The organism is Pseudoalteromonas sp. SR45-4 (assembly GCF_014163535.1).
Taxonomy (GTDB): Bacteria; Pseudomonadota; Gammaproteobacteria; order Enterobacterales; family Alteromonadaceae; genus Pseudoalteromonas; species Pseudoalteromonas nigrifaciens.
This window is the reverse complement of record NZ_JACJDO010000032.1, coordinates 1-48,572: the sequence shown is the minus strand read 5'-3', so window position 1 is coordinate 48,572 and position 48,572 is coordinate 1. Positions and strand designations below refer to the sequence as shown.

General features: G+C 40.5%; 42 protein-coding genes, 15 tRNA genes and 2 pseudogenes. 40 read left to right on the top strand and 19 right to left on the bottom strand.

The window, feature by feature from the left end; translation table 11 throughout:
* Positions 1-95 (top strand): annotated as a pseudogene (locus H5058_RS13435) (IS5/IS1182 family transposase); the annotation flags it as partial.
* 37 nt (positions 96-132) lie between these two features.
* Here H5058_RS13435 and rnhA read toward each other — a convergent pair.
* Positions 133-597, bottom strand: a complete 465-nt coding sequence (rnhA, locus tag H5058_RS13430; protein ID WP_011328623.1) for a ribonuclease HI — start codon at positions 595-597, stop codon at positions 133-135.
* Positions 598-665: 68 nt separating this feature from the next.
* On the opposite strand from rnhA, the gene dnaQ reads away from it, so the two are divergent.
* The 9 genes from dnaQ (at position 666) to H5058_RS13385 (ending at position 3,635) form a co-directional block, all read left to right on the top strand.
* Positions 666-1,379, top strand: coding sequence for a DNA polymerase III subunit epsilon (gene dnaQ / locus H5058_RS13425; RefSeq protein WP_011328622.1), 714 nt, complete (start codon positions 666-668; stop codon positions 1,377-1,379).
* Between the two features lie 9 nt (positions 1,380-1,388).
* Positions 1,389-2,759 (top strand): TIGR03503 family protein, encoded by a 1,371-nt coding sequence (locus H5058_RS13420; RefSeq protein WP_089368529.1) that lies wholly within the window; start codon positions 1,389-1,391, stop codon positions 2,757-2,759.
* A gap of 98 nt (positions 2,760-2,857) precedes the next feature.
* Positions 2,858-2,934 (top strand) — tRNA-Asp (locus tag H5058_RS13415).
* Between the two features lie 26 nt (positions 2,935-2,960).
* A tRNA-Asp gene (locus H5058_RS13410) sits at positions 2,961-3,037 on the top strand.
* A 41-nt stretch (positions 3,038-3,078) separates the two neighbouring features.
* Positions 3,079-3,155 (top strand) — tRNA-Asp (locus H5058_RS13405).
* A 33-nt stretch (positions 3,156-3,188) separates the two neighbouring features.
* Positions 3,189-3,265: transfer RNA gene (locus tag H5058_RS13400), tRNA-Asp, on the top strand.
* Positions 3,266-3,303: 38 nt separating this feature from the next.
* A tRNA-Asp gene (locus tag H5058_RS13395) sits at positions 3,304-3,380 on the top strand.
* Between the two features lie 47 nt (positions 3,381-3,427).
* Positions 3,428-3,504: transfer RNA gene (locus tag H5058_RS13390), tRNA-Asp, on the top strand.
* 54 nt (positions 3,505-3,558) lie between these two features.
* Positions 3,559-3,635, top strand: a tRNA-Asp gene (locus H5058_RS13385).
* A 108-nt stretch (positions 3,636-3,743) separates the two neighbouring features.
* Here the strand turns inward: H5058_RS13385 and H5058_RS13380 are convergent.
* The gene (locus H5058_RS13380; protein ID WP_182678566.1) at positions 3,744-5,684 is read right to left on the bottom strand and encodes a S9 family peptidase; all 1,941 of its coding nucleotides are present in this window, start codon (positions 5,682-5,684) and stop codon (positions 3,744-3,746) included.
* A 191-nt stretch (positions 5,685-5,875) separates the two neighbouring features.
* Positions 5,876-8,335: an acyl-CoA dehydrogenase FadE gene (gene fadE / locus H5058_RS13375; protein WP_011328618.1), complete on the bottom strand. Its 2,460-nt coding sequence runs from the start codon at positions 8,333-8,335 to the stop codon at positions 5,876-5,878.
* 312 nt (positions 8,336-8,647) lie between these two features.
* Here fadE and H5058_RS13370 point away from each other — a divergent pair, with 312 nt between their 5' ends.
* Together H5058_RS13370 and H5058_RS13365 are read left to right on the top strand one after the other, a co-directional pair.
* Positions 8,648-9,412, top strand: a complete 765-nt coding sequence (locus tag H5058_RS13370; RefSeq protein WP_011328617.1) for a class II glutamine amidotransferase — start codon at positions 8,648-8,650, stop codon at positions 9,410-9,412.
* Positions 9,413-9,526: 114 nt separating this feature from the next.
* Positions 9,527-9,961, top strand: coding sequence for a PACE efflux transporter (locus H5058_RS13365; RefSeq protein WP_011328616.1), 435 nt, complete (start codon positions 9,527-9,529; stop codon positions 9,959-9,961).
* A gap of 135 nt (positions 9,962-10,096) precedes the next feature.
* Here H5058_RS13365 and H5058_RS13360 read toward each other — a convergent pair whose 3' ends face one another.
* The 5 genes from H5058_RS13360 to cmoA all read right to left on the bottom strand — a co-directional run bounded on the left by H5058_RS13360 (position 10,097) and on the right by cmoA (position 14,447).
* Positions 10,097-10,903: a DUF3108 domain-containing protein gene (locus H5058_RS13360; protein WP_080516814.1), complete on the bottom strand. Its 807-nt coding sequence runs from the start codon at positions 10,901-10,903 to the stop codon at positions 10,097-10,099.
* A complete protein-coding gene (gene purN / locus H5058_RS13355; protein WP_011328614.1) occupies positions 10,848-11,495 on the bottom strand; it encodes a phosphoribosylglycinamide formyltransferase in 648 nt (215 codons plus the stop codon). The genes H5058_RS13360 and purN overlap by 56 nt, the downstream gene beginning before the upstream one ends.
* On the bottom strand, positions 11,495-12,547 hold the full coding sequence (purM, locus tag H5058_RS13350) for a phosphoribosylformylglycinamidine cyclo-ligase (RefSeq protein WP_011328613.1): 1,053 nt from the start codon (positions 12,545-12,547) through the stop codon (positions 11,495-11,497). Before purM ends, purN begins: the two co-directional genes overlap by 1 nt.
* Before the next feature lie 189 nt (positions 12,548-12,736).
* On the bottom strand, positions 12,737-13,705 hold the full coding sequence (gene cmoB, locus H5058_RS13345; protein ID WP_182678564.1) for a tRNA 5-methoxyuridine(34)/uridine 5-oxyacetic acid(34) synthase CmoB: 969 nt from the start codon (positions 13,703-13,705) through the stop codon (positions 12,737-12,739).
* A 16-nt stretch (positions 13,706-13,721) separates the two neighbouring features.
* Entirely contained in the window at positions 13,722-14,447 is a 726-nt protein-coding gene (gene cmoA / locus H5058_RS13340; protein ID WP_011328611.1) for a carboxy-S-adenosyl-L-methionine synthase CmoA, read from the bottom strand.
* A 116-nt stretch (positions 14,448-14,563) separates the two neighbouring features.
* On the opposite strand from cmoA, the gene H5058_RS13335 reads away from it, so the two are divergent.
* On the top strand, positions 14,564-15,253 hold the full coding sequence (locus tag H5058_RS13335) for a DUF3334 family protein (protein ID WP_182678562.1): 690 nt from the start codon (positions 14,564-14,566) through the stop codon (positions 15,251-15,253).
* Positions 15,254-15,373: 120 nt separating this feature from the next.
* Here H5058_RS13335 and H5058_RS13330 read toward each other — a convergent pair whose 3' ends face one another.
* On the bottom strand, positions 15,374-16,630 hold the full coding sequence (locus H5058_RS13330; protein ID WP_011328609.1) for an adenylosuccinate synthase: 1,257 nt from the start codon (positions 16,628-16,630) through the stop codon (positions 15,374-15,376).
* 121 nt (positions 16,631-16,751) lie between these two features.
* On the opposite strand from H5058_RS13330, the gene H5058_RS13325 reads away from it, so the two are divergent.
* Together H5058_RS13325 and H5058_RS13320 are read left to right on the top strand one after the other, a co-directional pair.
* Positions 16,752-17,654 carry a LysR family transcriptional regulator gene (locus tag H5058_RS13325; RefSeq protein ID WP_089368523.1) on the top strand — a complete coding sequence of 301 codons (903 nt, stop codon included), beginning with the start codon at positions 16,752-16,754 and terminating at the stop codon, positions 17,652-17,654.
* A gap of 149 nt (positions 17,655-17,803) precedes the next feature.
* Positions 17,804-18,817 carry a DUF5924 family protein gene (locus H5058_RS13320; RefSeq protein ID WP_089368522.1) on the top strand — a complete coding sequence of 338 codons (1,014 nt, stop codon included), beginning with the start codon at positions 17,804-17,806 and terminating at the stop codon, positions 18,815-18,817.
* A 42-nt stretch (positions 18,818-18,859) separates the two neighbouring features.
* Here the strand turns inward: H5058_RS13320 and H5058_RS13315 are convergent, their stop codons facing one another.
* On the bottom strand, positions 18,860-19,360 hold the full coding sequence (locus H5058_RS13315; RefSeq protein WP_011328606.1) for a M48 family metallopeptidase: 501 nt from the start codon (positions 19,358-19,360) through the stop codon (positions 18,860-18,862).
* Between the two features lie 44 nt (positions 19,361-19,404).
* Entirely contained in the window at positions 19,405-20,253 is an 849-nt protein-coding gene (locus H5058_RS13310; RefSeq protein ID WP_011328605.1) for a DUF72 domain-containing protein, read from the bottom strand.
* Positions 20,254-20,501: 248 nt separating this feature from the next.
* Between H5058_RS13310 and aspS the strand changes: the two genes are divergently transcribed.
* The 3 genes and pseudogenes from aspS (at position 20,502) to H5058_RS13300 (ending at position 23,250) form a co-directional block, all read left to right on the top strand.
* Positions 20,502-22,280, top strand: coding sequence for an aspartate--tRNA ligase (aspS, locus tag H5058_RS13305; protein ID WP_011328604.1), 1,779 nt, complete (start codon positions 20,502-20,504; stop codon positions 22,278-22,280).
* 128 nt (positions 22,281-22,408) lie between these two features.
* Positions 22,409-22,638: pseudogene (locus H5058_RS18510) on the top strand (hypothetical protein).
* A gap of 15 nt (positions 22,639-22,653) precedes the next feature.
* The gene (locus H5058_RS13300) at positions 22,654-23,250 is read left to right on the top strand and encodes a pentapeptide repeat-containing protein (protein WP_011328601.1); all 597 of its coding nucleotides are present in this window, start codon (positions 22,654-22,656) and stop codon (positions 23,248-23,250) included.
* A 28-nt stretch (positions 23,251-23,278) separates the two neighbouring features.
* Here the strand turns inward: H5058_RS13300 and H5058_RS13295 are convergent, their stop codons facing one another.
* The gene (locus H5058_RS13295) at positions 23,279-23,602 is read right to left on the bottom strand and encodes a hypothetical protein (RefSeq protein ID WP_011328600.1); all 324 of its coding nucleotides are present in this window, start codon (positions 23,600-23,602) and stop codon (positions 23,279-23,281) included.
* A 146-nt stretch (positions 23,603-23,748) separates the two neighbouring features.
* Positions 23,749-24,951 carry a bifunctional alpha/beta hydrolase/OsmC family protein gene (locus H5058_RS13290; RefSeq protein WP_086999221.1) on the bottom strand — a complete coding sequence of 401 codons (1,203 nt, stop codon included), beginning with the start codon at positions 24,949-24,951 and terminating at the stop codon, positions 23,749-23,751.
* Positions 24,952-25,227: 276 nt separating this feature from the next.
* Between H5058_RS13290 and H5058_RS13285 the strand changes: the two genes are divergently transcribed.
* Complete coding sequence (locus tag H5058_RS13285; protein WP_011328598.1) at positions 25,228-26,067, top strand: isopenicillin N synthase family oxygenase; 840 nt, start codon at positions 25,228-25,230, stop codon at positions 26,065-26,067.
* A gap of 51 nt (positions 26,068-26,118) precedes the next feature.
* Here the strand turns inward: H5058_RS13285 and H5058_RS13280 are convergent, their stop codons facing one another.
* Positions 26,119-26,541 carry a DUF1801 domain-containing protein gene (locus tag H5058_RS13280; RefSeq protein WP_182678560.1) on the bottom strand — a complete coding sequence of 141 codons (423 nt, stop codon included), beginning with the start codon at positions 26,539-26,541 and terminating at the stop codon, positions 26,119-26,121.
* Positions 26,542-26,691: 150 nt separating this feature from the next.
* Between H5058_RS13280 and H5058_RS13275 the strand changes: the two genes are divergently transcribed.
* Positions 26,692-28,092, top strand: a complete 1,401-nt coding sequence (locus H5058_RS13275) for a DEAD/DEAH box helicase (RefSeq protein ID WP_182678558.1) — start codon at positions 26,692-26,694, stop codon at positions 28,090-28,092.
* Positions 28,093-28,196: 104 nt separating this feature from the next.
* On the opposite strand, the gene H5058_RS13270 is transcribed toward H5058_RS13275, so the two are convergent.
* Positions 28,197-28,940, bottom strand: a complete 744-nt coding sequence (locus H5058_RS13270; RefSeq protein ID WP_182678556.1) for a DUF3307 domain-containing protein — start codon at positions 28,938-28,940, stop codon at positions 28,197-28,199.
* Entirely contained in the window at positions 28,940-29,563 is a 624-nt protein-coding gene (locus tag H5058_RS13265; protein WP_179808244.1) for a hypothetical protein, read from the bottom strand. The genes H5058_RS13270 and H5058_RS13265 overlap by 1 nt, the downstream gene beginning before the upstream one ends.
* A 150-nt stretch (positions 29,564-29,713) precedes the next feature.
* Here H5058_RS13265 and H5058_RS13260 point away from each other — a divergent pair, with 150 nt between their 5' ends.
* The 8 genes from H5058_RS13260 (at position 29,714) to H5058_RS13225 (ending at position 38,288) form a co-directional block, all read left to right on the top strand.
* Complete coding sequence (locus H5058_RS13260; protein WP_182678554.1) at positions 29,714-30,217, top strand: NYN domain-containing protein; 504 nt, start codon at positions 29,714-29,716, stop codon at positions 30,215-30,217.
* 190 nt (positions 30,218-30,407) lie between these two features.
* Entirely contained in the window at positions 30,408-31,331 is a 924-nt protein-coding gene (nudC, locus tag H5058_RS13255) for an NAD(+) diphosphatase (protein WP_089368520.1), read from the top strand.
* Positions 31,332-31,333: 2 nt separating this feature from the next.
* Entirely contained in the window at positions 31,334-32,515 is a 1,182-nt protein-coding gene (locus H5058_RS13250; protein WP_179808246.1) for a cystathionine beta-lyase, read from the top strand.
* A 143-nt stretch (positions 32,516-32,658) separates the two neighbouring features.
* Positions 32,659-33,486: an ABC transporter permease gene (locus H5058_RS13245; RefSeq protein ID WP_086999203.1), complete on the top strand. Its 828-nt coding sequence runs from the start codon at positions 32,659-32,661 to the stop codon at positions 33,484-33,486.
* Positions 33,483-34,391: an ABC transporter ATP-binding protein gene (locus H5058_RS13240; RefSeq protein WP_011328589.1), complete on the top strand. Its 909-nt coding sequence runs from the start codon at positions 33,483-33,485 to the stop codon at positions 34,389-34,391. Before H5058_RS13245 ends, H5058_RS13240 begins: the two co-directional genes overlap by 4 nt.
* Complete coding sequence (locus H5058_RS13235; protein WP_011328588.1) at positions 34,391-34,765, top strand: PH domain-containing protein; 375 nt, start codon at positions 34,391-34,393, stop codon at positions 34,763-34,765. The genes H5058_RS13240 and H5058_RS13235 overlap by 1 nt, the downstream gene beginning before the upstream one ends.
* A 200-nt stretch (positions 34,766-34,965) precedes the next feature.
* Positions 34,966-35,769: a putative porin gene (locus H5058_RS13230; RefSeq protein ID WP_182678552.1), complete on the top strand. Its 804-nt coding sequence runs from the start codon at positions 34,966-34,968 to the stop codon at positions 35,767-35,769.
* A 242-nt stretch (positions 35,770-36,011) separates the two neighbouring features.
* On the top strand, positions 36,012-38,288 hold the full coding sequence (locus H5058_RS13225; protein ID WP_208834347.1) for an acyl-CoA dehydrogenase: 2,277 nt from the start codon (positions 36,012-36,014) through the stop codon (positions 38,286-38,288).
* 75 nt (positions 38,289-38,363) lie between these two features.
* On the opposite strand, the gene H5058_RS13220 is transcribed toward H5058_RS13225, so the two are convergent.
* Both H5058_RS13220 and cysK read right to left on the bottom strand, forming a co-directional pair.
* Positions 38,364-38,798: a hypothetical protein gene (locus H5058_RS13220; protein ID WP_041454731.1), complete on the bottom strand. Its 435-nt coding sequence runs from the start codon at positions 38,796-38,798 to the stop codon at positions 38,364-38,366.
* Positions 38,799-38,919: 121 nt separating this feature from the next.
* Positions 38,920-39,888: a cysteine synthase A gene (gene cysK / locus H5058_RS13215; RefSeq protein WP_086993393.1), complete on the bottom strand. Its 969-nt coding sequence runs from the start codon at positions 39,886-39,888 to the stop codon at positions 38,920-38,922.
* 692 nt (positions 39,889-40,580) lie between these two features.
* Between cysK and H5058_RS13210 the strand changes: the two genes are divergently transcribed.
* The 12 genes from H5058_RS13210 to H5058_RS13155 all read left to right on the top strand — a co-directional run bounded on the left by H5058_RS13210 (position 40,581) and on the right by H5058_RS13155 (position 46,088).
* The gene (locus H5058_RS13210) at positions 40,581-41,726 is read left to right on the top strand and encodes a dicarboxylate/amino acid:cation symporter (RefSeq protein WP_089368517.1); all 1,146 of its coding nucleotides are present in this window, start codon (positions 40,581-40,583) and stop codon (positions 41,724-41,726) included.
* 148 nt (positions 41,727-41,874) lie between these two features.
* Positions 41,875-42,525 carry a UvrY/SirA/GacA family response regulator transcription factor gene (gene uvrY / locus H5058_RS13205; RefSeq protein ID WP_011328582.1) on the top strand — a complete coding sequence of 217 codons (651 nt, stop codon included), beginning with the start codon at positions 41,875-41,877 and terminating at the stop codon, positions 42,523-42,525.
* Positions 42,526-42,534: 9 nt separating this feature from the next.
* A complete protein-coding gene (gene uvrC, locus H5058_RS13200) occupies positions 42,535-44,358 on the top strand; it encodes an excinuclease ABC subunit UvrC (RefSeq protein ID WP_089368515.1) in 1,824 nt (607 codons plus the stop codon).
* A 42-nt stretch (positions 44,359-44,400) separates the two neighbouring features.
* Positions 44,401-44,946, top strand: coding sequence for a CDP-diacylglycerol--glycerol-3-phosphate 3-phosphatidyltransferase (pgsA, locus tag H5058_RS13195; protein WP_089368514.1), 546 nt, complete (start codon positions 44,401-44,403; stop codon positions 44,944-44,946).
* A 216-nt stretch (positions 44,947-45,162) separates the two neighbouring features.
* Positions 45,163-45,238: transfer RNA gene (locus H5058_RS13190), tRNA-Gly, on the top strand.
* Positions 45,239-45,255: 17 nt separating this feature from the next.
* Positions 45,256-45,329 (top strand) — tRNA-Cys (locus tag H5058_RS13185).
* 37 nt (positions 45,330-45,366) lie between these two features.
* Positions 45,367-45,453, top strand: a tRNA-Leu gene (locus H5058_RS13180).
* Positions 45,454-45,517: 64 nt separating this feature from the next.
* A tRNA-Gly gene (locus H5058_RS13175) sits at positions 45,518-45,593 on the top strand.
* Between the two features lie 39 nt (positions 45,594-45,632).
* A tRNA-Leu gene (locus H5058_RS13170) sits at positions 45,633-45,719 on the top strand.
* A 75-nt stretch (positions 45,720-45,794) separates the two neighbouring features.
* Positions 45,795-45,870 (top strand) — tRNA-Gly (locus H5058_RS13165).
* Between the two features lie 19 nt (positions 45,871-45,889).
* A tRNA-Cys gene (locus tag H5058_RS13160) sits at positions 45,890-45,963 on the top strand.
* Positions 45,964-46,001: 38 nt separating this feature from the next.
* Positions 46,002-46,088, top strand: a tRNA-Leu gene (locus H5058_RS13155).
* 684 nt (positions 46,089-46,772) lie between these two features.
* On the opposite strand, the gene H5058_RS13150 is transcribed toward H5058_RS13155, so the two are convergent.
* Positions 46,773-48,191, bottom strand: a complete 1,419-nt coding sequence (locus tag H5058_RS13150) for a sodium:alanine symporter family protein (RefSeq protein ID WP_011328579.1) — start codon at positions 48,189-48,191, stop codon at positions 46,773-46,775.
* Positions 48,192-48,572 lie beyond the last annotated feature (381 nt).

Genomic DNA, 48,572 nt, shown 5'->3' with positions numbered 1-48,572 from the left:
GGATAGCCACGCGGTATGAAAAGCTTGAACGAAATTATCATTCAATGCTCGCTTTAGCATTTACTATGATGTGGCTACCAATGTGGGCTGATTGATATATGTACTACAAAGATCAACAGCCCCTAATCAGCTTTAAGGTTGATAACCTACATCATCGAGTAAATCTTTACTGCCAGCGGCATCGCGCGCTAAGTCATCTACAATTTCATTGTATTTATGACCGCTATGCCCTTTAACCCATTTCCAGGTTACGGTGTGTTTAGCGCACGCTAAATCGAGGCGTTTCCATAAGTCGACATTTTTTACTGGTTTTTTAGCTGAGGTTAACCAGCCGCGCTTTTTCCAATTCGTGATCCAAGACTCAATACCTTGTTTCACATATTGGCTATCGGTAGTGATATTAATAACACATGGGCGAGTTAATACTTCCAGAGCCACAATTGCCCCCAGCATTTCCATGCGATTATTAGTTGTTAGTTTATAACCTTGACTCAATTTTTTTTCATGTTCGTTATAAATCATGAATATACCATAACCACCGGGGCCTGGATTACCTAAGCACGAACCATCGGTATAAATCTCTACGGTTTTTTCCACTGTTTTACCTTGATATTATGTACAATAAAGTGATTATAGAAAGATACCAGAGTCAGGATTAATTCGATATGGCACGCAGACAAATAGTTTTAGATACAGAAACCACAGGCATCGACCCTAAACAAGGGCATCGTATTATCGAAATAGGGTGTGTTGAATTAGTAAATCGCCGCTTAACCGGCAATAACTTTCATGTGTATATTAACCCGCAGCGCAACAGTGAAGAAGAAGCAATAGATGTTCACGGTATCACTAATGAGTTTTTACGTGATAAACCATTGTTTCATCAAATTGCTCAAGAGTTTTTTGATTATATTAAGGGTGCAGAACTGGTTATTCATAATGCGCCGTTCGATATTGGCCATATGGATAACGAATTTTCTCTGCTTAACCAGGGCTATCCTAAAACGGCCACTTTCTGTCAAGTACTCGACACGCTTAAAATGGCGCGTGACTTGCATCCAGGACAAAAGAACAACCTAGATGCGCTATGCCGTCGTTACGACGTAGATAACGCTAAGCGAACCTTGCACGGCGCATTACTGGATTCTGAAATATTAGCTGACGTTTACCTAGCAATGACTGGCGGACAAGTTAAGCTAAATTTGAATCAAAATAAAAATGACGATACCGATCAGCAAAAAGGCGGAATACGACGCTTAAGCGCCCAAAGAGCACCTCTTGTAGTATTAAGCGCCAGTGAGGCAGAACAAGCTGCACACGAAGCACGATTAGATATTGTTAATAATGAAGGCGGCCACTGTATATGGCGCGCTGATTAAGGCCATATTATGAAAACCTTTTATTTGGTAACCGCATTAGTATCTGCTAGTTTTTTTGCAACCAGCGCATATGGCGTTAAACAAGTTGAAGTACTAAAGCGTGATGGGAGGCAAAATGAAATCCCTTTATTAGATAATCGTTTTCGTATTGATAGTAAAGTAGCTGAAATAACCTTACTTTTTTTTAGAAAACCAGGCTCACCGGCTGTTATTTTAGTAAGGCCCGATGGCAGTAAATATTTTGCTACCGAATCAGTTAAAAACCCTGACTTAAGTTGGCATGACGAGCTTAGTTATGATTTGGTTACCATACGCAACCCCATGGCTGGCCCTTGGCAAGTTATAGGTAATATCTTACCCGACAGCCGCATTGTCGTATTAGGCCAGGTATCACTTGAGGCAGAGCCGTTACCGGAAATGCTGTTTCGAGGCGAGACAATAAAAATCACCGGAAAAATTTTAAATGACGGTGCTCCCATAAATGCCAATCTATTTAGAGATGTCGTTACCTTAAATGTTGATTTTGTAAGTACTAATAGTGCAGAGGCTGCTAATTTTGGAGCCAGTACTCAAGAAGTCGCTGAATTTAAAGATGATGGCCGAGGGTTTGACGAACGCCCAAACGATGGCGTTTTTACGGGCGAGTTTAAATTAGACTTTCCCGAAGGAGAATGGATCCCCGAACTCTACATAGCAACCCCCTTATTACAACGTCGAATAGTGCAAAGCAGCATTGTGGTACATTCTGCCCCAGTAAGTTACGACATGACGCTAGCAGAGCAAGAAAGTAACGAGCACCTTTTAGCTATTAATTTAGATGACACAATAGTTAAGCCAGAAACCGTAATTATGCAGGGTAAAATTTACTACCCTAATAACGAAGAGCAAATGTTTAGTATAGAGTCGGATGCACAACATACGAGGCAGTTAGCAATTAAAAATTATGGTTGGGGTCGATATAGTGTCGAGCTGTCTATTTTTGGCACAAATATAAAGGGTCGTGAGTTTATGGCAACGCTGCCAACGTACAAATTTGAAATTGCACGCCCAATAGAAGCGGTACCAGCAGTTGATCCAGCGACCATAATTCCACCTGATTTAATGATTGAGAGTGAACCCGTAGCAGAAAAAATAGCGAATTGGGTTTTACTCAGCTTAATTATTGTTGGAAATCTGTGCGTTTTATTAATGGGTTGGCTGGCAATTCGTATTTTTGTACAGAAAAAATCGCTTAAATTTAAAGTGAAGCTGCCTTTTATAAATAAAAAGACAACAACAAATGACGATGTTGGTAATTCTGAAAAAAAGCAAAGTACTAAAAACGGCTCAAAAAATGACAAAAGCGGTGAAATTTTAAACCTTTCGATGACAGATGACTAAAAAACCTAAATAAAAGCGAAAAAGCCCTTGACGAAATAGGGGCTGGTTCGTATTATTCACGCCGCTGTCAGGGGAGACTCAAACAGCAACGAAAATGTGGAGTGGTAGTTCAGTTGGTTAGAATACCGGCCTGTCACGCCGGGGGTCGCGGGTTCGAGTCCCGTCCACTCCGCCAATTTTCGAAAACTTGTAAGCAAAACTGGAGTGGTAGTTCAGTTGGTTAGAATACCGGCCTGTCACGCCGGGGGTCGCGGGTTCGAGTCCCGTCCACTCCGCCAACGCTTACACAACATATGGTTGTAAAACATATTCTTATTCTGGAGTGGTAGTTCAGTTGGTTAGAATACCGGCCTGTCACGCCGGGGGTCGCGGGTTCGAGTCCCGTCCACTCCGCCAATAAGAAAAAAGATAACAGTTTAAATATACGCTGGAGTGGTAGTTCAGTTGGTTAGAATACCGGCCTGTCACGCCGGGGGTCGCGGGTTCGAGTCCCGTCCACTCCGCCAACTATTTAAACATTGTTATAGTATAAAATTTGTATGCTGGAGTGGTAGTTCAGTTGGTTAGAATACCGGCCTGTCACGCCGGGGGTCGCGGGTTCGAGTCCCGTCCACTCCGCCAACAAATTAAGTAATACAAGTAAAGTAAAAGTAATATGATATCTTTGCGGAGTGGTAGTTCAGTTGGTTAGAATACCGGCCTGTCACGCCGGGGGTCGCGGGTTCGAGTCCCGTCCACTCCGCCATTTGATATCAGTAACAAAATTAGTAAGTGCATTACCCCATGCACATACCACTGCGGAGTGGTAGTTCAGTTGGTTAGAATACCGGCCTGTCACGCCGGGGGTCGCGGGTTCGAGTCCCGTCCACTCCGCCACTTGTTATTTCCTCAATAACAAGTTGAATACAATCAAAATCATAAATTACATTTCTTAGCACATAAAAAAGCCCACAAAAATGCAGGCATAAATTAATCAGTGCAAACTTATTCAGCTTTTAAATACTGCTCTAAAAATTTCAAGTAAGCGTTTGATGCCGTGATCCGATTTTCTTTTTTGCTAAAACCATGACCTTCATCGTCAAACAATACATACTCAACTGGTACGCCATTGGCTTTAACTGCAGCTACAAGCTCATCACTTTCAACTTGTAACACGCGCGGATCGTTAGCGCCTTGAATAACCATAAGTGGCTTAATGATGTTTCTAGCGTGGAATAACGGTGAAATGGCGCGGTGACGATCCCCGTCTGTTGCCGGATCGCCCATTTCGTCGTACAGCGACTTTTTAAAGCTCTCCCACCAAGGTGGAATAGAATTAAGTGTACGTACCCAGTTGGTTACTCCAAAAATATTAATCCCAACTTTAAACTCTTCGGGTTCAAAGGCAAGGGCTGCCGCGGTCATAAAGCCGCCATAGCTACCACCCATAATGCCAATTTTATCGGTATCGACCCACTCTAAGCTCTGTAAATGTTTTTTGCCGTATACAATATCTTGTAGGTCATCGGTGCCGTGCTTTTTATCATCTAAATGAAAAAAGGTTTTACCATAGCCCGAGCTGCCTCGATTATTAACTGCAAAAATGGCATAACCATGATTTACCAAATGCTGTTGCATCGCACTATAACCGGTACGGCTTTGTCCGCCTGGCCCACCGTGCACCCAAATTAACGCAGGCACTTTGTTGGTGCTACTCGCTTGCTTGGGTTTATATAAAACACCTGGTATTTCTAAACCATCAAAGCTCTTAAAGCGTACTATAGTGCTTTGCACTAAATCGTTTTGATTAATTTTTTTACTGAGGGTATTAGTTAATTGCTGCGTGTTATTACTGCCTACTTGCCATACAAATAAATTACTAGGTGCAGTGTCTGAATTTAAATAAAAGGCCATGCTTTGCTCATCAGCTGAAAAGCTCACACCCCGTAAATTACCTGCCGGTAGCTTAGGCATGGCAATTTCTTTATTCGTTTGCGTATCGATCACGGTTACTTTAGTGCTGGCATCGGCGTTCACACCACTTACCTGGTAGCGCCCCGACGTTGAGAAATAAATAAAGCTTACGTCCCAGTCATCGGCTAAAGCTGGGCTGTGCTCGCCAGAAGCTAGGTCATAACGCCACATCTGCGAAAACTCACCTTTAGCGTCTGTAGAGTAGTATAAGTATTTGTTATCGGCAGAGAAGGTTTCAGGGCTGTATTGAGCAGGTGTATGGTGTTTTGAAATTAACTGTGGCTTTAGTGTTTTAGTATAAGTATCTAAAATAAAGGTATCGCTGTCTTTGTTGCTATTACTTTTAGACAGCGCAATAAAACGACCATTTGGGCTTATTGCACCTACATTTAGTCCTAAAGTATTTTGATAAACAGGCGTTACTTTATAGGTTTTACTATTAACGCGATATAAATCCATAAACTTAGCATCACGCTGATTGCTGGTAATAAAAAATTGGCTGGCATTTTTAGTGAAGCCGGCAAAACTAGCACGGGTTTCATCCCCTGGGGTTAAGTCTTTTACTGTGCCGTCAGTTTCGCGTACATAAATATGAAAGCGTTCGTTACCGCCCGTGTCTTTTGTAAACAACACTCGCTCATCATTTGGAAAATAGCGGATAGGGTAGGTACTGTCGGTAAAATCGGTTAAGCGAGTTTTGCCGCCTGTTTGGACATTAACCTCATATAGGCTGTAAATGCCACTTTCATCACTACTGACTAAAATTTTATCGCCATGGGGTGAAAAGCTACTCCCCATAATTGAGGTGGTATCAAAAAATGTTTCAGCTGAGTAGGTGCTCAGTTCTTTTACATGCGCTTTAGAGCTGGTTAGCGGGGCTGTATATGAGGATGAGTTGGTTGATTCACTGCAACCAGAGAGCGCTAGGGTAACTGCGCATGTAATTATTGTAAGTTTAATAATTTGCTTCATTGTTACGTTCCTTCACTGTTGTTTTTATAACCCGAATTTAGGTTAAAGTATTTATAGCAGTTTTACCTGAACAGTTTTTAAACGCAATAAGCAGCTGGTTTTATGTACAACAAAAGTGTATCAAAATCTTACACATAAAAAAGCCAGCACATAATGTGCTGGCTTTTATAACTTAAAAGTAGATGCTGGGCTTATTTAGCGGCATCAGTTTTTTTAGGTTTATTATTACGAGCTGCTTTACCAGCGAGTAAATCAGCAGGATCAAAGTCGTCAACGTTTATAACGTCTAAACGAGCTTGTTCTACAGCTGCTAACTTGTCAGCTTCTGCTTGGCTTAAAATACCAGCCTCAAGACCCATTTGCGCTACTTTATCAAGCTGAAAGAATGGCAGTTTAAGGCCTTTTTCTTTACATACACGGTCAAATAATGGCTCAACTTCAAGTACGTCTTTAAGCGTTTGCTCTTGACGGCCTACAAGGTTAAGCGGCTCATTTGTTAAATACACATAGCTTGCCAAACGATTACGCGTTTCGCTAGGTACTTGTAGTATTTGCGCTAATTTGTGTTCAAGTTGGTCGGTAGGTTTACGAACCGGACGGCCAAACGGGAATAACAATACTTTTAATACGCCACGCAGTGGAGCAGAAGGCATGTTATTAATTAAATCAGCAAGTGCGCGTTGACAATGATACAGGTGATCTTGACAGCTCCACTGTACTAACGGGAAGTCTTCTTTTTTACGGCCTTCGTCGTTATAACGTTTAAGCGTTGCAGACACTAAGTATAGGTAGCTTAGTAAGTCACCTAAGCGAGCAGAAATACGCTCTTTACGTTTTAGTGAGCCACCAAATACTGCCATGCTAATGTCAGACATAAGTGCAAGTGATGCACTAAAGCGCGACGCTATACGGTAAAACTCAGCGGTTTCGTCTTTGTACGGCACACTTGTAAAACGAGCACCCGTTAACGCGAGCCATTTAGTGCGCACAAGGTTAGACATGGTAAAGCCAATGTGACCCATTAATGCTTTATCAAATACGTTTAGCGCTTCTTCACGGTCTTCAATTTCGCACGCACCTAGTTCGGTAAGTACAAACGGGTGACAGCGAATTGCACCTTGACCATAAATAATCATATTACGGGTCAAAATGTTGGCACCTTCAACGGTAATCGCAATAGGTGCACCTTGATAACCACGGCCTAAATAGTTATTTGGCCCAAGCATGATGCCCTTACCGCCAAGTACGTCCATGGCGTGCAGGGTAGAGTCACGCATTTGTTCTGTAAGGTGGTATTTAATAATAGCCGAAACAACCGAAGGTTTTTCGCCTAAATCTACCGCACCGGTAGACATGCTTACTGCAGCATCAGAGCTATATGCATAACCAGCAAGTTTTGCTAACGACTCTTCAACGCCTTCCATTTTACCAATAGGTAAGCGGAACTGGCGACGAATACGGCTGTAGGCACCGGTTGCAACAGCAATCATTTTAATGCCACCGGCTGAGTTTGACGGCAATGTAATTGCACGGCCAACCGATAAACACTCAACCAGCATACGCCAGCCTTGGCCTGCCATATCTGGCCCACCAATAATGTAATCAAGCGGTACGAATATATCTTTACCCTGCGTAGGACCATTTTGAAACGGCACATTAAGCGGGAAGTGGCGACGACCAATTTCAACCCCTGGAGTATCGGTTGGAATAAGTGCACAGGTAATGCCAGGCTCTTTATTATCACCAATTAAACCATCAGGATCTTGTAATTTAAATGCAAGCCCTAGTACCGTAGCCACAGGTGCAAGCGTAATATAACGCTTGTTCCATGTAAGGCTAACACCTACAACTTCTTCACCTTTCCATTGTCCTTTACATACTACACCGTAGTCTGGAATTGAGCTTGCATCAGAACCTGCTTCTGGCGAGGTTAATGCAAAACATGGAATTTCTTGGCCACTGGCAAGGCGCGGTAAGTAATGGTCTTTTTGCTCTTTTGTTCCATAGTGCTGGAGTAATTCACCAGGGCCTAATGAGTTTGGTACGCCAACAATTGACGAAAGTAAGGTTGATTTACTGGTTAGCTTTTGTAGTACGCACGACTGTGCAAATGCTGAGAACTGTAAACCGCCATATTCTTTTTTGATGATCATGGCAAAAAATTTGTTATCTTTTAGGTATTGCCATACATCTTGAGGAAGATCGGTAAGTTCGTGTGTTGCTTCCCAGTCATCGAGCATACTACACACTACTTCAACAGGGCCATCGATAAAGGCTTGTTCTTCAATAGTTAGCTTAGGCACTGGATATTGGTGTAACTTTTTCCAATCTGGGTTACCACAAAATAAATCAGCTTCCCACCATGTTGTACCGGCATCAATGGCTGACTTTTCAGTATCAGACATGCTAGGCGTTACTTTTTTAAACATAGTAAAAAGAGGCTTAACAATATATTGCTGGCGAATACCAGTAACAGAGAGAGGCACCGCTATAATTAAAAATATTATCCAACTAATTAAACCAAAAGCACCCGCAAAGGTACCAATTAATAATGTTGCAATAGAAACACCAAGTGCGGTGTTCCAACTTGCTCTGTGGTAAACCGCTGCGCTGAGCAGTGCGATTAAACCGAGTGTAAATATGAGTGTCATTGCTAATTCCTTATTAGAGGTCAGACCACCTTAGTTAGAGTAGCGTTAGTAACGCTAAGTTTCAAGTACCTTACGTAGTTAAATTTTAATCGAAATAACCGTAAAAAAGCAGCTCATTTAATAGAGTCAGCGTTAATAAAGTAAGTTACAGCTTTAGTCTATGCATTCATAGCGACAAAAAAAATTTAATCTAATAGTAAAATGTTATTTTTTAAGTAAATATAGACGCCCGTACACACAACTAAATAGTGTACGCTTAATATAAAAATATAACGTTATTTATTAATACGTGGTTTAAAGGTTATTTATTTTATGTGTGAATTGCTTGGCATGTCGGCGAATGTGCCTACAGATATTTGTTTTAGTTTTTCGGGGCTGCTGGAGCGCGGCGGTAATACTGGGCCACATAGAGATGGGTGGGGTATTACATTTTACGAAGGCAAAGGCTGCAGAACCTTTAAAGATCCGCAGCCGAGCTACCAGTCAGAAATAGCTAAGTTAGTTAAAGCATACCCGATTAAAAGTGTGTCCGTTATTAGCCATATTCGCCAAGGTAACCGCGGTAAAGTATGCCTTGAAAACACGCACCCGTTTACGCGTGAACTGTGGGGGCGCGAAATTACTTATGCGCATAACGGCCAGTTATCTAATTACCATGATTTAAAGCCTGATCATTACCGACCTGTTGGCGATACTGACAGCGAGTTGGCTTTTTGCTGGCTGCTGGATCAAATACGCACTAAGTACCCAAATAAGCCAGAGGATATGGCATCGGTATTTCGTTATGCAGCAACGCTTTCGCATACACTGCGTGAAAAGGGCGTTTTTAATATGCTGCTGACCGATGGCGTATTTGTTTTAGCTTACTGTACCAATAACTTACATTACATAACTCGCCGTGCGCCCTTTGGAAAAGCGACCTTGATTGATGCTGACATGGTGGTCGATTTTAACGAAGAAACCACGCCCAACGATATTGTTAGTGTTATAGCAACAAAACCACTGACTAACGACGAGCGCTGGAAAAAAATGCAGCCGGGTGAGTTTGTATTATTTAAGATGGGTGAATTGATTTAAGCTTGTTTTTTGCCTTTAGCGCTTAGTTGAGAGGCAAACAACTGTTGTAGTAAAGTAGACGCGGGCTTTTATATTGAGCTGACCCAGTATATTATTTATTATCGGAATTATATTATGACTCCTAAAAAACGCCGTATTCTACAAGCTGTGTTGTATGAATTATTTGCCATTGCTTTTGTTGGCCCTATTATAAGTTTTATGTTTGATAAATCAGCCACTTCGGCGATAGGCCTCGCTTTTGTATTATCCAGCGTAGCACTTAGCTGGAACTATGTATTTAATGCGTTATTTGAGCGCTGGGAGTCCCAGCAAACAATAAAAGGTCGCTCATTCAATCGTCGCTTATTACACGGAATTGGCTTTGAAGGTGGCCTTGTTTTAATTTTAGTGCCGGTTATGGCGCTGTGGTTGAAAATTTCAGTGCTTAGTGCGTTTATAGCGAACCTTGGATTTTTTATATTCTTTTTTGTTTATGCAATTGTTTTTACATGGGCGTTCGATCGAGTTTTTGGCTTGCCAGCTTCTGCGCAGCAGCAAAGTGAAGCATAATAAAGCTTAACTTTTAGATTTAATCGCGAAAAAACGTATAAAAAAAGCGCGATTTGCATCGCGCTTTATATAAACTAATAGTAATAAAGATATAAACAAATAGTAATAAAGCCATTTGTAGCTAAAAATAATTGCTTACTCTGGGCTTGTTACTTTTTTAATATCAGCAGGTGGGGCAATGACAGGTGTTGTCACGGTAAATGAGTTTATTTGTACTTCAAATTGCTCCATTCCTTTTTCACCTTTCCACATACGCACTAACATGTAATCCATTTCTGGTGCAAACCAAGCAAGTGCTTGGCGTTTGTCGTTATCGTATAAGCGTTTTACTTTAATTGCTTCTACGTTGCCGATAGGTAATGAAATCATCTCTGTTGCAACAACTTCAAAATTGTAGTCGCGGCGATTACCTTTTTTATCGATTAATGGGAATGAAAAACTGGTTTCGCCTTTTTTCAAACCTTCGCGCACTTGTACCTGATACGAAATAGCATCTTGAAAGTCATCAGTCCATTCGCATTCAAGCGGGTATTCGCTGCGACTACTGTTAACTACTTTTTTTTGTGCGTCAAAATCAATGTTGTAATCTTTATCAGGACCAGTGCCAGTACGGATCATTGAATAATGATGCGGGCTCACTTTGCCATCTTTAAAGGTAAATTTAGAGGTTTCCTGGCGTGAGTCAGAAAAAATCATCCACTCAATATTGCTGTGATAGGTTAACTCGTAGTTATCGTCACTTATCTTTTTGAGTTCACGCACGGCTTCACCATGATTTTTACCTTTGCGTAAAATATCATACTTAGCTTCGTACTGTGTCAATTCGCCGGCAATAAGGCTAGTTGGAAGTAAAGTGCCCACACATAATAGCAGGGCACTTATTTTTTTATTGTGGGTACTGCGCGCCGTGTGCAGGAAGTTTTGTTTCGTCAAGAACTGCATAATCTGCTTCCATAGTTAGTCTGTGTTCACTGAACCACTTGACCACCAAAGGATAAATTATATGCTCTTGTTCGTGCACGCGTTTTGCTAGTGTGTCTGCTGTATCATCCTTGAGTACAGGTACTTTTGCCTGAAGTATAACCGGACCTCCGTCTAGCTCTTCAGTTACAAAATGAACACTTACGCCATGAACATCATCATTTGCATCAATTGCTCTTTGGTGGGTATTCAGCCCCTGATACTTAGGCAACAAAGATGGATGAATGTTCAACATTTTTCCAATATATTTTTGCACCAAGTTAGGAGTAAGAATACGCATAAACCCAGCTAATACAACTAGATTCGGTATAAAAGAGTCAATGATGCTCATTAACTGTGTATCGTAGGCCTCGCGCGAGTCAAAATCTTTATGACTCAGCACTTGTGTAGCAATGCCTGCTTGCTTAGCACGTTCAAGGCCATAAGCGTCTGCTTTGTTACTAATAACAGCCGCTATTTGCGCATTTATCTCGCCACTTTCACAGGCATCAATAATGGCTTGTAAATTAGAGCCACCGCCTGAGATTAAAACTACAAGACGAGTGGGTGCCATTACTTAGCACCACCTACAATTTCAACTTGCTCTTCGCCAGGCGCTGCGTCTTGAATTTCACCAAGGTGCCATGCGTTTTCGCCCAAGTCTTTTAGCATGCTTAAACTTTGCTCAAGTTTGTCGGCTGGAACAACTAATACCATGCCTACACCACAGTTAAATGTGCGGTACATTTCATGCGTAGTAATGTTACCGTTTTCTTGTAACCAGTTAAAAATAGGTGGCCACTGCCAGCTATCGCCTTTTACTACTGCTTTTGCAGAGGCAGGTAATACGCGTGGGATATTTTCCCAAAAGCCGCCACCGGTAATGTGCGAAAGCGCGTGTACGTCAACGTGCTTGAATAACTCAAGCAGTGGTTTAACGTAAATGCGAGTAGGTTCAAGCAATGTTTCGCCTAATGTTTTGCCTTCAAAATCAGCGCTTGTATCTGCGTTAGATACTTCAAGTACTTTGCGAATTAGCGAGAAACCATTTGAATGCGGACCACTTGAAGCAAGGGCAATAAGTTGATCGCCCGCGGCTACTTTAGTGCCATCAATAATTTTTGATTTTTCTACAACACCGGTACAAAAACCAGCCATATCGTAGTCTTCGCCGTCGTACATACCAGGCATTTCTGCGGTTTCGCCACCAATAAGGGCACAGCCAGAAATTTCACAGCCTTTACCAATGCCGGTTACTACGTCTGCGGCAGTGTCTACGTCTAGCTTACCTGTTGCATAGTAATCTAGGAAAAACAGCGGTTCAGCACCTTGAACAATTAAATCGTTTACACACATAGCGACCAAGTCGATACCTACAGTGTCGTGCTTTTTAAGATCGATAGCTAAACGTAACTTAGTACCCACACCATCAGTGCCGGCAACTAATACTGGTTGCTTATAACCTGCTGGAATTTCGCAAAGTGCGCCAAAACCACCAATACCGCCCATTACTTCAGGACGACGAGTTTTTTTAACCACACCTTTAATACGCTCAACAAGTGCATTACCAGCGTCGATATCTACGCCCGCGTCTTTATAGCTTAGAGACTGTTTTTGTTCGCTCACAGGTTTTCCTCAAAATAGTTGTTTTGGGTTGCTTAGAAACGCGCGTATTTTACAACAATTGCGTAACCGCGGCTAGCGTAAATATAGTATTGAAATAATTAACAGGACACTTGTCCGCTAATTGCTGGCTAAATAAACAAAAAAACGCCCGTAGGCGTTTTTTATTGTTTGCTGATGTTGCCGTTAACGCTATGCTTTAGCAGTTAAAATAGCACGTAGTGGTGCTGGGTAACCTTCAATGGTTTTACTGGTGTCGTTTGGATCTAAAAAGTCGACTAACGATTCGTTTTCCATCCAAGCTGTTTTGCGTTGCTCATCTAGCGTAGTAATTGCGCAGTCTTTAATTTGTACGTTTTTAAAGCCCACGCGCTCCATCCACAGTTTTAATGCCGCAGTGCTTGGAATAAACCATACATTACGCATTTTTGCATAGCGATCAGTGGGTACAAGCACTGTATTTTCGTCGCCTTCAATGACTAAGGTTTCTAGTACCAGCTCGCCACCGGGGCGCAGTTGTGCTTTTAATTGCGCTAAAAAGTCGATAGGCGAGCGACGGTGATAAAGTACCCCCATCGAAAATACCGTATCAAATGCTTTTAACTCGGGTAGTGCCTCAACACCCAGTGGTAATAAGTGTACGTTTTCGTCGGGATTAAAGTGTTTTATAGCTTGAAACTGACACAAAAATAAGTCAGAAGGGTCAATGCCTACTACAAACTGAGCGCCTTCACCACGCATACGCCATAAATGATAGCCCGATCCGCAGCCAATATCTAACACTGTGCGGCCTTTGAGTGGCTCAATATGTGGAAGCAGGCGATCCCATTTCCAATCGCTGCGCCACTCTGTATCTATTTCAATACCGTGAACACTAAATGGGCCTTTGCGCCATGGCATCATGCGCTTTAACAAATGCAGGGTTTGTTTTTGCTCACCATCGGTCATTTCACCCGGAGTGCCAATTTTTACCTGAGTAGTAATATCAACATGTTGAGTTTTAACCTCAGGTAAATTTTTAAGCACTTTTTGCCACTGTGGTAAGTCGCCATGACTTGCCTCTAACTGCCAATGTTTTAATTGCGCAGGCAGAGTTTCTAGCCAGTGACTAAGTGGGCTTTGGGCAATAGCAGCGTAAAATTGGTTAAACCATTGAGACATAAATTACTTACTCTCTTTATTTAATTGCGATCATTGAGCAAAAATTAAAACATTGGTACCACGCCTGAGTTTGGCTAAAGCCAATGTCTTTTAAGCGGGTAAAGTGCGTGCTTAGCGTATCTGGGCGCATTACGTTTTCAATAGCGGTGCGCTTTTGACTTATTTCAAGCTCCGAATACCCATTATGGCGTTTAAAGTCGTGGTGTAGGTCAATTAGTAAATTATCGCACAGCTCGTTTTCGGCTTTTATTTTTTCGCTCAGCAGCAATACACCGCCGGGTTTTAAGTTGGCGTATATTTTTTCAAGGACTGCTTGGCGCTGTGCATGCGGAATAAACTGCAGCGTAAAGTTCATTGCCACCACTGAAGCATTTTGAATTTCAAGCTCGTTAATGTCTCCTAAAGTAACGGTAACCGGTACTTCTGACTTAAAGCCTTGTAAATGTACCTTACAACGCTCAACCATAGCTTGTGAGTTATCGACTGCAATAATATGGCAGTTATCGGTGCGAATATTACGGCGCATACTTAATGTAACCGCGCCCAGCGAGCAGCCTAAATCGTAAAGGTTAGAGTTACTTTGCGCATACTCACCGGCAAGTTTACCCATAGTACTTACTATAGTGGCGTAACCCGGCACAGAGCGCTGGATCATATCAGGAAAAACTTCGACTACGTTTTGATCAAAACTAAAGTCTTTAACTTGTTGCTCAGAGGCATAAATACTGTCTTTAATGGTCACGAAGCCAGTCTCTTTGAAAATAATGGCGCTATTTTAACATTTTATGCTGGATAGTCAGTGATAAATTAAGTAGCTTGGCTAGAATAATGAAAAATAAGTATAAATGAGACTATTAAATGAGCAAAAGTAAAGTTATTAGCACCGATGATATATTGGCAACCCTTTGTCACTCGGTTACAGGGGTACTCACATCGGCCAGTGGCAATAGTGTTAGTTACTCCGCTATGGTGCAAAAAATTACTCGTACTTGTATGCGCCCAGATATTGGCTGTTTTGTGTTATTTGATGGTGGCTTTACAGGCCTAGTAATTACTAATTTCACATCGCAAGCGGCAATGGAAATTTATGGCGATTACATGCGTAACATGGGTATGCCCGAGGAAGAAATAGCACATAGTCATTTGTCTGACGATGTATCAAATGTGTTAGGCGAGCTAATGAACCAAATAGTTGGTGACTTTACCTCTAAAGTACGCGAGCAATTACATACCTCTATTACCCAAAATCAGCCAAAAATGATGGCAATTAATAAACAGGTACAAATTTCGGTAGATACCACAATGGATCGCCCACAAGCGCGCCGCGTAACGTTTACCACCAGTAAGCAAAATATATTTTATTTAGAGCTGGCAATGGATAAAACTGAGTTTATTAAATTACACGACTTTGACATTGTCGAAGCAATAGATCCCGACGACATCATCGAAAACGAAGCAAAACAAAAAGCAGAAAAAGCCAAGGCTAAAGCTGAAAAAGAAGCAGAAGATAGTGATGATGACGACTTTATGGCAGAGCTAGGGCTGTAAGAATAAGTTAAAATAATTATGTGGTTAAGGTCATAAAATCAGCCAAGCGCAGTGTGACCTTTATTAATAACTGTTGGGTTACATGCAAACCCAACAATTATTTAAATACAATAGCGCTATTTAGCGAATAATCATCTGTTCGCGCTCAGGACCAACAGACACCATAGTTATTGGTACGCCCATTAACGCTTCAATGCGCTCAACGTATTGTTGCGCTGCAATTGGTAGACTGTCGAAGGTACGACAACCGGTAATGTCTTCATCCCAAGGTTGCATATTTTCATATACAGGGCTTAATGCAGCTGTTTGTGGCCAAATTGGGTTTTCGCTATGATCGCCGTCATAGGCAACACAGATTTTTAAATCTTTCATACCCGATAAACAATCAATTTTGGTTAAAGCAATTTCGGTTGCAGCTTGTAGCTCAACACCATTGCGCGTGGCAACTGCATCAAAGTAGCCCATGTCCCGTGGGCGGCCAGTTACTGCGCCATATTCGTTAGCGCTTTCACGAAAATTGTCTTGCTCTTCCATCGCTGTAACTAAAGTACCCGTACCTACTGATGAGCTAAACGACTTTGCTACCGCAACAACACGTTCAGGACGAAGCGCTGGTAAACCGCTGCCTATGCCTGCATAAGCAGCCGTTACGTTTGAAGAGGTAGTGTAAGGGTATTCGCCATAGACTAAATCGCGACCTGCACCTAACTGAGCTTCAAATAATAAATTAGCATTTTGTTTTTGTAGTGCTTTTAACGGCTCTGTTACATTACAAATAAATGCACGCCAAGGCGCGGTAACATCGAGTAACCACTGCGTCATTTCTTCAGCTGTTTGCGAAAAATCACAACTTGGATATAAGGCTTTTAGCTGTGGCATTTTCCAATCAAGCATAAATTGAATACGCTCTAGTAAAACGTCAGGCTGATTTAACCAACCCACTAAAATGCCTTTTTTCATTACTCGGTCGCCATACGCTGGCGAAATACCTTGGCGAGTCGAGCCGTAAGCAGCGTCGCCTAAACGTAATTCTTCAAGGGTGTCTTCAAGGGCATGTAAAGGCAGACATAAAGTGGCACGATCAGAAATACACAGCTTTACATTAACGCCAGCGGCTTTAACTTCGGCTATTTCTTCACTTAAGGCGCTAGGGCTTATTACCATGCCTGGGCCAAGTACTGCTATGCAATCAGGATTAAAAATACCGCTAGGTAATTGGTGTAGTTTAAAGGTGCCAAAATCATTCACAACGGTATGACCGGCGTTATTACCACCTTGAAAGCGAATGCTTGCTGATGCGTTCTCAGCTAAAAAATCTACGATGCGGCCTTTGCCTTCATCACCCCAGTTTGCACCTACAACAACAATTGACGGCATAATTTAATCTCCAAATTGAACAAGCTGATATGATATGCGGGCTGTTAAAATAAGAGAAATTAATTATAATTATGATATCAATAAGGATTCCATATGGCGTGTGCAATATTAAGGAAGTGAGATGTTAGATATTCATTGGTTAAAAACCTTTGTTACATTAGCAGAGCTAAAGCACTTTGGTAAAACGGCAAGTGCACTGCACATGACGCAACCTAATGTGAGCTTGCATATTAAGCAGTTAGAAAAAATGACGCGGGTAAAGTTAATCGAGCGTAACCCCTTTTGTTTAACCCAAGCGGGTTTGCGTTTATTACAGTCGGGGCAAAAAACCTTATGGGAATTGAAGGTATGTCAGTCTGATCTAAATGCAATAAATAACTTAAGCCAAGGCACACTCACCATTGCAGCCAGTGATATTATTTCTCGCTTGTTACTCATAGAGCCTTTTCAGCTGTTTAAAACCCAGTTCCCGGGGATTGATTTTACCTTGCTTAATACCACCTCGTCACAGGCATCGGCGCTGGTTAAAAGTGCAGAAGCCGATTTAGGCTTTGTAATTGCTCAAAAAGAAAGTGAGCCACTGCATTTTAGTGAACTCCAACAGATAAAGTGGTGTGCGCTGGGAAATAATTTAGCGTTATGGCAGCAAGCAAAAAACGATGAAAGTATGGTACTCACTGAGCCGCCAACATTAATTTTATTAGGCCACGATACCCGCACCCGAGAGTTATTAGATAATGCGCTACCGTCTTTAAATTTACCGAGTTATCGGGTTATGGAAGTGGGTAGTGTTGATGCACAAATTGATTGGGCAGAAGCTGGTTTTGGCGTGGCAATTGTTCCTGAGTTTTCGCTGCGCTCTAAAGCTAATTTAACCAATACAGTAACAGCTTTACCGCAATTCCCAACCACCAGTTTAGGTTATATAGTGCGGCAAAATCAGGTGCTATCTAAGGCAATAAAACAGTTACTACACTGGGTAAATGAAGAAATTTCGCGCACCCATTTAAAACAACCAAAATAGTCATCACTTAATATTACTACCGATTATTATATTGTTAATAAGCTAAGGGGTTTTATGCTATTTATGTGTTGTTCAGGTAATTACTTTAAGATAAAACGCTTATGTTTTTAAGCGCTTTAGCATGCACACTTGTACGGACCCAAAATTAGATGGACTATTTTAAAAGTTTAATAACAAAATTTATAATCGCAATGCAACAGCGGCCGGGATTATTAGCGGTAATAGCATTTTGCTCTGGTGTGGCAAGTTATGTGTTAGTTGAGCGAAAAGAATCGTTTTCGCAATTTATTGCCATATTTTTGCTAGTGAGCTGGGTATGGTTAATTATTGATAACTGGTTGCGCGATAAAGTAGAGCAAAGATTTGGTGTCGCGGTATCGCCCAACTTTATGCGCTTTGCTTTACAAATGGTGCAACAAGAAAGCCTGTTTTTTGCTTTGCCATTTTTTTTAGCGGTAACGCAGTGGGATCACCCGCAAGCTATTTTTACCGCGCTAATGATAATGTGTGCAGTCATATCGGTAATTGATCCTTTGTATTATAAAAAGTTAGCAAAAAATCGCATGTTATTTGCGGTGTTTCATAACTTTGCATTGTTTGTCGTTATATTGGTTACTTTGCCTATTTTATTTAATGTAACCACTAGCCAAAGCTTAGCAATTGCTTTGGTTACTGCTGTTATTTTTACCCTCCCCAGTTTAGGCAACTTAATGCCTAATACCCGCTGGTGGCGATTTCCTTTATTGGTAGTGATTTTGTGTATATTAAGTGCTGGCTTATGGCAACTACGTAGCTGGGTGCCGCCAGCGGCTTTGCGCTTAACCGATATTACTTTATCGCACGAGGTTGATTTAGAGCAACGCCAACCTATTGGTAATATTAAGCAATTAGACTCTTATTCACTACATCATCAGGGGTTATATACGTGGACTGCTGTTAAAGCGCCCAGAGGATTAAATGAAAAGATATTTCATGTGTGGCTATACAACAATAAAGAAGTAGATCGGATCACACTAAATATAAGTGGTGGGCGAGAGCAAGGTTATAGAGCGTGGACCCATAAAGTAAATTTCCCAACTGATTCTGTCGGTAAATGGCAGGTGCAAGTAGTAACAGAATCGGGGCAACTTATAGGTTTAACTAAATTTACAGTTTTGCCTTAGCTAATGTGCATTTACTAGCGCGTTTACGGCAATTTAATTAGCTCATTTTAAGTAAGGATTATTGCCTTGCTCTACAGCCACGCAAAAAATGCGTAAATCAAGCTCTAGCTGGTGGTAACTTGGCTCCATGTGACAACAAAGTTTATAAAAACTTTTGTTATGGTCTTTTTCTTTAAAATGAGCGAGCTCGTGTACCACTAAGGCTTTTAATAACGGCTCGGGAGCGCGCAGTAAATCACTGTTGATGGCCAAATCGTGCTTGCGAGTTTTACCTTGCATACGATAGGTGTGCGTGCCAAGTGCATTAGTGACCATGTCGCCTTGCTTTTTAAATGCGGCGCGACCAAACGGCGGGGCATTTTTTAAATACTGTTTTTTAAGCTCTGTGGCGTAGCTAAAAAGTGCTTTGTCGCTGGTAATATTATGTGCCTGCGGATACTTTTTAAGTAAGTAGTTACTTACTTTATCATTACTGATTAGATTTAATACTTGCTCAACAATGTTTGCAGGGTAGCCGGTAAAATAACGTGCATATTCACTCATGTTGCTCTCTAAGTTCTAACATTTTATTTGTTGTAAGTGGTTATTTAAAACAGTGCTTGCTGGTGGGCTTCTGCCTCGCCGCTAAATGGATTTAGTACCTTGTGGTTATAACCTAGGTCCTTACAAAACTGCCTTGCTAATAACGGTGCTTCTCGGTTGTCTGCGGTATGAAAAAATACATAGGGCGTTTTTCCTTCATCAAGCCACTGTTTTACTTTACTAAGCCAAGGCTTATAAAAGGTTTTATATTCACTTTGTAAATTAGCAATAACAAAACGTGCCATGGGTTGCTCACTTGTAGCAATAGCATGCACGGGCAGATGCGGCTTTTTTTGTTGTGCATCAATCAGCGCTTCTGTATTCGCTTTAACTGCAAATAGGGCGCGGGTATCCATGGCTATACGGTTTATGTTATTTGCCATTAATAATTGATTAAGCGCTATTTCGGCTTCACCCTTTTGAAAAAATGCCGGATGGCGAACTTCTACCCCGAAGTTTAGCTCTTTGGGTAATAGGCTAATAAATTGCGCTAACTTGGGTAAATCATTAGGGCCAAAAGCACTTGGCAGCTGCAGCATAATTTGCCCAGTTTTCTCTAAAATTGGTGCAAATAAGTTAAGCCAAGCGGTTAGCTCGTTGTGTACATTAGTCAGCTTTAGCTCATGGCTAAAGCGCCGATGAAACTTAAAGGTAAATTTAAAATCGTCGGGTACACTGTTTGCCCAGCGTAAAAGAGTACTTGGGGATGGATCGGCGTAAAAGCTGGTATTTCCCTCTACAGAGTTAAAATGTTGCGCGTATTGGCTTAGCATATCGGTATTTTTACATTGGCTCGAAAATAAATTGCCTTTCCACGCATTGCTTGACCACTGTGGGCACCCAATATATAGCATACAAACTAACGCCTAATTATAAAGTAGCTATAGTGTATCAAATAATAAAATATGCTGCTTTAAATCCGATGCAAAAAACGACACCCGCCCTAGTATCTTCATATCACTTGCGTATAATACAGGGCTTAATTTGATTATTTTGAATTGCAAGCGGTGTTATTTTTATATTCGTATTTATAAAAAAGATTTACCCTACTTAAAACGAATGTTTTTTGACCGTTGCACGCCTTTTATCTGACAGGAAAACTATGCGCTCTATATACTGCGGACAGCTAAATAAAACTCACGTAGATCAAGAAGTTGAACTATGTGGCTGGATCAACAAACGACGTGACCTTGGTGGACTTATCTTTGTCGATTTACGCGATAGAGAAGGTTTAGTACAAGTTGTATTCGATTCTGACATTGAAGAGTTGATGAGTTCAGCTAACACGCTTCGCCAAGAATTTTGTGTGCAGTTAAAAGGTATTGTACGTGCACGCCCAGATAGCCAAGTAAATAAAGACATGCCTACAGGCGAAATCGAAATATTAGGCACTGAGCTTAATATTATTAACCGCTCAGAGCCATTACCACTTGATTTTAACCAAGTGAACTCTGAAGAGCGTCGTTTAAAATACCGCTACCTAGACCTACGTCGCTTAGAAATGAGCGACCGCATTAAGTTACGCGCTAAAGCAAGCAGCTTTGTGCGTCGTTTTTTAGATGAAAACGGCTTTTTAGACATAGAAACACCCGTACTTACCAAAGCAACGCCAGAGGGCGCGCGCGATTACTTAGTACCGAGTCGTGTTCACAAAGGTAGTTTTTACGCATTACCGCAGTCGCCGCAGTTATTTAAGCAATTGTTGATGATGTCGGGTTTTGACCGTTACTACCAAATTGTAAAATGTTTCCGTGATGAAGATTTACGTGCTGATCGCCAACCTGAGTTTACTCAAATAGATATTGAAACCTCGTTCATGAGCTCTGATCAAGTACGTGGTATGACTGAAAAAATGATCCGCGAAATGTGGCAAACATTGCTAAATGTAGATTTAGGCGATTTTCCAATTATGCCTTACAGCGAAGCAATGAGCTTATACGGTTCAGATAAGCCTGATTTACGTAATCCAATGAAGCTTGTTGATATTGCCGATTTAGTTAAAGACGTAGAGTTTAATGTTTTCTCAGGCCCTGCAAATGACGAAAAAGGCCGTGTTGCGGTATTAACTGTACCAGGTGGTGCTAAGCTTTCGCGTAAACAACTTGACGATTACACTAAGTTTATTGGTATTTACGGCGCTAAAGGCATGGCGTGGATGAAAGTAAACGATCACACTGCTGGCGCAGAAGGCGTGCAGTCACCAGTAGCTAAATTTTTAACTGCAGATGTAATTACTCAGTTACTTGAGCGTACTAATGCACAGTCGGGCGATATTATTTTATTTGGTGCCGATAAGCGAAACACAGTAAATGAAGCAATGGGCGCACTGCGCGTTAAAATTGGTATTGATTTAGAAATCACTAACCTTGATAGCTGGGCACCACTTTGGGTTGTAGATTTCCCAATGTTTGAAGAAGATGACGAAGGTACGCTGCACGCTGTACATCATCCATTTACTGCGCCAAAAGACATGAGCGCAAGTGAACTTGAAGCAAACCCTGCGGCTGCTATTTCAGATGCGTACGATATGGTATTAAACGGCTACGAAGTAGGTGGCGGTTCGGTACGTATTCATAATGCTGATATGCAAGAAGCTGCGTTTAGAATTTTAGGTATTAATGAGCAAGAGCAACAAGACAAGTTTGGCTTTTTGCTTGACGCACTTAAATACGGTACGCCACCACATGCTGGTTTAGCTTTTGGCCTTGACCGTTTAGCTATGTTGCTTTGTGGTACTGATAACATTCGTGACGTTATTGCGTTCCCTAAAACTACGCAGGCGTCGTGTTTATTAACTAATGCGCCAAGTAAGCCTAATGCTGATTCGTTAGCAGAACTTGCAATTAGCGTAGTAGAAAAAGCGGTACTAAGCGCAGAGTAAATTATTTTTACAGTGTTTTGTAAATATGCGTTAGATAATTAAAAATTAAACCCTTAAGTGTAGGCTTAAGGGTTTTTTTATGGTTAAATTTAGTACTGCAATAATCATACAGATGAAAAGGAATTCTTATGTCAGTTAACATCACTCTTTTTGGCGAGTTTATCGCTTTTTTTATACTTTTATTAGTGCCTATTTTTGCTTTTATTAGTTATAAATTAGGTAAACGAAAAGTACTAATCCAGGTGTCATTGCTTTTGTTGGTGGCTGTTTATCGCTAATTTTACCTCTGGGTTTAATATTTATAGCGATACTCGCACTGAAAAAAGATCTCCCTAAAAAAGCTCAATTTGCGCGTTAAGGTAATATTCAAACCGTGTCTATAGAAAATAATAATCACTATTTTGATCAACAATTTACAGCATTAGCACTGACAGAGCAGGTTTTTGAGAATATAGAGTTTGAAGACTGTACTTTTACAGATTGCGACTTTTCAAATGGCCAATTTAAACACTGCCGTTTTATAGAATGCAGTTTTAAAAAATGCAATTTAGCATCACTAAAATGGGGTTATAGCTCACTCGAAAATGTTGACTTTAGTCATTGTAAATTAAACAGTATACAGTGGAGTGATATAAACTGGCCGCAGCTTAGTGTTAATGCTGCTGTGAGTTTTAGTCACTGTGAGCTTAGCCACAGTTCCTTTTTTGAACTAACTCTAAAAGCACTTAAACTAACAGATTGCTTTGCAAAAAATGTAGACTTTAGGCACGCAAATTTAGCTAAGAGTAAATTTAGCGGTACTGATTTTCGTGATAGCGAATTTTTTCAAACTAATTTAAGCCAGTGCGACTTTGTTGGTGCCACGCAATTTAATATCGATTTAAATAGCAACCAAATAACCAAGGCTAAATTTGAGCGTTTTGAAGCGTTGAATTTACTCAGCGGATTAGGTGTGGAGCTGGTGGATTAGCCGTTATTACACGGCTAATTAAGCTTTTTTAACAGCTAGGGCCATTTTTATTACGTGCACTTGCAAGCACTCTGGCTATTTCAAGCAACGCTGGCGAAATATCGGTTGCGCCATCTTTAATTAGCTTAGTTACATCACCCGATGAATATAAGCTATCGCGAGACGATTTAATGCCTAAACCACGTACATAGTCTTTGGTTTTACCCGTGCTGCCGGTTTCAATAAACTTAAAAATAATGCGTTCGTTATCACTTTTAGGTTCAGCTTTTAATACTTCAATTTCGTCTTTATAGGCTTCGATTCGGCTTTGTAAAATTTCAATTCGTTCTGCAATGGTATTATATGATTTCATGGATGGATTCTTTTGCTAAAAATATTGGAACAATGACGGTTATTATCGCACACATTTAAAATAATTAATTATTTAGCTTAACAAGATGAAAAAATAGCGCAGCTTTAACTGCGCTATTTTATATACAGAATTAAAATTATTATACGTTACTCTACCAATTCACTTATCACCAGCGGGTTATTGTGCAGGGTTTTATGCACTGGGCATTTATTGGCTATTTCGAGTAAGCGCGCGCGTTGCTCTGGGGTTAAGTCGCCCGTTAAGGTGATTTTACGCGTAATAGCTTCAACACCTTGGGTTTGCTCTGCGTCACCGTCTTGTTTTTTATAATCGCGAGTGTGCTCAAGCTCAACTTTGACATGCTCCAACGGTAATTTTTTATGGCTCGCATACATGCGCAGTGTCATAGAGGTACATGCGCCAAGCCCCGCGAGTAAATGCTCATACGGATCTGGGCCTAAGTTATGGCCACCTGCTTTTAGTGGCTCATCGGCAAGCCAAGTATGCTCTTTGGTGCTTACGTGCTGAGTAAATACATGGTCTTTTTCTTCTACTAATACGCTGCCATTATTTAATTTAGCCGTATATTTAGTTTTATCGTAATTTACATAACGATTGGCCCAGGTGGCAATAATATCTGCTGCGTAGTCGGCATCGTTTTTATTAGTAAGTAAGTGATCGGCGTTATCTAGGCTAATAAAGCTTTTAGGGTGCTTAGCTGATGCGTAAATTTTTTCGGCTTCGCTAATATTTACAGTCGCGTCAATAGGGGAGTGCATTACTAATAATGCGCGCTTAAGTTTACTTATGTGGCTTTTATCGTACTTAGCTATATCGTCTATAAATTGTTTTTTAATAGTGAACTCGCGGCCCGCTAAATTTACTTTAGCTTCGCCAGCTGCGTTAATTTCATCTAGGTGGGCTTTAAAGTTGTGTGCTACGTGTTGTGCATCTGACGGCGCACCTATGGTAGTAATTGCCGATACTTCTGGTATGTGCTCTGCAGCGGCCAGCACTGCTGCTCCACCTAAGCTGTGGCCTATAAGTAGCTGCGGCGCACCAAAATGTTCACGCAGGTGATTAGCGGCCGCTACTAAGTCTTGAATATTAGATGAGAAATTACTATTGGCAAAGTCGCCATCGCTATTACCTAAGCCGGTAAAATCAAATCGTAATACTGCAATCCCTTGTTGTGTGAGTGCACGGCTGATACGTGTTGCCGCCGCTATATCTTTGCCACAGGTAAAACAGTGTGCGAATAGGGCGTAAAATTTAATTTCACCAGAGGGCAGTTCAAGTTGTCCTGCCAATTTTAAATCACCACTTTTAAAAGATACTTTTTGTCGCATGAGAAGCCTTAATACTTAAATTTAAGTACAAAATAATAAACATTACTATCATAGTTCAGAGATAGGTGCGAAGTGATGTTATTTCAATCTTTATTTATAATTTGATTAAGATCAACTCGATTGCTCACCTAGCCAAGGTGCGGACATATGTCCTTATGATTTTAGGGCTGTTTGTCTATCCTCACGGTGGTAATAATACAGGCTTTGCTGCTTAAATAGAGTAATCTACCTCTATAATGTAAATGATCTCTCACAACCTATTCACTGGAATGTACAATGCAATTACCTACTGTTGATTATAAAGCGGACAATGCGGCTGCTCAATTTGTTGAATCATTAAGAAATACCGGCTTTGGGGTATTAAAAAACCATCCAATTCCGCAATCTTTAGTTGAGTCTATTTATAAAAATTGGCAAGACTTTTTTAACTCAGAGCAAAAGCAGGACTTTTTATTTTCTAAAGACACCCAAGATGGCTATTTTCCGCCTTCGGTATCTGAAGTGGCAAAAGGTTGTAAAGTTAAAGACATTAAAGAGTATTTCCATGTTTATCCTAAAGGCCGTGTACCTGCCCAGTTAGAAGCAGACATACGTGAGTACTATCGTTTAGCTAATGAGTTTGCAGCAACGCTTTTAAGTTGGGTACAAGCAGAAGCACCAGCAGATGTGCGTGCTAAATTTTCGATTGACTTAAAAGATATGATTGCTAATTCTGAGCAAACATTACTGCGTATTTTACATTACCCACCAATGACCGGCGATGAAGAGCCTGGTGCTATTCGTGCAGCTGCGCATGGCGATATTAACTTGCTAACTGTATTACCTGCTTCTAATGAACCGGGTTTACAAGTTAAAAATACCGAAGGCGGTTGGTTAGATGTTCCTTCTGATTTTGGTTGCTTGATCATTAATATTGGTGACATGCTACAAGAAGCGTCGGGTGGTTATTTCCCTTCAACAATTCATCGGGTAATTAACCCAACAGGTAAAGCGTCTAGTAAGTCGCGTATTTCATTACCACTATTTTTACACCCTCGCCCAGATGTGGTGTTATCAGAGCGCTATACTGCTGATAGTTACTTGCAAGAGCGTTTACGTGAGCTTGGCGTTAAGTAACTAGTAAATATCGCGATATAAAAAAACGGCTTTTTAGCCGTTTTTTGCGTTTTATAACTGCGGGTAGCGCTGCTGCATAATGTTGAGTGACCTTGTAATAATCTGCGCGAGTATCGTTAAATCCACTTTAGCTAGGTTTGTAATATATAAACAGCTTTTACCTAAACTGTGCTTTCCTAACAGGTTAAGTAGGGTTTTAATCGTCTCATCTTCAAAGCCGGGCATTATATAAATACACAGCTTGGTTTTACGCGGGGAAAAGCCAGTGAGTGGCCATTTTTCACTGCTGCCAGAGTTATGTTTATAGGTGTAGTGGCCAAAGCCAATAATATTCTTACCCCATACAACGGCTTGCTCATTAGTGACTTTTGTAAATAGGGCGAGTAATGTTTTCGCCTCATCTTCCCGCTTAGCCTCTACATTATGTAAACACTCAACTAAAGTTATTTGGTTTGCTTGGGTTTTTAAGCTCATAAGTAACTCTTTAATTTATTTTTAGCGGTAGTTAATAGTAGCAAAAAATGAGTACTAAAAGTTGGATGTGAATATTTTTATGCAATATTGCAGGTTATAGGTATAATGCGCGCAACTGGCTAGTTTAGCCTTATTTAAAAGAGAGTTTATATGAGTTTTGAAGGTTTAGGTTTATCACAGTCTTTAGTTAATGCGGTTTTAGAGAAGGGCTATGAAACGCCAACGCCAATTCAGGCTCAAGCAATTCCGGCGATTATTGAGCGTCGTGATGTGATGGCAGCAGCGCAAACAGGAACAGGTAAAACAGCGGGTTTTACACTGCCACTTATTGAGCGTTTGTCTAGCGGTCCTAAAGCTAAAAGTAACCATGTGCGTGCACTTATTTTAACGCCAACACGTGAGCTTGCTTTGCAAGTTAGTGAAAATGTTGAAGAGTACGCAAAGCATTCAAATGTAAGCTCGTTTGTAGTTTACGGTGGCGTTAAAATTAACCCACAAATGCAGCGTTTGCGCAAAGGGGTTGATATTTTAGTGGCAACTCCGGGGCGCCTAATCGATTTACATAATCAAAATGCGGTTAAGTTTGATAGTGTTGAAGTATTAGTTCTTGACGAAGCTGATCGCATGCTCGACATGGGCTTTATTCATGATATTAAACGCCTGATTGCAAAAATGCCTGCAAAACGTCAAAACTTAATGTTTTCGGCAACGTTTTCTGACGAAATTCGTGCACTGGCAAAAGGGTTGATAAACGATCCGGTTGAAATTTCTGTTGCTGCAAAAAACACCACAGCTAAAAGCGTTACTCAGTGTGTTTACGCGGTAGATAAACCACGTAAAACAGCGTTATTAAGCCACCTAATTCGTACTAACGATTGGCAGCAAGTATTAGTATTTAGCCGTACTAAGCACGGTGCAAACCGCTTAGTTAAACAACTAGAGCGCGATGATATTGTTGGCGCAGCTATTCATGGCAATAAATCGCAAGGCGCACGTGTTAAAGCCCTTGATGGCTTTAAAAGCGGTGAAGTACGTGTGTTAGTTGCAACCGATATTGTTGCCCGTGGTTTAGATATTGTGGAGCTTCCACACGTTGTTAACTACGACTTACCAAACGTATACGAAGATTACGTGCATCGAATTGGCCGTACTGGCCGCGCCGGTGCATCGGGCCATGCAATTTCGTTTGTAACCACGGAAGATGCAGTGGATTTATACGGCATTGAACGCTTTATTGGTGAGCTTATTCCTCGTGCTACCGAAGAAGGTTTTGAGCCGGTTAACCCAGTACCAGAGCGCGACTTAGATGCGCGTCCAATCGCTCCTAAAAAAGCTAAAAAGACCAATCAGCCATTTAATAAGCCTAAATCTGACAGCAGCAAGCCAAATAATAAAAAGCCTAATAATGGCGGAAACGGTACGGGTGCACGCAGAGGCGGTTCTAAAAAGCCAGTAGCTAAAACGGATGATAAAGCGCAAAGCCCATGGGTAAAACGCGAATCTGTTGGTGGTAATACTCAGCGCCGTCGTCGTCCAAGTAACAACGATTAATAATACTTTTAAACGCTGATACAAAAAACGCGCTTACTTGCTTTACAAGTAGCGCGTTTTTTAATGGGGATTTTTTAGTGTGTATGCTTTGCTATTATTACAGGCTAGCTGATTAAGTAATTAATTCCTAATCCTACAAATAAGGTAACACTTACGCTAAGTAGTGTGCCTAGCATTACATATTCGGTGAGCTTTTTATCTTTACTGGCACTTAAATCGCCAAATCTAAATACAGATTTAGCGGCAATTAAAAACCCAAGCCCTGCAAACTGATCTAATAAGATAAACGTCAGCATCAGTACTCTTTCAAGCATGCCAATACTTTGTCCAGCTAAGGGCAGGCTACCATCACTTGAAAAGTGGTTGGTTATACGCTCTAACATCATTCTTATAAATACGGCACTGGGATTTAAAATAATGAGGTAACCAGCTATAACCCACAGCGCTTTTGAGTTGGTTAATAGCGCCATTACACTGTTAGTAAGCTGCAGATTGTCAGTTAGCCAAATACTTATCGCAATAATAATGATGATATGTGCAATTTGGTCGAATAAAAAAGGCACTACGCCTTTATTAGAGTACGATTTTGCAATATCAATAAAGTAGTGGCTAATCACGATAATACTGATGGCAAGAAATACGCTACTCAGTTGTTGCCAGCCAAAGGTATACTCCCAAAGCGTAATAATTAGTGCGCTAGTCACGCCGTGAACTAATACATGGTAGTAAAGTTTTTTTGCTTTAAAGTGACGGGTGTTTCTGTCGTTTACCCAGCTCATGGGTTGCCAGTAAAAATCGGCGAGTAGGTGGCCAATAATGAGGGCAACGAGTAAGAGTGAAAATGCCATTATTTACTTCCTGCGATTATTTTTTGGATACATTGTTGAGTGTATTTAATAAAACGCTCAATTAGTTGGTAATGCGCTAAATTAAGCAGTTTAGTAACATTCTCCCGGCTTGTTTTTAGCTCTTTAGCTACAGCGGCATGGCTGTTGTCGGCTTTAGTTAAGTACACATACAAGGCATTGGCCTGCTTTAGCGTAATTTTAGTGAGTAACACATCTACAAAGGCTAGATTAAGGCTTAAGCTCTCATCGAGTTGTTGCTCTGCAATATTTATAATAAAGCGTTGATTGGCTATTTTATCTAGCCCTTGCCCAGAGAGAGTAAAGGCAGAGCCGGTTGCGGTTTTTATATCGCTGCGCGGATTATCTATTTTCCCTAAAGCCATACTTTGGCGTAGTTCATACCCCGATGCTTTTAAGTGTAAATACACTAAAATAGCGGTTTTAAATAATTGCTCTGGGTTGTTTAACTGTAATTGAAAGGCATCGCCTCGGTATATATTCCAATGAGTGTGCTGTGTGGTAATACTTCTTAGGCTTTGCTCTAGCTGATAAAGCATGGCATCGTACTGCTGCTGAGGAATAGTTTGTGATTTAATAATGTCGCCGCTGATCACACCAATCATATGAGCCTCGAAATAGTTACTTTTTAAAATGTAACCTAAATTGGTTACATGGAGTTAAGTAACCAATTTAGGTTACTTAAATAAAAAATGCAAGGTACACTTATTTTAATAGCACCACGCCATTACTATAAATCCTGATTAGGAAATTAAATGACTAAACAACACGAGCTGCAAAATACCAAACCCCGTGTAGGTATTTTTGTCGATGTACAAAATATTTATTACACTTGCCGTGAAAGTTACGGAAAAAACTTTGATTACAACGCATTTTGGCGAGTTATGGCGCAGCAATATAATATTGAATGTGCGTTTGCTTATGCAATTTACCGAGGGGATGAAAAACAAAGCCAGTTTCAAAATATTTTGCGTGCAATTGGTTTTGAGGTAAAACTTAAGCCATTTATTCAACGCCGCGATGGCAGTGCCAAAGGCGACTGGGATGTGGGTATAACCATTGATATGCTTGAGCATGGTAAAAATCTTGATAAAGTTATTTTACTCTCTGGTGATGGCGACTTTGCTTTATTGTTGGGGCATTTAAAAAGCCAATATAATGTTCCGTGTGATGTATATGGCGCTGATAGGTTAACCGCAGAGGCATTAAAACAAAGTGCTGAGCAATTTCATTTAATCGACAATACATTTTTGCTTTAAATCAAGGTTTACTAAATAGCCAAAAAATAACACTCACATAGGCTATTAGCCCCTGCAACATGAGACTTTTTAATACTGCAGTGTTATATAGCAATTAAGCCTATTTTAGGCTTTTTTTATCGCGCTAATAAATTGGGTTTACTAAAGGGTTATGGTAATTTTAAAACATAACGTGTACCTAAGGATTTAAATGCTTCATTACAGCAACATGCCACTAGACAGAGGCTCAAATTTTCGTAACGACCCAGCATGGCTTAAAGCGCATATGTCGGCGCAAAGTAAGTGGGTTTTAGTTAAAAATAATCAAACCTTATTTATTAAAGATACCCCAAAAGTTAGTTATTTATCGTATCAACAGGTTGCCCATTTAGATTTAACGAATGCTATTTTTGTTGGCTTAAACAATGCAAAAGATGGGGTGTTTGCTCTTGATGTATCTAAGCTAGATACGAGCATACTTGATCCTTTAATTGACGGCGCACAGTTTGTTGACATACGCCAATACGGCCCTCAAGTAACCATTAAATACGCTTCAATAGCGGCACTTGCACGCGGCTTATGTTATTGGCATGCAACCCATAGTTTTTGTGGACGTTGCGGCAGTAAAAATCATTTAGTAGAAGCCGGGCATTCGCGAGTATGCGAAAACGAAAACTGTAAACACCCTACTTTTCCGCGCACTGATCCTGCAGTAATTATGGTGGTTACTAAAGTGTTTGCCGATGGGGTAGAGCGCTGTTTACTAGGTCGTCAAGCTGCGTGGGCGAGCGGTATGTATTCGTCGTTAGCGGGCTTTGTTGATCCCGGTGAAACACTCGAGCAAGCAGTTGCTCGTGAGGTAAAAGAAGAGGCGGGTATTGAAGTAAATAATGTACGTTATGTTGCATCACAACCTTGGCCGTTTCCTTCATCAATAATGCTGGGCTTTTTTGCCGAAGCGGTTACAGAAGATATTAATGTTGATAAAAACGAACTTGACGATGCTAAGTGGTTTAGTCGTGAAGAGTTACGCCAGTTTGGTAATTGGCATGACGAAGGGGAGCATTTAAAGCTTCCCAGAACAGATTCTATTTCTCGCTATTTAATTGAGTACTGGCTAAATAATAAGGATTAAGCATGACGAGCAAAAGCAATAAAAATACCCAACTTGTTACATCAGGACGTAAAAAAGCCTATACCCACGGTGTAGTTAATCCGGTTGTGCAACGTGCATCAACCATAGTATTTGACTCAGTAGCAGAATTAAAAAAAGCCGCTAAAACATGTGGTGACAAAACCTTATTTTATGGCCGTAGAGGCACAACTACCCACTTTGCGCTGCAAGAGGCGATAACTGAGCTTGAGGGCGGCGAAGGGTGTGTACTTTATCCGTGTGGCGCAGCTGCAATTAGCCAAACTTTGCTGTCGTTTTTAAAAACCGGCGACCATATTTTAATGGTTGATAATGTATACGAACCTACTCGTGATTTTTGCGATAAAATTCTAGCCGGCCTGGGTATTAGCACTACGTATTACCCACCTACTATAGGTGCTGGAATTAAAGACTACATTAAAGCAAACACCAAGGTATTGTTTTTGGAATCGCCGGGCTCTATTACCATGGAAATTCAAGATGTACCGGCTATGGTAAAAGTAGCAAACGAGCACCACATAATGACCATGCTTGATAATACCTATGGCAACGGTTTGCATTATCGTCCGCTTGAGCACGGTGTTGATATTAGTATTCAAGCAGCTACTAAATATATAGTAGGCCATTCTGATGTAATGATGGGCGTGGCTGTTGCTAATAAAAAGTATTGGCTAACTTTGCGCGAAAACTCCTATTTACTCGGGCAATGCACTAGCGCAGACGATGCATATTTAGCACTTAGGGGCTTACGCACTATGGCTGTGCGTTTAAATCAACACGAAAAAGCAGCAATAGAAGTGGCTACATGGCTTGAGCAACATGAGCTTGTTGATCATATTCGCCACCCAGCATTTGCTACTTGCCCGGGGCATGAATTTTTTAAACGTGACTTTGATGGCAGTAATGGTTTGTTCTCAATAGTAATGAAAGCAGGGGATCAGGCTGCCATAGATGCGTTTTTAGATAGCCTACACTATTTTAAAATGGGTTTTTCGTGGGGCGGCTTTGAAAGCTTAGTAACCGCTAATTTAACCATGAAAGGACTGCGTTCGGATACAGGTTGGGATTTAGGGCCCGTTATTCGTTTGCATATAGGCCTTGAAGATGTAGACGATTTAATCAACGACTTAAGCCAAGCACTTGAGGTTTATAAGCAGCATTTATAATTTTTAATGTAATTTATGCTGTTACATTAAAATGTATTGTTACAAAGCTCACCATTAGTGAGCTTTTTTTTGCTGGTAATTCAAGGTATTTACACTTAGTGTGGATAAATATACTGAAAACAAAAAGTCATTAAGGATAGTCAATGGCAACACCATTACCGATAAACATAGGGCGACTAACGCAAATAGCAGGCTTTGAGCTCGTACGTATGTTTTTAACTAAACGTGGGCTCATTGCATTAGCTGCCTTTGCATTGGTGTGGCTAATAATACTGCGCTACCCGATAGGGCAAGCGGTAGGCATTGTAAGTGCGCCCGATTTTGAACAAATTGCCCGTGATATATCTGGCTCCATAGGTTTAAGTAAATTACTTGATTGGCCTGAGGCCGAATTTGCTATGTATTGGCTGATTGCTTTGTATAGCTTTCCGATATTTAGTGTGTTTATTTGCAGCGACCAAACAGTAGGCGATAGAGAGCGTGGCACACTTCGTTTTTTATCGCTGCGTTCAACACGTTTTGAAATACTCTTTGGCCGTTTTTTAGGGCAATTAGCGGTATTAGCATGCTTGGTAGGTATTACCCTGGTGGCTACGCTCGCTGTGCTGGGGTTTAGAGATCCTAGTTTACTTGCTGGTGGCTTTGCCCGCGCACTTTCTATATTTTTAATATTAGTGGTTACTCTGTGCCCATTTGTAGCTCTTATGACGTTGATAAATACCTTTGCTCGCTCATCGCGTTTATCTATAGTGTTGGCAATTTTATATTTTACGGCAGGCGGTATTGTTGTTGGTATTTTGCAGTGGCAAATACCCGCATTAGGTATGCTTGATTATTTATTTCCGGGTGTACAAATAGAGCTATTAGCTGGACAAAATTTACCATTACTAAGCGCGGTGGCTATTCCACTGATCCAAACAGCGGTATTACTAAGCGTTGCTCAGCGTGTTTTTGCAAGGAGCTCACTATGAGAGCATTAATTACAGGCAGCGGTTTGAGTAAATCGTATGGCGCAAAACTTGCGCTTAATAATGTGAACTTTGAAATAAATAAAGGTGCGCCAGTGGCGCTTGTTGGGCCAAATGGCGCGGGTAAAACCACCTTATTTAGTTTGTTATGCGGCTATATAGCGCCCAGTAAAGGCAGTCTTGAAATATTAGGGCATAAGCCTGGCAGCGCAGCTTTATTTAATAAAGTAAGTGCATTACCGCAAGACGCGCAGCTTGACCCTCGTTTTAATATAGACAAGCAACTTGCCTTTTATGCAAAACTACAGGGTATGGGCGCTAAGCAAAGCCAAACTGAGGCGCTACGTGTACTTGACTTGGTTGGTCTAAAAGAGATTGCAAAGCAGCGTGCAGGGGACTTATCACACGGTATGCGTAAACGTGTAACCATAGCACAGGCGCTTATTGGTGAGCCGCAAATAGTGATGCTTGATGAAGCCACTGCGGGGCTTGATCCTATTCATGCCAGAGAAGTACGCGAGCTGGTTTCTGATTTAAGTGAGCAGGCTACTTTTATTTTAAGCTCGCACGATTTAACCGAGCTGGAGCGACTTTGCTCGCAAGTATTGCATTTAGATAAAGGCGTTTTAAGCGAGCATCAAACCAAAGAAAACAAGTCAGATACACATTTTTATACCCTAATGCTTAATGAAAATTATCAAAATGTAGAGCAACAGTTGCAATCGATTGCAGGTATAAGCCGTGTATATATGAGCCAACATAAAGAGTTTGTAATTGAGTACCAGCCTACAGGTGAACCGCTTGATATTGCATTGCTTAACTTTTGCCATCAGCATAACTGGCAATATAGGCAGCTTGTGAACGGACACACCCTAGAGAATCAAATTTTTAAACAGGAGAAATTATAATGGGATTATTCAGTGGGTTAATGGGTAACGCTAGCGAAGTAGATGATGCCGACTTAGAAAAAGTATTATTAAATACCTTAATAGAAGGCGAACAGGTTGAAAAGGCTTATAAAGTAATACGCGATATGTTTATTTTTACTAACAAGCGATTGATCTTGATAGATAAACAAGGTGTTACTGGTTCTAAAATGGAGATGATCAGTATAGCTTATTCAAAAATAACAAAGTTTAGTAAAGAAAGCGCAGGGCATTTTGATCTAGATGCCGAGCTGAAAATATGGGTTGGCTCAGACTCTACACCTATTAGTAAAGACTTTAAGTCTGGCGATAATATTAATGATGTTTATCGTATTATTAGCCAATATGCACTGTAATACTTAGTTTAGTTAAAGTAGTTGTTAGCATGGTGTTGCAATTACTTTAATCTTACACATACCTACACTTCATTACAATTAACTTAATGAATACAAGTGCTTAGTTAAGTTTTCATTCAGTTTCACAGCGTTAGCATGTCCCTCGATCTCAGCTACCCAGCTAAGACATAAAAAAGTCATATAAATAGGGATTTATCATAATGAAAAAGTTAGCAGTTATTATCTCAAGTATTTTATTATCTAGCGCTGCAACCACTGCTATGGCAGCAGATAGCTATCAGTCAATTAGTAACCTAGGCTTTAAGCATGAAACTAGCAGCAATAACAACACAGTTGCAGTGGATTCTATTTACTATTTATCGCCTAAAAAAACCTTAGGCCCGTACGATCAGTTTGAATACATTAATAAACAAAGTAATGTATATGGCAGCTACGCTGACGATGACTCTAGTGACGTAACTTCAGTTGGTGGCGAATACTTTATTAACAACTTTGTAGTAGGCGCATCTTACAGTAACCTTGATACTGGTTCACACAATGAACTTTACAAATTGTCAGGTGGTTTCTTTTTTAACCCAAATTTACTAGCTAAAGTAACTTTAGTTGAAGATAAAGATGGCGATAACTATGCGTTATTTGATTTAGCTTACAACCACATGCTAAACAGCACTGACTACATTGGTGTAACAGTAACCGCTGATGACGACTTTGATTACCGTGCAGTAGCAGCTAAATACTTTATTGACTTGCAGCAAGGTAACTTCTTAACGTTTGAAGGTAAGTACGAGAGCATTGATGATAAAGAAAACCAATGGGTAGCAGAAACTAACTACTACTTCTCAAAAGCAACATCTGTATTTGCTAACTACAACAAGCAAGATGCTTACAGCTTTGGTGCTCAGCATTTCATTAATGAAAATGTAGGTATTAAAGTTGGTTACGGTAACAATGCTGATGATTCAGGCAACGATGCTTACTTTGCTAACATGCGTTTTCAGTTTTAATTAAGGCTTATAGTTAATTTACTTAAGAGTAAAAACAAACCCCGCTTAATACTAAGCGGGGTTTTTGTATTTTTAAAGTAAGTAATTGAGTTAAAAATAATAACTAAAGCTATGCAGAAAGTTAAAAGAGGTGATTTTTAAATAAACTAAGCATAACTTACGACTGAAGAATGATTGTATTTAACTTGAGAACGGTCATAATTAAACCACTATTTTCATTCAATGTATCAAGGAATATGCACATGACATTTTTTATTATATTGCTGGTCGTGGTGGTGGTTATATTTGCAGTTAAAAATATTCGCCTCAATTTAATCAGTCGACCTACCTTTAAAATGTTTAAAAAAGTATTACCGCCGTTATCACAAACCGAGCGCGAGGCAATGGAAGCTGGTGATGTTTGGTGGGATGGTGAGTTATTTAGTGGTAACCCAGACTGGCAAAAGCTGCACCGCTTTCCTAAGCCTGAGCTAAGTGATAAAGAAAACGCCTTTATGGATAATCAAGTAGAGACTTTATTGGCTATGCTTGACGATTATCAAATTGTGCAAAAAGATAAAGACTTACCAAAAGATGTTTGGGATTACTTAAAATCGGAAGGTTTTTTTGCATTAATAATTCCTGAAAAATTTGGTGGGCGTGAATTTTCTGCGATTGCAAACTCTACTATAGTGTCAAAAATTGCCACAAAAAGCTTAACAGCAGCTGTTACCGTAATGGTACCTAATAGCTTAGGCCCAGGTGAATTACTGCTACATTACGGTACTACAGAGCAACAAAACCGCTGGTTGCCTACGTTGGCGACTGGTGAAGATGTACCTTGTTTTGCACTAACAGGTCCAGAAGCCGGATCTGATGCAGGAAGCATTCCTGACTCAGGCGTGGTGTGTATGGGGGATCATAATGGCGAAGAGGTTTTAGGCCTGCGTTTAAATTGGTCAAAACGTTATATTACGCTTGCGCCTGTGGCAACGGTTTTAGGGCTTGCCTTTAAAATGTATGACCCTGATGGTTTATTAGGTGGAGAAAAAGAGCTGGGAATTACCTGTGCGCTTATCCCTACTGATCACCCTGGAGTTGAAACTGGCGAGCGCCATTACCCACTAAATATGGCGTTTATGAATGGCACAACGTACGGTGAAGATGTGTTTATTCCACTGGATTGGATTATAGGCGGGCAGCAAGGCGCTGGACGTGGTTGGCGCATGTTGGTTGAGTGTTTAAGTGCAGGGCGTGGCATTTCATTGCCAGCATTAAGTACAGCAACAGGGCATTTAGCCGCTAAAATGACCTCAGCTTACGCCATGGTGCGCCAACAGTTTGGTGTGTCTATTGGTCAATTTGAAGGTGTACAAGAGGCACTTGCACGTATTGGTGGTTTAACCTATGCGCTTGAGTCGTGTCGTTTAATGACGGCAGGTGCAATTGATTTAAAACTCAGCCCTTCAGTTGTTACCGCTATTGCTAAATACCATATGACTGAAATGGGTCGTACAGTAATGAACGATGCGATGGATATTCATTCAGGTAAAGGCATTCAGGTTGGTCCAAATAACTATTTAGCGCATGGCTATATGGGGATCCCGGTATCGATTACGGTAGAAGGCGCTAATATTTTAACGCGTAATTTAATGATATTTGGCCAAGGTGCCACACGTTGTCATCCGTTTGTATTAAAAGAAATGGAAGCGGCAGCGATGGAAGATGATGACGCTGCATTAGAGCAATTTGATGGTTTATTAATGGACCATATTATGTTTGCCGCGTGCAACGCCAGCATGGCACTTGTGCATGGTTTAACGCGTAGTTGTTTTGCTAAAGCACCGGTAAGTGGCGAAACAGCAGTTTACTATAAGCAACTGACAAGAATGAGCCGTGGCCTTGCCATATGTACAGATGTAGCCATGCTCATGTTAGGCGGAGAACTTAAACGTAAAGAAATGATATCGGCACGTTTAGGTGATGTATTAAGCCATTTGTACTTAGCGTCAACCGTACTAAAACGTTTTGAAGACGAAGGGCGTCAACAAGCCGACTTACCCTTTGTTAAATACGCAATAGAAACGTCATTGTATGAAATTGGCCAAGCATTTGATGGTTTCTTTAAAAATTTCTCAAACCCGGTGGTTAACTTTGTGCTCAAACGTATTGTATTCCCACTCGGTAATCATTATCACAAACCAAGTGATGCCATTGCACAAAGTATTTGTAAACATATGACTCAACCAGGTGTGTTTAGAAACCGTTTAACGCATTTATGTTATGTGGATGAAAACGCGGGTACGGGTGTAATGGAAAGTGCATTTTTAGCAATGCATGATATGCAAACACAATTTAAAGATCTAAAACAATGGCAGCGTAAAGGGAAGGTACCCGCTACGCTTGATATTGAGGGGGCGATTAATTATGCGCTTGAAAACGATTTATTAAAGCAAACCGATGCCGATGCAATGCATCATGCTAATAAATTAAGAAAGCAAGCCATAGCAGTTGATAACTTTCAACCTGGTGAGCTATAACGCAGTGCTTTAAGTAATAACTAAAACGAAAAGGCCTTACAAATGTAAGGCCTTTTTGCGTTTAATTCATTTAAGTTAACGAGCGTAAGGATCGGTCACTATTTTATCTATATACCATAGGCCTTTTTTATGACGCATTTTAACGCTGCGCATATCATCAATTTTTTTACCATTTAGAGTGCCGGTGAATATAAGATTAATTTTAGCCGAGTCGCCATATTGCTCCCGTAAGCTCATATTAGACATATCAACTTCTATAACCACTTGATCATATTGCATGTTTAATAAGGTGCGAGAAAATTGCTTAGCAGTACCATATGATTTCATAATGCGGGCAAGGTTTGGGGTTGCCATAGTGCTGGCTTTATGCAGATTTTTTTGATTATAAAGCGCGTCAAAATAAGCCGTTGCAGCATCGCCCGGCGTGCTATTAACTTGGGCAACTTCTTCAGTGCAGCTAATAATAAATAGGCAAAAAGTTAAGCTTAAAAAAGAGGTTAGTTTTTTCATCATCAATATAATTTATTCATTCTTTACAAAGTGTGTGGCTTTATTGCACGGATGTAAAGGGGGGTGAATAAATAAGTAATAAAAAAGGATGCTAAGAGCATCCTTTTTTCAAACAAAATACTTATTGTACGAGCTCTTGTTCACTAAACTCTTCATCAAACATGGGGCTTGATAAATAACGCTCAGTGGCACTTGGTAAAATAACCACTACATTTTTATCTGCATTTTCAGGCTTTTCAGCAATGCGTTTCGCCGCAACAACCGCTGCGCCAGATGAAATACCTACTAATATACCTTCTTGTCTCATTAGTAAGTGTGCCATCGCAATAGCATCTTCGTTAGATACTTGCTCTGCACCATCAATCACACTTAAATCTAAGTTACCAGGAATAAAGCCAGCACCAATACCTTGAATTTTATGTGGCCCAGGCTTAATTTCTTCACCTGCTAGCGTTTGGCTAATAACCGGTGAATTTGTTGGCTCAACAGCAATCGATTTTACATTGAGACCTTTTTCGTTTTTAAGGTAGCGACTAACACCAGTGATAGTACCGCCAGTACCAACGCCTGCAACAAAAAAGTCTACTTTACCATCAAGGGCATCATAAATTTCAGGGCCGGTGGTTTCAAAGTGAATTTTAGGGTTTGCCGGGTTTTCGAATTGTTGTAATAAAATATATTTATCGGGAGCGGTTGCTTGAATTTCTTTTGCTTTATCAATTGCACCGTTCATACCTTTTGCGCCATCGGTTAGTACTAGGTTTGCACCTAATGCTTTGAGCAGTTTTCGGCGCTCTAAACTCATAGTATTTGGCATGGTAAGGGTTAGTTTATAACCACGAGATGCTGCCACAAACGCCAGCGCAATACCGGTATTACCAGATGTAGGCTCAATTAGTTCTTTATCTTTCGTTAGCTGCCCTGATTTTTCAGCTTCCCAAATCATTGATGCACCAATACGACATTTTATACTAAAGCTTGGGTTGCGAGATTCAATTTTTGCGTATACGTTGCCACCGGTAACACGGTTAAGTTTTACCAGCGGTGTATTACCAATGCTTAGTGAGTTATCTTCAAAAATAGTAGACATAATGTTCCTTTGGATACAATCCGCTTAACATGTTAGTAGTTTTGCTATTAACTATATAAGCATACTTTACTGTGAGTTTAAAAAATTTAAAGTAAAGTTTGGCTATAACATATATTTATTGGGCTTATAACGAGGATGTGTTTATTTCTCAAGCTTGAATTTACCGCAGTGTGGTTGATTTTTGAGCTGTGTAGGGCCTTCTTAATGTGGTTACTGCTCATTAATTGACGCTAACGACGCTTAAAAGATAAATAAACCCTAATTAAATAAAAACTTGGCCTCGTGATCATTACAAGTGTTACTTAAGGAACCTGAGCTCCGGATAATAAATCTATCTCAAGCAGCTATTTTCAGCGCTAACTGCGTTGAATTTACTTGCAATAGGCCAGCTATTGACGCGTAAATTCGCCTTGTTTTCATTGAAAACTTCTGGCTAGAGAAAATAAAATTAAATATAACTATGATTCAATACGTTAGTAAATCTCTTAATCAGAGTTCAGATTAAGTAGAAAAATAAACTTTTGAAAGGCGTGTTATATTTATTTATATTCTAACAATTAATCTATTAAAGACTTAATACTCACCGTATTGTTGCTTATTTGTGCAAATGAACTGCAGTTGAACAGTTTTATGATACAAGCTATGCAAAACATGATAAAAACACAGTATCTAAATTCAAGAAAGCAATCACAATGAAGTTAATCTTAAAATTAATTGCCGGTATTGTGGCCGGTATCTTAGCTGGACTCTATTTACCACTAATAGGCGTTGAACTTTTATATACTGTTAAAGAACTGATTGGACAATTGATCTCCTTTACTATACCGCTGATCATTTTATTTTTTATTGCATCGGGTATTGCTGGACTACCAAAAGGGTCAGGGCACTTATTAGGTAAAACAGTTGGTTTTGCTTATGGCTCTACTGTTATTGCTGGCACACTGGCTTTTTTACTGGTTAGCACAGTAATTCCATTTTTAAGTGGCGGTATTACATTTGAAGCTGAATCAGCGACACAAGTTGGTAGTTTTATTGATTTAGAAATTCCGCCACTAATGGGCGTGATGACTGCATTAATGAGCGCATTTATATTTGGTATTGGCATGAGCCAGCTTGAATTGACTACGCTTAAAACAGTGTCTGATCAGGGGCGTGATATTGTTGATGGCTTATTATCTAAGGTGATAATACCGGCATTACCATTTTATATTGCAGGTGTATTTGCCGAAATGACGGTAGCAGGAACAGTTGTTGATACCCTACAAGCATTTGGCGTAGTACTTATTGCAGCGCTGGTTATGCACTGGTTATGGCTTACTGTTTTATATGTATCTACAGGCTTGTTACTAAAACGCAACCCAATCGAATTAATTAAAAATATGCTACCAGCGTACTTTACCGCTTTGGGCACAATGTCTAGCGCTGCAACAATTCCAGTATCATTACAATCAAGTAAGTCGAATGGTGTAAAAGAAGACGTAGCCAATTTTACGGTTCCGCTTTGTGCGACAATTCATTTATCGGGCTCTACAATTACAATTGTAACCTGTGCAATGGCGGTCATGTTTTTATCACCAAGCATGCAAGCACCTTCATTAATGGGCATGTTGCCATTTATTATGATGTTAGGTGTAGTAATGATTGCCGCACCAGGTGCACCTGGTGGTGCAGTAATGTCGGCACTGGGTTTATTAACAACTATGCTAGGCTTTAATGAAGGCGCAGTAGCTTTAATGATTGCACTATATTTAGCCCAAGACAGTTTTGGTACTGCGTGTAACGTAACCGGTGATGGCGTTATTGCTTTGTGGGTAGATCGCTTTAGCGAAAAAGCATAATAAACTGGGTGTGTTAATCTGTTAATATACATGTATTAACACACCTTAAACGATGAAATAATATCGGTTATTGTTTTATTTTAACTGTGTTACTGTGGCAAATTAATATTATTAAATTGCATTTTATTAGGCTAGTGAGGATGTTCCATTGATTAATGTACTTTTAGTTGATGACCATGAGTTGGTACGAACAGGGATCAGGCGGATTCTTGACGATGTACGAGGCTTTAAAGTTGTTGGAGAAGCTAAAACAGGTGAAGAGGCTGTGCAATTTTGTCGTCAACACTCACCCAATATAGTACTTATGGACATGAATATGCCCGGTATTGGTGGCCTTGAGGCGACGAAAAAGATTTGTCGTTATTGCCCTGATGTAAAAATTATAGTGCTTACTGTTAATTGTGAAGATCCGTATCCTAGTACCGTAATGCAGCTTGGCGCGCATGGCTTTTTAACTAAAGGTGCTGGGTCTGATGAAATGGTACGTGCTATACGCTGTGTGCATGCAGGACAGCGCTATATTGCACCTGAAATTGCACAGCAAATTGCATTAGCACAGGTAAGTGGGCGCACAGATGAAAGTCCATTTCAGAGTTTGTCAGAGCGTGAACTGCAAATAATGCTAATGATCACCAAAGGTGAAAAAGCACAAAGTATAGCTGAGCGTTTAAATTTAAGCTCTAAAACAGTTAATAGCTACCGCTATCGTATGTTTGAAAAACTAAATGTGAGTGGCGATGTAGAGCTGACTCATTTAGCTATTCGCTATAAAATGATTGATATAGACGTATCGTACTAATCATAATTTATGTCTGAATTTGATCACGTCCAGTTTTTAAAAACACTATCGAGTGAGCCCGGGGTTTACCGTATGCTCGATAGTGACAATCAAGTAATTTATGTTGGTAAAGCAAAGCATTTAAAAAAACGGGTGAGTAGTTACTTTAGAAGTAACATCACCGACAGCAAAACCCGTGTTTTAGTCAGTAATATTTGTAATGTTGAAGTAACGCTTACTAATACCGAAACCGAAGCGCTATTACTTGAAAACAATCTGATAAAAAAGTATCAGCCTCGTTACAATATTTTATTACGCGACGATAAATCCTATCCTTATATATTACTTACTAATCATAAACATCCTCGATTAGCGTTTCATCGTGGCAGTCGTAAAGTAAAAGGTGAGTATTTTGGCCCATTTCCAAGTGCGGGGGCGGTATCAGAAAGCTTACGACTGATGCAAAAAATATTTCCCATTCGTCAATGCGAAGATGTTTATTACCGTGCGCGCAGCCGACCATGCTTACAATATCAACTCAAACGATGCTCAGCCCCGTGTGTAAATAAAGTTTCAGATGAAGATTATACTGAGCAAGTTGATTATGTGCGTAAGTTTTTAACGGGTAAATCACATGAGGTAATCGCCGATCTCATTAAAAAAATGGAAGCAGCTAGCCAGCAGCTAAATTTTGAGTTGGCTGCAAAAGTGCGTGACCAAATAATGTTGCTGCGTAAAATGCAGGAACAACAGTCTATTTCGGGTAATTTTGCAGAAATGGATGTTGTAGGCTTTGCACACCTAAATGGTTTAAATGGCATTCACTTATTGATGATCCGCGATCATAAAGTATTGGGCAGTAAAACCTACTTTCCAAAAGTGCCAAAAGACTCAAGTGAACAAGAAATATTGACTTCGTTTTTAGGCCAGTACTATTTAGCGCCGGGGGCAACTGGGCGTATCGCAAAAGAAATCATTTTGCCGTTCGAAATACAAGAAAGCGACGTATTAGGCCAAGCACTTACGCAAATAAGTGAGCGTAAAGTAACTCTTAAAGTAGTTACTCGGGGTGAGCGTGCCCAGTATTTGCAGTTAGCCAATAAAAACGCATTAAATAGTATTACCGTTAAGCAAAGCACCCAAGACTCTATTAATAAACGCTATGCGCAATTAAAAGCTACCCTACGCCTTGATGATATAACCAGAATGGAATGTTTTGATATAAGCCATACTATGGGGGAGAACACGGTTGCTAGCTGTGTGGTATTTGATTCACAAGGACCCAATACTAAAGAGTATAGGCGTTACAACGTGACTGGAATAACCGGTGGAGATGATTATGCTGCCATGGAGTTTGCGCTTAATAAGCGCTACAACAAATTAGTTGATGAAGATAAAATACCCGATGTGATTTTTATAGACGGTGGTAAAGGGCAATTAGGGCGTGCAGAGCAGTATTTTGCTACTTGGCCACATGCAAAAATGCCCTTGTTAGTTGGTGTAGCTAAAGGTACAAGCCGTAAACCCGGCCTCGAAACACTGTTAATAGACGGTGGTCGAAAAACTATTCCAATGGATTCAGATGCACCTGCACTGCATTTAATTCAGCATATACGCGACGAATCACATCGTTTTGCTATTGCGGGGCACCGTAATAAGCGCCAAAAACAACGAACGCAATCATTATTAGAAGAAATAAATGGCGTAGGTGCTAAGCGCCGACAAACATTATTAAAATATTTAGGGGGCATGCAAGGGGTAAAAGCTGCTAATATAGAACAGTTAAAGAAAGTACCGGGGATCAGCCCTGACATGGCTGACAAGATATTTAACCATTTGCATGACAAGGGTTAGCCCTTCATGCGAATATAGCAAAAAAGACATACCCAAGCAGTTATGTGGAATATTCCAAACACACTCACAACCTTTAGACTTTTTCTTATCCCCATTTTTTTGGTGGTATTTTATTTGCCTTATTCATGGGCGCTTTTTGCTGCCGCCTTTATTTTTTGGTTTGCATCAATAACCGACATTCTCGACGGTTATTTAGCACGTAAACTTGAGCAATCAACCCCCTTTGGTGCGTTTTTAGATCCCGTTGCCGATAAAGTTATGGTGTGCGCTGCCTTAGTCGCGTTATCAGAGCATTATCAGTCTATGTATATGACTATCCCGGCACTTATTATAATAAGCCGCGAAATTGTTATCTCTGCACTGCGTGAATGGATGGCAGAACAAGGTAAGCGCGATAACGTGGCTGTATCTAATATGGGTAAAATAAAAACAGCAGCACAAATGTTAGCCATTATCGGTCTAATTTGGCAATACGATGCTTGGATGAATTATTTAAGTTTTGGTTTGTTGTATATTGCGACCTTCCTAACATTGAGTTCTATGATGCAATATTTGGTATCGGCATGGAGTGAATTGACCAAAAATTGATTCTAAACGTCTAATAACGCACCATATTAGATAAAAAATAATCAAACAGTTCGAAAGTGGCATTTTTTGTATTGACGCGTTTAATAATCTCTGTAGAATGCGTCCGTGTTGAGAGGGCATAGCCCCCAAGATAAACTAAATGGTAATTAATCAGTTACTGAATATTTACTGCAATACGTTGCAAGTTGATAGAAAGCTTACTGAATAATATTAAATGCGGCACTAGCTCAGTTGGTAGAGCGCGACCTTGCCAAGGTCGAGGTCACGAGTTCGAGCCTCGTGTGCCGCTCCAGTTTATCTCATTGTTAAGGCGGAATGGCAGAGTGGCCATGCACCGGATTGCAAATCCGTTTACCTCGGTTCGACTCCGGGTTCCGCCTCCATAGCAACACTCCACATGCTTTAAATAGCAAACTCGATGCCCGAGTGGTGGAATTGGTAGACACAAGGGATTTAAAATCCCTCGACTAACAAGTCGTGCCGGTTCAATTCCGGCCTCGGGCACCACTTTGTGGTTTTATTACATTACCAAGTGTAATTTATAAAATGTTTAATTTAGAACTAATATGATGCGGCACTAGCTCAGTTGGTAGAGCGCGACCTTGCCAAGGTCGAGGTCACGAGTTCGAGCCTCGTGTGCCGCTCCATATTAGTTTTATCCACTTGCTTTAAATAGCAAACTCGATGCCCGAGTGGTGGAATTGGTAGACACAAGGGATTTAAAATCCCTCGACTAACAAGTCGTGCCGGTTCAATTCCGGCCTCGGGCACCACTTTTATATAAAGTGGCAGAGTAATAAAATACTAATTTATAGTATAAGTAAATACCATTGCTTATAGAATAAAATGCGGCACTAGCTCAGTTGGTAGAGCGCGACCTTGCCAAGGTCGAGGTCACGAGTTCGAGCCTCGTGTGCCGCTCCAAATTATTTGGATACATTTAGGCGGAATGGCAGAGTGGCCATGCACCGGATTGCAAATCCGTTTACCTCGGTTCGACTCCGGGTTCCGCCTCCATATAATTTACTCCACACGCTTTAATTAGCAAACTCGATGCCCGAGTGGTGGAATTGGTAGACACAAGGGATTTAAAATCCCTCGACTAACAAGTCGTGCCGGTTCAATTCCGGCCTCGGGCACCACTTTCTTGCTATTACTACTTATAAACAATGCTATAAGCTGGCAATAACATTAGTCAGTATTTACGCATCAATTCGTTATAATAAAACTACACATCTTATTACTACAATAAAACCCAGTCTGTTAAAGTGAATAGTTACCTTGAATAACGCTAGATTCAGTGCTTATTTATATCTTAAAGTCTACAGCCTTACCTAAATAAGTATTTCCAATTAAGCAATTAGCTATTTATTGTTACTGCACGTAAGAAATAGCCACACTTGCTGATAATACCAAAGATCCCGTAACGAAATAACGCCGCAGCGCTTAGCTACATGGCTACACTTCATCTAGTTAGAATACTAATCAAAACATGAGGACTCTATACACTAGTATAGGGTTTTGTATTTGCCGCATGAGAACGTATTACAATACAAAACTAAATGCTTACCATGAGTAACGATTACTAGGCGTTAGCAATAAGTAATCGGCAAAGCGTTACCATTTAAATCGCCAGATCATCGTTACTAAGTTTAGGGGGGGGAGGTTAGGCCTCATGCGTCTCTGAGGCTTAGGTTATTGTATGAAGGTGTAGAGTGAAGCGTTATTAGCCATATAAAGGCGAGCCAGCAATGGGGATGTGCTTTAAAAGCAAAAAAAGGGAAGCACTATAGCTTCCCTTTAATTTAACCAATATTAGCATTTAATTACTTATGCCAAATCCCTTTTGGAATTGTTTTATCAAGATGCTTATTTTTAGTTGGATCGAAGGTTGGTAACTTCCCAGCACGACGTTGCGTGTTGTAGTCTTTAGCAAGCCAAACAACTACGCCTGACAACATAAATAATGCTATAACGTTCACAATAGCCATTAACCCCATAGATATATCAGCTAAAGTCCACACTAATGGTAGCTCACCCATAGCGCCAAACATCACCATACCTAATACTAACAATCTAAAAATCAACATGCCGTATGCATGGTTATGCTCTAAAAATAATAAATTTGTTTCTGCATAAGAGTAATTAGCAACAATAGATGTGAAAGCAAAGAATAAAATAGCAATCGCAACGAATATTGCACCCCAACTACCTACATGCTCCTCAAGTGCTGCTTGAGTTAAAGCTATGCCCGTTAAACCAGAGCCAGCAGTAAGTTGTTGTGATAATAAAATTAATGCCGCAGTAGCGCTACAAATTACAATAGTATCAACAAAAACGCCTAACATTTGCACATACCCTTGTGAGGCAGGGTGGGGAGGGTTAGGTGTTGCTGTTGCAGCTGCGTTAGCAGCGCTACCCATACCCGCTTCGTTTGAGAACAAGCCACGTTTAATGCCTTGGATCATCGCTTGCATAACGCCGTAGCCAATTGCGCCTGCGCCTGCTTGCTCAATGCCAAATGCACTATTTATAACATGCATAAAAACACCAGGTAGCTCTGAGTAATTTAAAGCACAAACGTACAAAGCCACTAGTAAATAAGCAAGAGCCATAAAAGGCACTACCATTTCTGCAAATCGAGAAATAGTTTTTAAACCGCCAAAAATAATGATCCCAGAGCCAATAACTAAAGCAATACCTACTACATAGTTCGGAATATCAAAAGCGACTTTAAATGCAGCTGCAATAGAGTTTGATTGCACTGCGTTAAATACAAAACCAAACGCTAATATTAAACACAGTGAAAAAATAACGCCCATCCAGCGCTTACCTAAACCATATTCCATATAATAAGCAGGGCCACCACGAAAGTTCCCCTGTTCATCACGCGTTTTATAAGCTTGCGCTAATGTGCTCTCGGCAAAACTAGTCGCCATACCAATTAAAGCAATAAGCCACATCCAAAAAATAGCCCCAGCACCACCTAAATAAAGTGCAACTGCAACACCTGCCATATTACCAGTACCAACACGCGCTGCGAGTGAAGTACAAAAGGCTTGGAATGAAGAGATGCCATCGCCTGAACCTCTACGACTCAAAAACATCACTTTTATCATGTGAGGAAACTGTACAAATTGAATAAAGCGAAGGCGAATGGTGAAAAACAGCCCTGCTGCTATTAATAAGTATACTAAAACATGGCCCCATAAGAGGCTGCTTATACTGTTTATTATATCTGTCATGCTATTTGCCTAATCAACGAGTTTAAATCTGTCGCGCAACTTAGCATAAGCTTGAGAAATAGTTTAGTAATCGAGGTAAAAAAATGACTTGTCCACAGGCTTTTGTGGGTAACCTGTGAGCCTGGCTTGTGTATCTTTGGGGTAAAAATTAAATGCAAAAAAGGCGATAAAAACGCTTGCGTAAAATCTGCGGCTCCCTATAATGCGACCACACTGAGACGGGAAACGTCAACGCCTAGCGAGACGCGAACTACTTAGAGAGTTAAATAAAACTTCGGTTTTAAATTTTCCAAAAAGAAAGTTTAAAACAAAGTATTGACTCGAAAAATAAAGGGTGTATTATACGCATCCCTTGAGACGCTAAAGCGACTCAAAACGTTC

Bases quoted from the DNA above. Each gene is read 5' to 3' on its own strand.
- dnaQ (WP_011328622.1), top strand. From the start codon at position 666: ATGGCACGCAGACAAATAGTTTTAGATACAGAAACCACAGGCATCGAC.
- H5058_RS13420 (WP_089368529.1), top strand. From the start codon at position 1,389: ATGAAAACCTTTTATTTGGTAACCGCATTAGTATCTGCTAGTTTTTTT.
- H5058_RS13380 (WP_182678566.1), bottom strand. From the start codon at position 5,684: ATGAAGCAAATTATTAAACTTACAATAATTACATGCGCAGTTACCCTA.
- fadE (WP_011328618.1), bottom strand. From the start codon at position 8,335: ATGACACTCATATTTACACTCGGTTTAATCGCACTGCTCAGCGCAGCG.
- H5058_RS13370 (WP_011328617.1), top strand. From the start codon at position 8,648: ATGTGTGAATTGCTTGGCATGTCGGCGAATGTGCCTACAGATATTTGT.
- H5058_RS13365 (WP_011328616.1), top strand. From the start codon at position 9,527: ATGACTCCTAAAAAACGCCGTATTCTACAAGCTGTGTTGTATGAATTA.
- H5058_RS13360 (WP_080516814.1), bottom strand. From the start codon at position 10,903: ATGCAGTTCTTGACGAAACAAAACTTCCTGCACACGGCGCGCAGTACC.
- purN (WP_011328614.1), bottom strand. From the start codon at position 11,495: ATGGCACCCACTCGTCTTGTAGTTTTAATCTCAGGCGGTGGCTCTAAT.
- cmoB (WP_182678564.1), bottom strand. From the start codon at position 13,705: ATGTCTCAATGGTTTAACCAATTTTACGCTGCTATTGCCCAAAGCCCA.
- H5058_RS13335 (WP_182678562.1), top strand. From the start codon at position 14,564: ATGAGCAAAAGTAAAGTTATTAGCACCGATGATATATTGGCAACCCTT.
- H5058_RS13330 (WP_011328609.1), bottom strand. From the start codon at position 16,630: ATGCCGTCAATTGTTGTTGTAGGTGCAAACTGGGGTGATGAAGGCAAA.
- H5058_RS13325 (WP_089368523.1), top strand. From the start codon at position 16,752: ATGTTAGATATTCATTGGTTAAAAACCTTTGTTACATTAGCAGAGCTA.
- H5058_RS13320 (WP_089368522.1), top strand. From the start codon at position 17,804: ATGGACTATTTTAAAAGTTTAATAACAAAATTTATAATCGCAATGCAA.
- H5058_RS13315 (WP_011328606.1), bottom strand. From the start codon at position 19,360: ATGAGTGAATATGCACGTTATTTTACCGGCTACCCTGCAAACATTGTT.
- H5058_RS13310 (WP_011328605.1), bottom strand. From the start codon at position 20,253: ATGCTATATATTGGGTGCCCACAGTGGTCAAGCAATGCGTGGAAAGGC.
- aspS (WP_011328604.1), top strand. From the start codon at position 20,502: ATGCGCTCTATATACTGCGGACAGCTAAATAAAACTCACGTAGATCAA.
- H5058_RS13295 (WP_011328600.1), bottom strand. From the start codon at position 23,602: ATGAAATCATATAATACCATTGCAGAACGAATTGAAATTTTACAAAGC.
- H5058_RS13290 (WP_086999221.1), bottom strand. From the start codon at position 24,951: ATGCGACAAAAAGTATCTTTTAAAAGTGGTGATTTAAAATTGGCAGGA.
- H5058_RS13285 (WP_011328598.1), top strand. From the start codon at position 25,228: ATGCAATTACCTACTGTTGATTATAAAGCGGACAATGCGGCTGCTCAA.
- H5058_RS13280 (WP_182678560.1), bottom strand. From the start codon at position 26,541: ATGAGCTTAAAAACCCAAGCAAACCAAATAACTTTAGTTGAGTGTTTA.
- H5058_RS13275 (WP_182678558.1), top strand. From the start codon at position 26,692: ATGAGTTTTGAAGGTTTAGGTTTATCACAGTCTTTAGTTAATGCGGTT.
- H5058_RS13270 (WP_182678556.1), bottom strand. From the start codon at position 28,940: ATGGCATTTTCACTCTTACTCGTTGCCCTCATTATTGGCCACCTACTC.
- H5058_RS13265 (WP_179808244.1), bottom strand. From the start codon at position 29,563: ATGATTGGTGTGATCAGCGGCGACATTATTAAATCACAAACTATTCCT.
- H5058_RS13260 (WP_182678554.1), top strand. From the start codon at position 29,714: ATGACTAAACAACACGAGCTGCAAAATACCAAACCCCGTGTAGGTATT.
- nudC (WP_089368520.1), top strand. From the start codon at position 30,408: ATGCTTCATTACAGCAACATGCCACTAGACAGAGGCTCAAATTTTCGT.
- H5058_RS13250 (WP_179808246.1), top strand. From the start codon at position 31,334: ATGACGAGCAAAAGCAATAAAAATACCCAACTTGTTACATCAGGACGT.
- H5058_RS13245 (WP_086999203.1), top strand. From the start codon at position 32,659: ATGGCAACACCATTACCGATAAACATAGGGCGACTAACGCAAATAGCA.
- H5058_RS13240 (WP_011328589.1), top strand. From the start codon at position 33,483: ATGAGAGCATTAATTACAGGCAGCGGTTTGAGTAAATCGTATGGCGCA.
- H5058_RS13235 (WP_011328588.1), top strand. From the start codon at position 34,391: ATGGGATTATTCAGTGGGTTAATGGGTAACGCTAGCGAAGTAGATGAT.
- H5058_RS13230 (WP_182678552.1), top strand. From the start codon at position 34,966: ATGAAAAAGTTAGCAGTTATTATCTCAAGTATTTTATTATCTAGCGCT.
- H5058_RS13225 (WP_208834347.1), top strand. From the start codon at position 36,012: ATGACATTTTTTATTATATTGCTGGTCGTGGTGGTGGTTATATTTGCA.
- H5058_RS13220 (WP_041454731.1), bottom strand. From the start codon at position 38,798: ATGAAAAAACTAACCTCTTTTTTAAGCTTAACTTTTTGCCTATTTATT.
- cysK (WP_086993393.1), bottom strand. From the start codon at position 39,888: ATGTCTACTATTTTTGAAGATAACTCACTAAGCATTGGTAATACACCG.
- H5058_RS13210 (WP_089368517.1), top strand. From the start codon at position 40,581: ATGAAGTTAATCTTAAAATTAATTGCCGGTATTGTGGCCGGTATCTTA.
- uvrC (WP_089368515.1), top strand. From the start codon at position 42,535: ATGTCTGAATTTGATCACGTCCAGTTTTTAAAAACACTATCGAGTGAG.
- pgsA (WP_089368514.1), top strand. From the start codon at position 44,401: ATGTGGAATATTCCAAACACACTCACAACCTTTAGACTTTTTCTTATC.
- H5058_RS13150 (WP_011328579.1), bottom strand. From the start codon at position 48,191: ATGACAGATATAATAAACAGTATAAGCAGCCTCTTATGGGGCCATGTT.